The sequence below is a fragment of the Acinetobacter sp. 1124_18A genome (genome assembly GCF_052824995.1).
Window position 1 is genome coordinate 1 of sequence record NZ_VTDF01000004.1, and the last position, 57,671, is coordinate 57,671.

55 protein-coding genes, 4 tRNA genes and 1 pseudogene (1 of these 60 running past the window's edge) are annotated in these 57,671 nt (G+C 39.6%); 43 read left to right on the forward strand and 17 right to left on the reverse strand.

All coding sequences use genetic code 11. The features are described 5' to 3' along the window. Positions 1 to 60 precede the first annotated feature (60 nt). The 11 genes from FY048_RS09910 to FY048_RS09960 all read left to right on the forward strand — a co-directional run bounded on the left by FY048_RS09910 (position 61) and on the right by FY048_RS09960 (position 13,447). Positions 61 to 136 (forward strand) — tRNA-Trp (locus FY048_RS09910). Positions 137 to 211: 75 nt separating this feature from the next. Continuing rightward, positions 212 to 652: a preprotein translocase subunit SecE gene (gene secE / locus FY048_RS09915; protein ID WP_004640737.1), complete on the forward strand. Its 441-nt coding sequence runs from the start codon at positions 212 to 214 to the stop codon at positions 650 to 652. 7 nt (positions 653 to 659) lie between these two features. Beyond that, the gene (gene nusG / locus FY048_RS09920; protein ID WP_003654499.1) at positions 660 to 1,193 is read left to right on the forward strand and encodes a transcription termination/antitermination protein NusG; all 534 of its coding nucleotides are present in this window, start codon (positions 660 to 662) and stop codon (positions 1,191 to 1,193) included. 109 nt (positions 1,194 to 1,302) lie between these two features. Then, positions 1,303 to 1,731, forward strand: coding sequence for a 50S ribosomal protein L11 (gene rplK / locus FY048_RS09925; protein WP_016139481.1), 429 nt, complete (start codon positions 1,303 to 1,305; stop codon positions 1,729 to 1,731). Between the two features lie 3 nt (positions 1,732 to 1,734). Beyond that, complete coding sequence (gene rplA / locus FY048_RS09930; RefSeq protein WP_016139480.1) at positions 1,735 to 2,430, forward strand: 50S ribosomal protein L1; 696 nt, start codon at positions 1,735 to 1,737, stop codon at positions 2,428 to 2,430. Between the two features lie 315 nt (positions 2,431 to 2,745). Then, positions 2,746 to 3,252, forward strand: coding sequence for a 50S ribosomal protein L10 (rplJ, locus tag FY048_RS09935; protein WP_016139479.1), 507 nt, complete (start codon positions 2,746 to 2,748; stop codon positions 3,250 to 3,252). A 48-nt stretch (positions 3,253 to 3,300) separates the two neighbouring features. After that, positions 3,301 to 3,666 carry a 50S ribosomal protein L7/L12 gene (gene rplL, locus FY048_RS09940; RefSeq protein ID WP_003654503.1) on the forward strand — a complete coding sequence of 122 codons (366 nt, stop codon included), beginning with the start codon at positions 3,301 to 3,303 and terminating at the stop codon, positions 3,664 to 3,666. A gap of 305 nt (positions 3,667 to 3,971) precedes the next feature. Beyond that, a complete protein-coding gene (gene rpoB / locus FY048_RS09945) occupies positions 3,972 to 8,060 on the forward strand; it encodes a DNA-directed RNA polymerase subunit beta (RefSeq protein ID WP_016139478.1) in 4,089 nt (1,362 codons plus the stop codon). 86 nt (positions 8,061 to 8,146) lie between these two features. Beyond that, positions 8,147 to 12,340, forward strand: a complete 4,194-nt coding sequence (gene rpoC, locus FY048_RS09950) for a DNA-directed RNA polymerase subunit beta' (RefSeq protein ID WP_016139477.1) — start codon at positions 8,147 to 8,149, stop codon at positions 12,338 to 12,340. 180 nt (positions 12,341 to 12,520) lie between these two features. Then, a complete protein-coding gene (locus FY048_RS09955) occupies positions 12,521 to 12,886 on the forward strand; it encodes a DNA transfer protein p32 (RefSeq protein WP_446091016.1) in 366 nt (121 codons plus the stop codon). Between the two features lie 204 nt (positions 12,887 to 13,090). Then, positions 13,091 to 13,447, forward strand: coding sequence for a hypothetical protein (locus FY048_RS09960; protein WP_016139475.1), 357 nt, complete (start codon positions 13,091 to 13,093; stop codon positions 13,445 to 13,447). 44 nt (positions 13,448 to 13,491) lie between these two features. On the opposite strand, the gene FY048_RS09965 is transcribed toward FY048_RS09960, so the two are convergent. Beyond that, entirely contained in the window at positions 13,492 to 13,977 is a 486-nt protein-coding gene (locus FY048_RS09965) for a DUF4442 domain-containing protein (protein ID WP_446091017.1), read from the reverse strand. A gap of 117 nt (positions 13,978 to 14,094) precedes the next feature. Here FY048_RS09965 and FY048_RS09970 point away from each other — a divergent pair, with 117 nt between their 5' ends. The 5 genes from FY048_RS09970 to htpG all read left to right on the forward strand — a co-directional run bounded on the left by FY048_RS09970 (position 14,095) and on the right by htpG (position 19,975). Beyond that, positions 14,095 to 14,973: an alpha/beta fold hydrolase gene (locus FY048_RS09970; protein WP_446091018.1), complete on the forward strand. Its 879-nt coding sequence runs from the start codon at positions 14,095 to 14,097 to the stop codon at positions 14,971 to 14,973. A 101-nt stretch (positions 14,974 to 15,074) separates the two neighbouring features. Continuing rightward, on the forward strand, positions 15,075 to 16,499 hold the full coding sequence (locus tag FY048_RS09975; protein ID WP_016139472.1) for a Na+/H+ antiporter family protein: 1,425 nt from the start codon (positions 15,075 to 15,077) through the stop codon (positions 16,497 to 16,499). Between the two features lie 328 nt (positions 16,500 to 16,827). After that, on the forward strand, positions 16,828 to 17,412 hold the full coding sequence (locus FY048_RS09980) for an OmpW/AlkL family protein (protein ID WP_446091019.1): 585 nt from the start codon (positions 16,828 to 16,830) through the stop codon (positions 17,410 to 17,412). A gap of 187 nt (positions 17,413 to 17,599) precedes the next feature. After that, entirely contained in the window at positions 17,600 to 17,953 is a 354-nt protein-coding gene (locus tag FY048_RS09985) for a lysozyme inhibitor LprI family protein (protein WP_446091020.1), read from the forward strand. A 102-nt stretch (positions 17,954 to 18,055) separates the two neighbouring features. After that, entirely contained in the window at positions 18,056 to 19,975 is a 1,920-nt protein-coding gene (gene htpG, locus FY048_RS09990; protein WP_446091021.1) for a molecular chaperone HtpG, read from the forward strand. An 85-nt stretch (positions 19,976 to 20,060) separates the two neighbouring features. Here htpG and FY048_RS09995 read toward each other — a convergent pair whose 3' ends face one another. From FY048_RS09995 to FY048_RS10005, 3 genes are all read right to left on the reverse strand, one after another. Then, the gene (locus tag FY048_RS09995) at positions 20,061 to 20,963 is read right to left on the reverse strand and encodes a selenocysteine synthase (RefSeq protein ID WP_446091022.1); all 903 of its coding nucleotides are present in this window, start codon (positions 20,961 to 20,963) and stop codon (positions 20,061 to 20,063) included. A gap of 124 nt (positions 20,964 to 21,087) precedes the next feature. Further along, positions 21,088 to 22,230 carry a hypothetical protein gene (locus FY048_RS10000; protein WP_446091023.1) on the reverse strand — a complete coding sequence of 381 codons (1,143 nt, stop codon included), beginning with the start codon at positions 22,228 to 22,230 and terminating at the stop codon, positions 21,088 to 21,090. A gap of 360 nt (positions 22,231 to 22,590) precedes the next feature. After that, positions 22,591 to 23,292 (reverse strand): DsbA family oxidoreductase, encoded by a 702-nt coding sequence (locus FY048_RS10005; protein WP_336165802.1) that lies wholly within the window; start codon positions 23,290 to 23,292, stop codon positions 22,591 to 22,593. Positions 23,293 to 23,469: 177 nt separating this feature from the next. Between FY048_RS10005 and FY048_RS10010 the strand changes: the two genes are divergently transcribed. After that, the gene (locus tag FY048_RS10010) at positions 23,470 to 24,228 is read left to right on the forward strand and encodes a hypothetical protein (protein ID WP_446091024.1); all 759 of its coding nucleotides are present in this window, start codon (positions 23,470 to 23,472) and stop codon (positions 24,226 to 24,228) included. Between the two features lie 21 nt (positions 24,229 to 24,249). On the opposite strand, the gene FY048_RS10015 is transcribed toward FY048_RS10010, so the two are convergent. After that, the gene (locus FY048_RS10015) at positions 24,250 to 24,615 is read right to left on the reverse strand and encodes a MerR family transcriptional regulator (RefSeq protein WP_080026191.1); all 366 of its coding nucleotides are present in this window, start codon (positions 24,613 to 24,615) and stop codon (positions 24,250 to 24,252) included. A gap of 71 nt (positions 24,616 to 24,686) precedes the next feature. Between FY048_RS10015 and FY048_RS10020 the strand changes: the two genes are divergently transcribed. Further along, complete coding sequence (locus tag FY048_RS10020; RefSeq protein ID WP_446091025.1) at positions 24,687 to 25,334, forward strand: RBBP9/YdeN family alpha/beta hydrolase; 648 nt, start codon at positions 24,687 to 24,689, stop codon at positions 25,332 to 25,334. A 247-nt stretch (positions 25,335 to 25,581) separates the two neighbouring features. Then, entirely contained in the window at positions 25,582 to 26,073 is a 492-nt protein-coding gene (locus FY048_RS10025) for a hypothetical protein (protein WP_446091026.1), read from the forward strand. Positions 26,074 to 26,117: 44 nt separating this feature from the next. Here the strand turns inward: FY048_RS10025 and fadA are convergent, their stop codons facing one another. Next, a complete protein-coding gene (gene fadA / locus FY048_RS10030; protein ID WP_004640802.1) occupies positions 26,118 to 27,290 on the reverse strand; it encodes an acetyl-CoA C-acyltransferase FadA in 1,173 nt (390 codons plus the stop codon). A gap of 12 nt (positions 27,291 to 27,302) precedes the next feature. Further along, complete coding sequence (fadB, locus tag FY048_RS10035) at positions 27,303 to 29,456, reverse strand: fatty acid oxidation complex subunit alpha FadB (RefSeq protein WP_446091027.1); 2,154 nt, start codon at positions 29,454 to 29,456, stop codon at positions 27,303 to 27,305. A gap of 577 nt (positions 29,457 to 30,033) precedes the next feature. Here fadB and lpxO point away from each other — a divergent pair. The 3 genes from lpxO to FY048_RS10050 all read left to right on the forward strand — a co-directional run bounded on the left by lpxO (position 30,034) and on the right by FY048_RS10050 (position 32,201). Continuing rightward, entirely contained in the window at positions 30,034 to 30,948 is a 915-nt protein-coding gene (gene lpxO, locus FY048_RS10040) for a lipid A hydroxylase LpxO (protein WP_446091028.1), read from the forward strand. A 90-nt stretch (positions 30,949 to 31,038) separates the two neighbouring features. Beyond that, positions 31,039 to 31,161 carry a hypothetical protein gene (locus FY048_RS10045; RefSeq protein WP_335972915.1) on the forward strand — a complete coding sequence of 41 codons (123 nt, stop codon included), beginning with the start codon at positions 31,039 to 31,041 and terminating at the stop codon, positions 31,159 to 31,161. Then, the gene (locus FY048_RS10050; RefSeq protein ID WP_446091029.1) at positions 31,158 to 32,201 is read left to right on the forward strand and encodes a DUF1311 domain-containing protein; all 1,044 of its coding nucleotides are present in this window, start codon (positions 31,158 to 31,160) and stop codon (positions 32,199 to 32,201) included. The genes FY048_RS10045 and FY048_RS10050 overlap by 4 nt, the downstream gene beginning before the upstream one ends. A gap of 185 nt (positions 32,202 to 32,386) precedes the next feature. Here FY048_RS10050 and FY048_RS10055 read toward each other — a convergent pair whose 3' ends face one another. Together FY048_RS10055 and FY048_RS10060 are read right to left on the reverse strand one after the other, a co-directional pair. Continuing rightward, on the reverse strand, positions 32,387 to 32,623 hold the full coding sequence (locus FY048_RS10055; RefSeq protein ID WP_446091030.1) for a hypothetical protein: 237 nt from the start codon (positions 32,621 to 32,623) through the stop codon (positions 32,387 to 32,389). Between the two features lie 23 nt (positions 32,624 to 32,646). After that, a complete protein-coding gene (locus FY048_RS10060) occupies positions 32,647 to 33,018 on the reverse strand; it encodes a transposase (RefSeq protein WP_446091031.1) in 372 nt (123 codons plus the stop codon). A 139-nt stretch (positions 33,019 to 33,157) separates the two neighbouring features. Here FY048_RS10060 and FY048_RS10065 point away from each other — a divergent pair, with 139 nt between their 5' ends. The 6 genes from FY048_RS10065 (at position 33,158) to FY048_RS10090 (ending at position 38,830) form a co-directional block, all read left to right on the forward strand. Then, the gene (locus FY048_RS10065) at positions 33,158 to 33,688 is read left to right on the forward strand and encodes a CHAP domain-containing protein (RefSeq protein ID WP_446091181.1); all 531 of its coding nucleotides are present in this window, start codon (positions 33,158 to 33,160) and stop codon (positions 33,686 to 33,688) included. 133 nt (positions 33,689 to 33,821) lie between these two features. Next, positions 33,822 to 35,621, forward strand: coding sequence for an excinuclease ABC subunit UvrC (uvrC, locus tag FY048_RS10070; protein WP_446091032.1), 1,800 nt, complete (start codon positions 33,822 to 33,824; stop codon positions 35,619 to 35,621). Positions 35,622 to 35,741: 120 nt separating this feature from the next. Next, positions 35,742 to 36,536, forward strand: coding sequence for a thioesterase family protein (locus FY048_RS10075; RefSeq protein WP_446091033.1), 795 nt, complete (start codon positions 35,742 to 35,744; stop codon positions 36,534 to 36,536). Between the two features lie 118 nt (positions 36,537 to 36,654). Beyond that, positions 36,655 to 37,242, forward strand: a complete 588-nt coding sequence (gene pgsA / locus FY048_RS10080) for a CDP-diacylglycerol--glycerol-3-phosphate 3-phosphatidyltransferase (protein WP_016139453.1) — start codon at positions 36,655 to 36,657, stop codon at positions 37,240 to 37,242. Between the two features lie 125 nt (positions 37,243 to 37,367). Next, the gene (locus FY048_RS10085) at positions 37,368 to 38,222 is read left to right on the forward strand and encodes a methylated-DNA--[protein]-cysteine S-methyltransferase (RefSeq protein ID WP_446091034.1); all 855 of its coding nucleotides are present in this window, start codon (positions 37,368 to 37,370) and stop codon (positions 38,220 to 38,222) included. Then, on the forward strand, positions 38,219 to 38,830 hold the full coding sequence (locus FY048_RS10090) for an alpha-ketoglutarate-dependent dioxygenase AlkB family protein (RefSeq protein WP_446091035.1): 612 nt from the start codon (positions 38,219 to 38,221) through the stop codon (positions 38,828 to 38,830). The genes FY048_RS10085 and FY048_RS10090 overlap by 4 nt, the downstream gene beginning before the upstream one ends. 184 nt (positions 38,831 to 39,014) lie before the next feature. On the opposite strand, the gene FY048_RS10095 is transcribed toward FY048_RS10090, so the two are convergent. Then, entirely contained in the window at positions 39,015 to 39,788 is a 774-nt protein-coding gene (locus tag FY048_RS10095) for an IclR family transcriptional regulator (protein ID WP_016139450.1), read from the reverse strand. A 367-nt stretch (positions 39,789 to 40,155) separates the two neighbouring features. On the opposite strand from FY048_RS10095, the pseudogene FY048_RS10100 reads away from it, so the two are divergent. The 4 genes and pseudogenes from FY048_RS10100 (at position 40,156) to FY048_RS10115 (ending at position 43,617) form a co-directional block, all read left to right on the forward strand. Beyond that, a pseudogene (locus tag FY048_RS10100) lies at positions 40,156 to 40,287 on the forward strand (hypothetical protein). After that, on the forward strand, positions 40,278 to 42,377 hold the full coding sequence (locus FY048_RS10105) for an FUSC family protein (RefSeq protein ID WP_446091036.1): 2,100 nt from the start codon (positions 40,278 to 40,280) through the stop codon (positions 42,375 to 42,377). Before FY048_RS10100 ends, FY048_RS10105 begins: the two are co-directional and overlap by 10 nt. Further along, positions 42,370 to 42,576 (forward strand): DUF1656 domain-containing protein, encoded by a 207-nt coding sequence (locus tag FY048_RS10110; protein WP_004795042.1) that lies wholly within the window; start codon positions 42,370 to 42,372, stop codon positions 42,574 to 42,576. The genes FY048_RS10105 and FY048_RS10110 overlap by 8 nt, the downstream gene beginning before the upstream one ends. A gap of 39 nt (positions 42,577 to 42,615) precedes the next feature. Then, on the forward strand, positions 42,616 to 43,617 hold the full coding sequence (locus FY048_RS10115) for an HlyD family secretion protein (protein ID WP_446091037.1): 1,002 nt from the start codon (positions 42,616 to 42,618) through the stop codon (positions 43,615 to 43,617). Positions 43,618 to 43,672: 55 nt separating this feature from the next. On the opposite strand, the gene ruvX is transcribed toward FY048_RS10115, so the two are convergent. The 3 genes from ruvX to recN form a co-directional block, all read right to left on the reverse strand. Then, positions 43,673 to 44,113, reverse strand: coding sequence for a Holliday junction resolvase RuvX (gene ruvX, locus FY048_RS10120; protein ID WP_284115117.1), 441 nt, complete (start codon positions 44,111 to 44,113; stop codon positions 43,673 to 43,675). Beyond that, positions 44,113 to 44,667: a YqgE/AlgH family protein gene (locus tag FY048_RS10125; RefSeq protein WP_016139447.1), complete on the reverse strand. Its 555-nt coding sequence runs from the start codon at positions 44,665 to 44,667 to the stop codon at positions 44,113 to 44,115. The genes ruvX and FY048_RS10125 overlap by 1 nt, the downstream gene beginning before the upstream one ends. A gap of 125 nt (positions 44,668 to 44,792) precedes the next feature. Continuing rightward, positions 44,793 to 46,460, reverse strand: a complete 1,668-nt coding sequence (gene recN, locus FY048_RS10130; RefSeq protein WP_446091038.1) for a DNA repair protein RecN — start codon at positions 46,458 to 46,460, stop codon at positions 44,793 to 44,795. A gap of 114 nt (positions 46,461 to 46,574) precedes the next feature. On the opposite strand from recN, the gene FY048_RS10135 reads away from it, so the two are divergent. The 4 genes from FY048_RS10135 to FY048_RS10150 all read left to right on the forward strand — a co-directional run bounded on the left by FY048_RS10135 (position 46,575) and on the right by FY048_RS10150 (position 50,090). Next, positions 46,575 to 47,885 carry a tetratricopeptide repeat protein gene (locus FY048_RS10135; RefSeq protein WP_446091039.1) on the forward strand — a complete coding sequence of 437 codons (1,311 nt, stop codon included), beginning with the start codon at positions 46,575 to 46,577 and terminating at the stop codon, positions 47,883 to 47,885. A gap of 76 nt (positions 47,886 to 47,961) precedes the next feature. Beyond that, positions 47,962 to 48,288, forward strand: coding sequence for a pyrimidine/purine nucleoside phosphorylase (gene ppnP, locus FY048_RS10140; protein ID WP_446091040.1), 327 nt, complete (start codon positions 47,962 to 47,964; stop codon positions 48,286 to 48,288). A 102-nt stretch (positions 48,289 to 48,390) separates the two neighbouring features. Continuing rightward, entirely contained in the window at positions 48,391 to 49,140 is a 750-nt protein-coding gene (gene rlmB / locus FY048_RS10145; RefSeq protein WP_005037200.1) for a 23S rRNA (guanosine(2251)-2'-O)-methyltransferase RlmB, read from the forward strand. 35 nt (positions 49,141 to 49,175) lie between these two features. Continuing rightward, the gene (locus tag FY048_RS10150; protein ID WP_336165840.1) at positions 49,176 to 50,090 is read left to right on the forward strand and encodes a DMT family transporter; all 915 of its coding nucleotides are present in this window, start codon (positions 49,176 to 49,178) and stop codon (positions 50,088 to 50,090) included. Here FY048_RS10150 and coaE read toward each other — a convergent pair. The 4 genes from coaE to pilB are packed head-to-tail and all read right to left on the reverse strand — an operon-like array spanning position 50,087 to position 54,511. Then, positions 50,087 to 50,683, reverse strand: coding sequence for a dephospho-CoA kinase (coaE, locus tag FY048_RS10155; RefSeq protein WP_446091041.1), 597 nt, complete (start codon positions 50,681 to 50,683; stop codon positions 50,087 to 50,089). The genes FY048_RS10150 and coaE overlap by 4 nt on opposite strands. A 1-nt stretch (position 50,684) precedes the next feature. Continuing rightward, a complete protein-coding gene (locus FY048_RS10160) occupies positions 50,685 to 51,545 on the reverse strand; it encodes a prepilin peptidase (protein ID WP_446091042.1) in 861 nt (286 codons plus the stop codon). Next, a complete protein-coding gene (locus FY048_RS10165) occupies positions 51,545 to 52,771 on the reverse strand; it encodes a type II secretion system F family protein (protein WP_446091043.1) in 1,227 nt (408 codons plus the stop codon). Before FY048_RS10165 ends, FY048_RS10160 begins: the two co-directional genes overlap by 1 nt. A 27-nt stretch (positions 52,772 to 52,798) precedes the next feature. Further along, complete coding sequence (gene pilB, locus FY048_RS10170; RefSeq protein ID WP_446091044.1) at positions 52,799 to 54,511, reverse strand: type IV-A pilus assembly ATPase PilB; 1,713 nt, start codon at positions 54,509 to 54,511, stop codon at positions 52,799 to 52,801. A gap of 291 nt (positions 54,512 to 54,802) precedes the next feature. Between pilB and tpiA the strand changes: the two genes are divergently transcribed. The 7 genes from tpiA to nusA all read left to right on the forward strand — a co-directional run. Beyond that, positions 54,803 to 55,597: a triose-phosphate isomerase gene (tpiA, locus tag FY048_RS10175; protein ID WP_016139438.1), complete on the forward strand. Its 795-nt coding sequence runs from the start codon at positions 54,803 to 54,805 to the stop codon at positions 55,595 to 55,597. A gap of 12 nt (positions 55,598 to 55,609) precedes the next feature. After that, entirely contained in the window at positions 55,610 to 55,939 is a 330-nt protein-coding gene (gene secG / locus FY048_RS10180) for a preprotein translocase subunit SecG (protein ID WP_252610622.1), read from the forward strand. A 56-nt stretch (positions 55,940 to 55,995) separates the two neighbouring features. Beyond that, a tRNA-Leu gene (locus FY048_RS10185) sits at positions 55,996 to 56,080 on the forward strand. Between the two features lie 40 nt (positions 56,081 to 56,120). Continuing rightward, a tRNA-Met gene (locus FY048_RS10190) sits at positions 56,121 to 56,197 on the forward strand. An 89-nt stretch (positions 56,198 to 56,286) separates the two neighbouring features. After that, positions 56,287 to 56,363 (forward strand) — tRNA-Met (locus FY048_RS10195). Positions 56,364 to 56,578: 215 nt separating this feature from the next. Then, positions 56,579 to 57,103 (forward strand): ribosome maturation factor RimP, encoded by a 525-nt coding sequence (gene rimP, locus FY048_RS10200; protein ID WP_446091045.1) that lies wholly within the window; start codon positions 56,579 to 56,581, stop codon positions 57,101 to 57,103. Positions 57,104 to 57,138: 35 nt separating this feature from the next. Continuing rightward, a protein-coding gene (gene nusA, locus FY048_RS10205; protein WP_016139435.1) for a transcription termination factor NusA crosses the window boundary here: on the forward strand, positions 57,139 to 57,671 show its start. 952 nt of this gene lie beyond the right edge of the window; 533 of the gene's 1,485 nt are visible here — the first part of the coding sequence; its start codon is at positions 57,139 to 57,141; its stop codon lies beyond the right edge, outside the window.

A 57,671-nucleotide genomic window follows, 5' to 3' on the forward strand; every position in this document is an offset into this window, starting at 1 on the left:
GCATAATATAGTTACGGATTACGTCTCAGGTTGAGGGCTTTGGCTCTCAACTTGCATTATAGGTCAGTAGTTCAATTGGTAGAGCGTCGGTCTCCAAAACCGAATGTTGGGGGTTCGAGTCCCTCCTGGCCTGCCATATTTTGAAATAAAAAGCTTGATGCTGGCTTAGTTGTTCATATAATAAGTCGCGAGTTCTACGACGAGTACAAAAATGTCGAATGATAAATCGCGCGACGCATTGAGCGACGCGCCAATTCCTCAAAGAAATAATTCTGCTGAAGTTGTTCGTTCTGGTTCACCTCTAGATATTGTTCTATGGGTGATTGCGATTGCATTATTGGTTTTAGCTGTTATGGCGAATCAGTATTTACCAGCGCATTGGGCGCCTGCCAATAATATCTGGGTGCGCGTTGGGGCAATTTTTGCTTGTATCGTTGTGGCTTTGGGTTTATTATACGCCACCCATCAAGGTAAAGGCTTCGTTCGTTTGCTAAAAGATGCACGAGTCGAATTGCGTCGAGTAACTTGGCCAACAAAACAAGAAACAGTCACCACATCGTGGCAGGTTCTATTGGTTGTAGTTGTTGCATCATTGGTTTTATGGTGTTTTGACTATGGTTTGGGTTGGTTAATTAAGTTGATTATCGGGTAAAAGAGCTATGAAACGTTGGTACATTATTCATGCCTATTCTGGTTATGAAAAACAAGTGTTACGTTCACTTACAGAACGAATCCAGCGTAGCGCTGTTGCTGATAGCTTTGGTGATGTCCTTGTTCCTACCGAAGAAGTGGTAGAAATGAAGGATGGTAAGAAACGTAAATCTGAGCGCAAATTCTTTCCAGGCTATGTGTTAGTCGAAATGGAAATGAATGATGATACTTGGCATATCGTTAAAGAATGTCCAAAGGTTCTAGGTTTTATCGGTGGTACACCTGAAAAACCAGCACCAATCACTCAGCGTGAAGCAGATGCGATTCTTGCGCGTGTACGTAACACAGGTGAAGCACCACGTCCTAAGACGATGTTTGAGCCGGGTGAAGAATTACTTGTTATTGACGGTCCATTCACAGACTTTAAAGGTGTGGTGGAAGAAGTTCAATACGAGAAGTCACGTTTAACGTTGACGATTAACGTATTTAATCGACCAACTCAGGTTGAACTCGAATTTCGCCAAGTCGAAAAAACGATTTAATCTTAATTGGTTGAAAAGCGCCCGATTTTATCGGGCATTGTTGTTGTAATAGAAGTGTATCGTAAAGATTGGGGAGCCTAGCGGCGTTTGTACCCAGAGGTATTTTAAAATGGCTAAGAAGATTGACGGCTATATCAAGCTGCAAGTTCCAGCTGGTAAAGCAAATCCATCTCCACCAATTGGTCCTGCATTAGGTCAACGTGGTGTAAACATCATGGCATTCTGTAAAGAATTCAATGCTGCTACACAAAAAGTTGAACAAGGTCTTCCAATTCCTGTAGTGATTACTGTGTACAACGACAAGTCGTTCACATTCATCATGAAAACTCCTCCAGCTTCTATCCTTCTTAAGAAAGCTGCTGGTATCCAGAAGGGTTCAGCTGTACCAAACAAAACTAAAGTTGGTAAGTTGACTCGTGCTCAGTTAGAAGAAATTGCGACTACTAAAGAACCAGATTTAACTGGTGCTGATTTAGACGCACGTGTACGTACCATCGCTGGTTCTGCACGTTCTATGGGCTTGGAAGTGGAGCTATAAGACATGGCAAAGTTAACTAAACGTCAAAAAGCCATTGCTGCTGCTGTTGAAGCAAACAAAGTTTATACTTTGGAAGAAGCGGTGCAAGTTCTTAACAGCCTACCTGCTGCGAAGTTCAAAGAATCTTTAGATGTAGCTGTAAATCTTGGTGTAGACCCGCGTAAATCTGACCAGGTTGTTCGTGGCGCGACTACATTACCTGCTGGTACTGGTAAAACTGTACGTGTAGCAGTATTTGCTCAAGGTGCGCAAGCAGAAGCTGCTAAAGAAGCTGGTGCAGACATCGTAGGTTTTGATGACCTTGCTGAAAGCATTCAAGGTGGAAACCTTAACTTTGATGTTGTAATCGCAGCTCCTGACGCTATGCGTGTTGTTGGTAAGCTCGGTACAATCCTTGGTCCACGTGGTTTAATGCCAAACCCTAAAGTTGGTACTGTAACTCCTGATGTAGCGAATGCTGTTAAAAACGCTAAATCTGGTCAGGCTCGTTACCGTGTAGACAAAGCGGGTATTATCCATGCTGCGATCGGTCAGTTAGGCTTTGATGCTGCTGCTATCCGTCAAAACGTTGAAACCTTAGTTGCTGACTTGAAAAAGTTAAAACCTGCAACTTCTAAAGGTATATACATCAAAAAGATCACTTTGAGCTCAACTATGGGTCCTGGTCTTACTGTTGATGTAAGCAACGTTTCTAACTAAGTTTTAAACTTAGTCAAGAATTTTAAAGTCCTGATTGAGGGCAGGGTGTAAAAAATCATAGATTTTTTACACCCATTCAAAGTAATGCTTTGTTTCCTCACTCATCAGGCGGACTTTGAATTGATAAATGTAAATTTATCAGCGTCAAAGACCACAGGCGAAGAGACTTCTTTTGAATATCTTCTTAATAGCCCAGCCTGCGTAGACGCGGTGGTGTGATTTATTCCTCCTCCGCGTGCAAGTCAAATCCTTGTTGACTTGCGAATTGGGAGTGTACTTTTTTGAGTACATAAATCACCGTTAGGAGGTTTTACAATGGCTCTTCTTATTGAAAGCAAAAAACAGATCGTTGCTGAAGTGGCTCAAACTGCTTCTACAGCGTTCGCTGCCGTTGTTGCTGACTATCAAGGTTTAACCGTTGAGCAATTAACTACTCTTCGTGTTGAAGCTCGTAAACTAGGTGTTGCTACACGCGTTGTACGTAACACTTTGGCGAAACGTGCTCTTCAAGATACGCAATTTGCAATCTTGAATGACAACCTTGTTGGCCCAACAATCTTAGCATTCTCAACTTCTGAAGACGATATGGGTGCAGCTGCACGCTTGTTTGAAGAATTTGCTAAAACTAACAAAGCATTTGAATTAAAAGCTGCTGCATTTGACGGCAAACTTTATCAAGGTGCTGAAGTTAGCGTTATCGCAAATCTTCCAAACCAAGAAAAAGCGCTTACTATGCTCGCATCTGTTCTTCAAGCTCCTATTTCGAAATTGGGTCGCTTACTTACAGCGCTTCAAGAGAAAAACGAGTCAGAAGCTGCTTAAGCTTAAATCTACTTCCACACCATTCAATACCCATTTGGAGTTAATCTCATGGCTTTAACAAACGAAGAAATCCTAAACGCAGTTGCTGAAAAAACTGTTCTTGAACTTGTTGAACTTATTTCTGCTTTTGAAGAAAAATTCAACGTATCTGCTGCTGCTGTAGCTGTAGCTGCTGCTCCTGCTGCTGCTGCTGCTGAAGAACAAACTGAATTCAACGTTGAGTTGACTTCTTTCGGTGCTAACAAAGTAGCTGTAATTAAAGCAGTTCGTGAAGCAACTGGCCTTGGTCTTAAAGAAGCTAAAGACCTAGTTGAAGGTGCTCCACAAGTTCTTAAAGAAGGCATTTCTAAAGAAGAAGGCGAAGAACTTAAGAAGAAACTTGAAGAAGCTGGTGCTACAGTTACACTTAAGTAATTGTAAAAGGAGTCGGTTTTTAAATCGGCTCCATAAAATGGCTGATGGCTCTTGGGTCATCAGCCTTTTTGCGTTACAATAATCGGCTCGATTTTTGTTTGTTCTGTACAATAACTGTCATATTTCAGAATAATCAAAGTAATTTCAAATGTTTACCAATATTTTTCTTTTTAAAAAATATTGTTAAGCGTTTTAATACCACTAAAAATTGCAGCATTTGTAAACAGTGGTGGCCATATCGGCCTGTGTAATTCCTTCTGAGCCCGTTCTGCAGGCGGGCTTGGTTTACTTTCCGAGGACTCCAGATGGCATACTCATATACCGAAAAGAAACGGATCCGTAAGAATTTTGGTAAATTGCCCCAAGTAATGGAAGCACCGTACTTACTTTCGATCCAGGTCGATTCGTATAGAACGTTCTTGCAAGGTGGCAAAACTCCAAAAAACCGCGAAGATATCGGTCTCCAAGCCGCATTTCGTTCAGTTTTCCCTATAGAAAGTTATTCTGGCAATGCTGCTTTAGAATTTGTTGAGTATAGCCTTGGTAAGCCTGAGTTTGATGTGCGTGAATGTATTTTACGTGGTTCGACTTATGCGGCACCAATGCGCGTAAAAATTCGTTTGATTATTAAAGATCGCGAAACTAAATCTATTAAAGACGTACGTGAACAAGAAGTCTACATGGGTGAAATGCCACTCATGACAGACAATGGTACCTTTGTAATCAATGGTACTGAGCGTGTAATCGTATCTCAATTACACCGTTCACCTGGTGTGTTCTTTGATCACGATAAAGGCAAAACTCATTCAAGTGGTAAAGTACTTTATTCTGCACGTATTATTCCTTACCGTGGTTCATGGTTAGATTTCGAATTTGATGCAAAAGATTTAGTTTATGTACGTATTGACCGTCGTCGTAAATTACTAGCAACGGTTGTGTTGCGTGCATTGGGTTATAACAATGAACAAATCTTGAATTTGTTCTATGAAAAAGTACCTGTATATCTTGATATGGGTAGCTATCAAATTGACCTCGTTCCAGATCGTCTGCGTGGCGAAATGGCGCAATTTGATATTGCAGATAATGATGGCAAAATCATTGTTGAGCAAGGTAAACGTATTAATGCACGTCACGTACGTCAAATGGAAGCTTCTGGTTTAGCTAAGCTATCAGTTCCTGATGAGTACCTGTATGAGCGTATCACTGCTGAAGATATTACTTTACGTAATGGTGATGTGATTGCTGCAAATACGTTGTTAAGCCATGAAATTATGGTGAAACTAGCAGAAGGCGGTGTTAAACAGTTCAATATCTTGTTTACGAACGATATTGACCGTGGTTCATTTGTTGCTGATTCATTACGTGCTGACACAACATCTGGTCGCGAAGAAGCATTAGTTGAAATCTATAAAGTAATGCGTCCAGGCGAGCCACCAACAAAAGAAGCTGCTGAAAACTTATTTAATAACTTATTCTTCTCTTCTGAACGTTATGACTTATCTCCAGTAGGTCGTATGAAGTTTAACCGTCGTTTGGGTCGTCCATACGAAGTTGGTACTGATCAGAAGTCACGTGAAGTAGAAGGTATTTTATCGCACGAAGATATCATCGATGTATTACGTACATTAGTTGAAATCCGTAACGGTAAAGGTGAAGTCGATGATATCGATCACTTGGGTAACCGTCGTGTACGTTCTGTTGGTGAAATGACTGAAAACCAATTCCGTGTTGGTTTGGTTCGTGTTGAACGTGCTGTTAAAGAACGTTTAAGCCAAGCAGAAACAGATAATTTATCTCCGCAAGATTTAATTAACGCAAAACCAGTTGCAGCTGCAATCAAAGAATTCTTTGGTTCAAGCCAATTGTCTCAGTTTATGGACCAAAACAATCCATTATCTGAGATTACACATAAACGTCGTGTTTCAGCGCTTGGACCTGGTGGTTTAACGCGTGAACGTGCGGGCTTTGAAGTACGTGACGTACATCAAACTCACTATGGTCGTGTATGTCCAATTGAAACGCCGGAAGGTCCAAACATTGGTTTGATCAACTCGCTTTCTGTTTATGCAAAGGCTAATGATTTTGGTTTCTTGGAAACACCTTACCGTAAAGTGGTAGATGGCCGAGTAACTGATGCTGTTGAATACCTTTCTGCTATTGAAGAAGTGGGTACTGTTATTGCACAGGCCGATTCTGCGCTAGATAAAGATGGTAACTTAACAGAAGATATGGTTTCTGTTCGTCATCAAGGTGAATTTGTACGTATCTCACCTGAAAAAGTGACGCATATGGATGTATCTGCACAGCAGGTTGTATCTGTAGCTGCATCACTTATTCCATTCCTTGAACACGATGACGCGAACCGTGCATTGATGGGTTCAAACATGCAACGTCAGGCGGTTCCTACTCTACGTGCGGATAAACCGCTTGTAGGTACAGGTATGGAAGCGAACGTTGCACGTGACTCGGGTGTATGTGTGATCGCTGACCGTGGTGGTGCGATTGAATATGTAGATGCTTCTCGTATCGTTATTCGTGTAAACGAAGATGAAATGATTGCAGGTGAGGCTGGTGTAGATATTTACAACCTCATTAAATATACACGTTCTAACCAAAACACTTGTATCAACCAAAATATTATCGTGAATTTGGGCGACAAAGTTGCTCGCGGTGACATCTTGGCAGACGGTCCGTCAACAGATATGGGTGAGCTTGCGCTTGGTCAAAACATGCGTGTAGCGTTCATGACGTGGAATGGTTACAACTATGAAGACTCGATCTTGTTATCTGAGCGCGTACTTCAAGAAGACCGTTTAACTTCTATTCATATTCAAGAATTATCATGTGTAGCGCGTGATACTAAGTTAGGTGCAGAAGAAATTACTGCCGATATTCCTAACGTAGGTGAAGCTGCACTTTCTAAACTTGATGAATCGGGTATTGTTTATATCGGTGCGGAAGTTACTGCTGGTGACATTCTTGTTGGTAAAGTAACGCCTAAAGGTGAAACTCAGTTAACTCCTGAAGAAAAATTGCTTCGTGCAATCTTTGGTGAGAAAGCAGCTGATGTTAAAGACTCATCTTTACGTGTTCCATCTGGTACTAAAGGTACAGTTATCGATGTTCAAGTCTTCACTCGTGATGGCTTAGAGAAAGATGACCGTGCGATGGCAATTGAAAAAGCACAGCTTGATGCTTACCGTAAAGACTTGAAAGAAGAATACAAGATCTTTGAAGAAGCAGCTCGTGAGCGTGTAATTCGTTTGCTTAATGGTCAAGAGTCTAACGGCGGTGGTTCGACTAAACGTGGCGATAAGCTCGTTGAAGGTATGTTGTCTGGTTTAGAGCTTGTTGACTTACTTGAAATTCAACCTACAGACGAAGCAATTGCTGAACGTTTATCTCAAATTCAAGTGTTCTTGAAAGAGAAGAGCGCAGAAATTGATGAGAAGTTTGCAGAGAAGAAACGTAAGCTTTCGACTGGTGATGAGTTAACAACAGGTGTTCTTAAAGTTGTTAAAGTTTACCTAGCAGTTAAACGTCGCATTCAGCCTGGTGATAAAATGGCTGGTCGTCACGGTAACAAAGGTGTTGTATCTAACATCTTACCTGTTGAAGACATGCCACACGATGCTAACGGTGTACCGGTAGATATCGTATTGAACCCATTGGGTGTACCATCTCGTATGAACGTGGGTCAGATTCTTGAGACTCACTTGGGTATGGCGGCTAAAGGGCTTGGCGATAAAATCGAAAAAATGTTGAAAGAACAGCGTACAGTTTTAGAACTTCGCGAATTCTTAGACAAGATTTATAACAAAGTCGGTGGCGAGCAAGAAGATCTTGATAGCTTAACTGATGCTGAAGTTTTAGCTCTTTCTGGCAACTTACGTGCTGGTGTGCCTTTGGCTACTCCTGTATTTGATGGTGCTGAAGAAAGCCAAATTAAAGACTTACTTGAATTAGCTGACATTTCACGTACTGGTCAAACAGTATTGTTTGATGGTCGTACGGGTGAACAGTTTGATCGTCCTGTAACTGTAGGTTACATGTACATGCTCAAATTGAACCACTTGGTTGATGACAAAATGCATGCGCGTTCAACAGGTTCTTACTCACTTGTTACACAACAACCGCTTGGTGGTAAAGCACAGTTCGGTGGTCAGCGTTTCGGTGAGATGGAGGTTTGGGCACTTGAAGCTTACGGTGCAGCATATACTCTTCAAGAGATGTTAACTGTTAAGTCGGATGACGTTGAAGGTCGTACACGTATCTATAAGAATATTGTAGATGGTAACCATTATATGGATCCAGGTATGCCTGAATCGTTCAACGTATTGACCAAAGAGATCCGTTCTTTAGGTATCAACATTGAACTGAAAAATGGTGACTAAGTCGTAAGACTCACGATTTTTTAGGAAAAAACAATATTTGTGACCCAGTCGGGTAAGCGTTGCTTCCCGACACACGGAGAAAAAAATTGAAAGACTTGCTCGATATCATGCGTAAGAAAACGGACTCAGATGGTCATGCACCAATTGAGTTTGACCGTATCCGTATTGGTCTTGCGTCACCAGAAATGATTAAGTCATGGTCTCATGGTGAAGTTAAAAAACCTGAGACAATTAACTACCGTACTTTTAAACCAGAACGTGACGGTTTGTTCTGTGCCAAAATTTTTGGTCCAGTAAAAGATTACGAATGCTTGTGTGGTAAATACAAGCGTATGAAATACAAAGGCGTCATTTGTGAAAAATGTGGCGTTGAAGTAACTACAGCGAAAGTTCGTCGTGAACGTATGGGTCACATTGAACTCGCTTCTCCAGTTGCACATATCTGGTTCTTAAAATCGTTACCATCTCGTATCGGTTTATTACTTGATATGACGCTTCGTGATATCGAACGTGTATTGTATTTCGAATCATACGTTGTAACTGATCCAGGTATGACTCCGTTTGAAAAGTATCAACTTTTAACAGACGAAGAATACTTCAATGCACTTGAAGAACACGGTGATGAATTCACTGCGAAAATGGGTGCAGAAGCGATTCAGGACTTATTAAAAGATATTGATCTTGAAGCTGAAATCGCACGTTTACGTGAAGAAATTCCTCAAACAACTTCTGAAACGAAGTTGAAAAAAGCGTCTAAACGCTTGAAATTGATGGAAGCATTCAACGATTCAAACAACAAGCCAGAATGGATGGTGATGAATGTACTTCCTGTACTTCCACCTGATTTACGTCCATTAGTTCCACTTGAAGGTGGTCGTTTCGCGACTTCTGACTTGAACGATTTATATCGTCGTGTCATTAACCGTAACAACCGTTTGAAACGTCTTCTTGATCTTGCAGCACCAGACATTATCGTACGTAACGAAAAACGTATGTTACAAGAGTCTGTAGATGCATTGCTTGATAACGGTCGTCGTGGTCGTGCAATTACTGGTTCTAACAAACGTCCGTTAAAATCTTTGGCAGATATGATCAAAGGTAAACAAGGTCGTTTCCGTCAGAACTTACTTGGTAAGCGTGTTGACTATTCTGGTCGTTCGGTAATTACTGTAGGTCCTACTTTACGTCTTCACCAATGTGGTCTTCCGAAGAAAATGGCACTTGAATTATTCAAGCCATTCATTTTCGCCAAACTACAAGCTTCAGGTCAGGCAACAACCATTAAAGCTGCGAAGAAAATGGTTGAGCGTGAGACTCCAGAAGTTTGGGACGTTCTTGCTTCTGTAATTCGTCAACATCCAGTCATGTTGAACCGTGCGCCAACACTTCACCGTTTAGGTCTTCAAGCATTTGAACCTATCCTTATTGAAGGTAAGGCAATCCGTCTTCACCCACTCGTTTGTGCTGCGTTTAACGCCGACTTCGACGGTGACCAAATGGCGGTACACGTTCCATTGACACTTGAAGCACAGTTAGAAGCTCGTGCATTGATGATGTCAACAAACAACATCTTGTCACCAGCAAATGGTGAGCCGATCATCGTTCCTTCTCAGGACGTTGTCTTAGGCCTTTATTACATCACACGTGATGCGATTAATGCTAAAGGCGAAGGCATGGTGTTTGCTGATACTCACGAAGTAAACCGTGCACTTGCAACTGGTCAGGTTGCGATTCATGCTCGTGTTAAAGTACGTGTGCATCAAACTGTTATCAATGAAGATGGTGAACGTGAACACGGAACTATTATTGTTGAAACAACACCAGGTCGTTGTTTGCTTTGGGAAGTTGTTCCACAAGGCTTAAGCTTTGACATGATCAACCTTGAGATGACTAAAAAGAACATCTCGAAGTTAATCAACTCTTGTTACCGTAAACTTGGTTTGAAAGATACAGTTATCTTTGCTGACCAATTGATGTACTTGGGCTTCCGTCAAGCGACTCGTTCAGGTGTATCGGTAGGTATGGAAGACATGCTCATTCCACCTACTAAGCACACGATTATTGACAAAGCAGAAACAGAAGTTCGTGAAATCGAACAACAGTTCGAACAAGGTTTCGTAACTGCTGGTGAGCGTTATAACAAAGTTGTCGATATCTGGGCGCGTACAAACGACCAAGTTGCTAAAGCAATGATGGATAACTTGTCTTATACCGTTGTGAAAAACAAACAAGGTGAAGACGAGAAGCAAAAATCATTCAACAGCATCTATATGATGTCTGACTCTGGTGCCCGTGGTAGTGCGGCACAGATTCGTCAGCTTGCTGGTATGCGTGGCTTGATGGCAAAACCGGATGGTTCGATTATCGAAACGCCAATTAAAGCGAACTTCCGTGAAGGTTTAACAGTACTTCAGTACTTTATTTCAACACACGGTGCGCGTAAAGGTTTGGCCGATACAGCATTAAAAACTGCGAACTCTGGTTACTTGACTCGTCGTCTTGTAGACGTAGCGCAAGATTTGGTAATTACCGAGCCTGACTGTGGTACAGCTGGTGGTTTGGTGATGACTCCGTTCATTCAAGGTGGCGATGTAATCGAACCTTTACGTGACCGCGTATTGGGTCGTGTAACGGCTGAAGATGTACGTCGTGCGTCTGATGATGAAGTTGTATTACCTCGTGGTACGTTAATTGACGAAAAAATCGCAGCTCATCTTGAAGAAGCGGGTGTGGATGAAGTCAAAGTACGTTCAGTAATTGCTTGTGAATCTGCTTTTGGTGTATGTGCTAGATGTTATGGCCGTGACCTTGCACGTGGTCACTTGGTTAACCCAGGTGAATCAGTAGGTGTAATGGCAGCACAGTCTATTGGTGAACCAGGTACACAGTTAACAATGCGTACGTTCCACGTTGGTGGTGCTGCAAGCCGAACTTCTGCTGCAAACAGTGTTCAAGTACGTAACAAAGGTACTGTACGTTTCCATAACGTGAAAACTGTACAACATGCGAAAGGTCACTTGGTTTCAGTTTCTCGTTCAGGTGAAATTGGTATTGCCGATGACTTAGGTCGTGAACGCGAGCGCTATAAACTTCCTTACGGTGCAAGCATCTTGTTGAAAGATGGTGAATCTGTAGAAGCTGGCGGTATCGTAGCGACTTGGGATCCGCATACACATCCATTAGTAACAGAAGTTGCTGGTAAAGCACGTTTCAGCCAAATCGCTGATGGTGTAACTGCAACATCAAAAACTGATGATGCAACTGGTATGACTACTGTTGAAATCTTACCTGTAACAGCTCGTCCTGCTTCTGGTAAAGATTTACGTCCTGCGATCGTGTTGGATACAACAGATGGCGGCGAACAGTTCTACTTCTTGCCACAAAACACAATCGTAACTGTTCGCGATGGCGAAACGATTGGTGTGGGTGACGTTATTGGTCGTGTACCACAAGAAACATCACGTACTCGTGATATTACCGGTGGTCTTCCGCGTGTAGCTGACTTGTTCGAAGCACGTAAGCCGAAAGAACATGCAATTCTTGCTGAAGTTTCAGGTGTTGTGAGCTTTGGTAAAGAAACTAAGGGTAAAAACCGTTTGGTAATTAGTCCTGATGATGGTTCTGAGATCTACGAAGAGTTGATTCCAAAATGGCGTCAAATCAACGTGTTCGAAGGCGAGCATGTGAACCGTGGTGAAACTGTTTCTGATGGTCCACAAAACCCGCATGACATCTTACGTTTGAAAGGCGAAGTTGCATTAACTAACTACATCGTGAACGAAGTTCAAGACGTATATCGTCTCCAAGGTGTAAAAATCAACGACAAACATATTGAAGTTATCGTACGTCAAATGTTGCGTAAAGTTGATATCACCGATGGTGGCGATACAAGCTTCATCAAAGGCGAGCAAGTGGATTACATCCGCATGGTACAAGAGAACCAAGCTGTCTTGGCTCAGAACAAGTTCCCTGCGAAGTTCGAACGTCTATTGATGGGTATCACTAAAGCGTCGCTTTCTACTGACTCGTTTATCTCTGCTGCATCGTTCCAGGAAACAACTCGTGTGTTAACTGAAGCAGCTGTAACAGGTAAAGAAGATGAATTACGTGGCTTGAAAGAAAACGTTGTAGTAGGTCGCTTGATTCCAGCTGGTACTGGTCTTGCATACCACCTAGAACGTCGTCGTCAAGAATCAGAAGCTGCTGAACATGAGCTTCACAATGACTTTAGCGAAGTAGACCAAGCATTCAGCCAAGCATTAAACTCAGAACAATTCTAAGTTTAGACTGGCACTAAAAAAGGCACCTCAGGGTGCCTTTTTTATTTAGATTTATTTATAACAATTAAAAGTGGTAATTACATAAACATATTAAAGAGCCATTATTTTATTACTTAAGCGGGATAAACACTCCACAAAACCATATTAGGCTACATGCTTATGAAGACTGGAGTAAATCTAATGAAAAAAATGATGATGATTGTTAGTGTTGGCCTGATGTCAACAACTTTGTTTGTTGGCTGTCAGAATTCAAGCCCAGAAAGTAAACGTATTGGTTCGGCTGCGATTGGTGGTGGTGCCGGTGGTGCTGTAGGTAAACATGTAGGCGGCAATATTGGTGCAGGTTTAGGAGCAGCACTTGGTGCAGGTGTTGCAGCTAATGCAAAAGGGTCTAGTAGTAAAACTGTGCGTAATAGTGCAATTGGTGCCGGTGTTGGTGCTGTGTTAGGTGGTGCAATCATTGGTGGTGACGCTGGTGCTGCTACAGGTGGAGCACTTGGTGGTAGTGCAGGCGCAGCTTATGAAGAGAAAAAAGGGAAGTACTAAAAGTACTCCTAATAATATTTAAACCTAGAAGTCTTTATTTTATTAAGGACTTCTTTTTTATAATTAAATTTTTGCTTAATGATTATAAATAGAAGAGCTTTACAAAATATCAATCGATTAGGACAGATGAATAACACAATCTGATCAAATTCCTCATAAAAGAGGATTATTCTTTTTATTAGAACAGGTAGTAGGAGTATGGACATGAAAAAAACAATTGGATTAGTTTCTGCTTTAATGTTGTCTACGCTTATGTTTACGGGTTGTCAAAATATGAGTCCATCTGATCAGCGTATTGGCGCAGCAGCAGCAGGTGGTGCGCTCGGTGGTGGCTTAGGTAATCATGTAGGCGGTGGTGTTGGTGCGGGCTTAGGCGCAGCAGTAGGTGCTGGTGTCGGTTCAAATACCCAAGGTGGTAGTAAACAAACCACGACTAAGAGCGCGATCGGAGCTGGTATCGGTTCTGTGGTAGGTAAAGCAATATTGGGTGGTGACTCTGGTGCTGCAATTGGCGGTGCGATTGGTGGCGGTGCTGGTGCAGCGATTGAAGAAAAAAGATAACTTAGTATCGAATGAATAAAATAAGCGCTTTTTAGCGCTTATTTTTATTGGGGGAAAGGTTTTGCTTTTTTACGTCGGATATAAAGCGTTTTTTTTACTTCGGCAATTCTTACCCCAGTTTCATCAAAAATGTTTAGATGATAAGTTCTTAAAACAGGGTCGTAGTTGTCGGCAAGCTCTCGAATTTGCTCAATTTCAGCTAAATCTACTCGAATATCTGCATGTACCGTACTTCGACCAGGGGAAAGAAAATTAATTTCAGCAGCTTTATCCCACACAATATATTTTGAACCGAGGTGATGTAGCAGAATCATCATATAAAATGGATCAACCATTGAATAAATACTGCCCCCGAAATGTGTTCCGACCAAATTTTGGTTTTTCCATGTCAGAGGCATTTTTACGCGTACGTGACAAAGATCTAAATTCATGATTTCAATATAAATCCCTGCTCCACGATAAGGTGGGTAGTGATTAAATAGAAATTTTGAAATCGTAGGATTGTTCTGAAGTCTTCTTAAAATAGCCATAATAGTCAATTTTTTTTATTGAAACAGTATTCATACTAGATAAGTATCATCTTTTTTATATTGATGGCAATGCTCTATCCGACTAACGACATGATCGATTGAAAAACAAGATAGGAAATGATTATGCAGCCAAAAGTTCATACAGTAACAACAAGTGACCAACAAACGCTTTGTGCCAAAACATGGGGCGACGAAAAAAATACACCGTTGGTTTTAGTACATGGTTATCCTGACAATCAAGAAGTATGGGAATCAATCATTGAACATTTAATCAATGACTTCTACATTGTCACCTATGATGTACGTGGGGCAGGTTTGTCATCTATACCAAAACGTATACGTGATTACCGTTTAGAGCGTTTATCTCTAGATTTAAAAGAAGTGGTAGATGAATTACTACCAAATCGTCAATTTCATATGGCTGCACACGATTGGGGTTCGATTCAATCTTGGGAGTCGGCAACAGAGCCTAAATTTAAAGGGCGTTTATTATCATATACAACTATTTCTGGGCCATGTCTTGACCATGCTGCTTTATTTTTGCGTGATAAATTTAAAACTTCACCAGGTCAAATTTTAAAAATATTAACCAAATCTTGGTATATCGGTGCATTTCATCTTCCACTGCTAGCACCAACAGTATGGTCTCTTTTTAGCCCTGAAAAATGGGGTAAAGTTCTGACTCAGCTCGAGAGAAAAAGTAATTTACCTTTAAATAATAATATTAATGCAGATGGTAAATATGGAATTAATTTATATCGGGCAAATTTTATTCCTCGTTTAACTGGCCCTCGTCAGCGTTATGCTCAATGTCCAGTCAAAGCCGTTATTTTAAAATATGACACTTTTGTGAGCCCTGAATACATCACTGAGGCTATGCCAAAGTGGGTGGACAATTTTGAATATGTAGAGCTTGAAGCAAATCACTGGGCAATTCTAAGTGAGCCAGCAAAAATTGCAGATCATATTCGTCAGTTTATTAAGGCCCAAGCTTAATCATTGAGTGACTGCATAAAACTGTTAATTCGGCGATATTTTCGGCTTCATAGGTCTGAATCTGATAGAATGTCGCCTTTTGTTTTGCTCTGAATTTATTCATGAATGCTGTCGTTATTGCGATTGCAGTGATGTTTTTATTATCACTGGCGCGCGTTTCTGTCGTCCTGACTTTAGTGGTTTCTGCTATTGTAGGCGGCCTCGTAGCAGGTTTAAGCCTTTCTCAAACCGTTGATGCCTTTAACGCTGGTCTTGGCGATGGTGCTGAAGTTGCACTTGCCTATGCGGTGTTAGGGGCATTTGCTCTGGCACTTTCAAAATCTGGTTTACCTGATTTACTTGCCCATAAACTGATTGGTTTGTTGGGAATGGAAGCAGGAAAAAGCCGCGAAACTAAAGTGAAATATCTACTCTTAGGTATTTTACTGATTGCTGCTATTTTCTCTCAGAACCTTATTCCAGTTCATATTGCCTTTATTCCTGTACTCGTTCCGCCATTATTACGGGTAATGAACCATTTAAAGTTAGACCGTCGCGCCGCAGCCTGTGTGCTTACGCTAGGTTTAGTCGGAACTTATATTTTTCTTCCGGTTGGGTTTGGTGCAATTTTCCTTGAACAAATTTTGATGGGAAATATCAACAAAGTTGGTGCTGCCTATGGTTTGCATGTAGAGCGTGGCATGATGTCAATTGGCATGGCTATTCCAGTTTTAGGGATGGTTTTAGGTACTTTGGTTGCTGTATTTATTAGCTACCGTAAACCGCGAATTTATGCCGATCGTGCTATTACACCAACTACAACGATTGATTTAGATAAACCCCTTCGTGCAACAGCGCAAGATGAAACAGCTGACTTAAAAGCAGATGCTGAAGAATTAAAGCATGAGGCAGAGCAAGCGCCCGTGATTGCAAAGAAAACGATCTATATGGCATTGCTTGCAATTGGCCTGACACTCGCTGCACAGCTTTATTCAGGTTCAATGATTTTGGGTGGTTTAGTCGGTTTTGCTGTTCTATCCACTGCTGGAATTTTTAAGTGGCAAGAGGCAGATGATGTCTTTGTACAAGGCATGCGAATGATGGCCTTGGTGGGTTTCATTATGATTTCTGCTGCGGGCTTCGCATCGGTAATGACGCATACAGGTGATATCAATCAACTGGTAAAAGGTGTGGTTGAAATCATTGGAGATAATCGCGCACTTGCAGCTTTCTTAATGCTTTGTATTGGTTTATTTGTGACGATTGGTATTGGTTCATCTTTCTCAAGTGTACCTGTACTTGCTGTCATTTATGTACCGTTATGCGTACAGTTTGGATTTTCACCATTAGCGACGATTGCCCTTATTGGGACAGCAGCAGCATTAGGTGACGCAGGCTCACCAGCTTCTGATTCAACTTTAGGGCCAACAGCTGGTTTAGGTGTAGATGGGCAACATGACCATATTTGGGATACGGTTGTACCTACATTTATTCATTTTAATATTCCGCTATTAATTTTTGGCTGGATTGCTGCAATGGTTTTATAAGTTTTTTATAAAATATTAAATTATTAACCTTCTTAATAATGATCTTTAGATTTAAATTAAGAAGGTTTTTTATTGAATAAGTTAAAGATGTATTTAAAATAAATTATATTAAAATACTCAGAATTAAAAGTATATTAAAATGGTTGGTAATATAAAATAATCTTGATTAATAAGGTTGGAATAAAAACCTATTAAAATAGTTGGTTAATATATAATTTTATTTAAAACAGTTATTTAAAAATAAACGTTAAATTAATTTTATAATGCATATTGCATGATTTTAAAATACGTGTTTATTATAAATATAAATAAGTTTGGAGATATTAAAGTGTTCAAAAAAGTTTTGGTTGTTGCATTAATGGGGGTGTCTTCTTTTACTTTTGCTGGTAACTGGCAAGTGAAATTTGGTGGAAGTGTAATTGCTCCATCAGAAGATACGACACTTGCTGAAAACACTGTAGTTAAAGCAGATCATGAATATGCATTTACACCATCAGTAGAATACTTTTTCGGTCAATCTCCATTTTCGGCAGAGTTATTATTAGCAACACCGATTAACCATGATGTGTTGTTAAATGGAAATAAAGTAGCGAGTCTTAAACAGTTACCACCAACGATTACTGCTAAATATAATTTTAAAAATTCGACTCGTTTTACGCCATATATTGGTGTTGGTGCAACCGCATTTATTCCTTGGGATGAAGAAGGGGTTGCTGACAAAGTTAAAGAAGATTTTGGTGTAGCAGGGCAAGTTGGTTTTAATTTTCAGCCTGCTGATGCTAAAAACTGGGGAGTATTTGTAGATGTTCGTTATATGGATATTAGTCCGGAAGTTACTTTAACAAATGGTGCTAAGTTTGATTTAGATATTAATCCGTTTGTTTACACTTTAGGTTATAGCTATAAATTTTAAGCATAATAATAAATAGAACAATATAATAATAAACCTAGACTCAGGCACCTCACATATATTTTATGTGAGGTTTTTTTATGAGTTTTACTTGCACTAAAAAAAGCATAAAACAGACAGTTTTCTACACATATTATGCATATTTTTTTCTAAACTAATTTTTATTCATTACAAACATGGGAATAAAATCATGAACAAAAAATTAGCGATGTGTTTGGCTCTTTTTAGTGGTATTGCCTTTACACAGAGTTTGCAAGCCGCAAGTTTCTCGTGTGATGCTGCAAAAACGAAAACGGAAAAAAGTATTTGTAAGAACCGTTCTTTAAATGATGCTGATGTGAAAATGGCGACGACCTATCAAATTGTTCTGCATGCTTTACCAATGGGCGGGCGAGACAACCAAAAAGATGCTCAGCACCAATGGCTGAAAAAAAGAAATGCTTGTGTGGCTGGTATAAGTTGCATTAGCAAAGCTTATCAACAACGACAACAGCAGCTAGATGCAATATTGCAAGATAGAGTGTTAAGCCACGGTCCATTTTAATTAGAGTAAAAATTTTTAATATTCAGGATTGAAAAATTCTAGAAGTACTCCATTCATAAAGCATTCGAGAACAAACAGACTTCAAAATTTAAGGAGTGATTTATGAGTGAACAAGCATCACAAAATTATAGTTTCCAAGCGGAAGTTGCACAGCTTTTACATTTAGTGACGCATTCTCTCTATTCTAACCCTGAGATTTTCTTACGCGAGCTTATCTCTAATGCATCAGATGCATGTGATAAGTTGCGCTTTGAAGGAATTAATCATCCTGAATATTATGAAAATGATCCAGATTTACATGTACGGGTCATTTTAAATAAAGAAGATAAAACTTTAACGATTTCTGATAACGGTATTGGTCTAAATCAGCAAGAAGCGATTGATAACTTAGGTACGATTGCAAAATCAGGTACTAAAGATTTCATGTCAAAATTGACTGGCGATCAAAAAGCAGATGCTCAGTTGATTGGTCAATTTGGTGTTGGCTTTTACTCAGGTTTTATTGTTGCTGACAAAATTACGGTGGAATCACGCCGTGCAGGTCTAGATGCATCTGAAGGGGTGCGTTGGATTAGCGGTGGTACAGGCGAGTTTGAAGTTCAGCAAATTGATAAGGCTTCACGTGGTACTGACATTATTCTTCATTTGCGTGATGATGCGCTTGATTATTTAGAATCTCATAAAGTTAAGCAGATCATTAATAAATACTCTGACCACATTAGCTTGCCAATTGAAATGCAAAAAGAAGTTTGGCAAGAAGAAGAGGCTGCGGAAGGCGAAGAGTCTAAAGGTGGTCAAATGGTCAAAACTGGCGAGTGGGAAGCGATTAACTCTGCCAGTGCTTTATGGACACGTAACAAGAGCGAAGTGACTGAAGAGCAGTACGTTGAGTTCTATAAAAACTTAACGCATGACTTTGAAGCGCCACTGGCTTGGGCACATAACCGTGTTGAAGGTAGTACCGAATATACACAGCTACTTTATATTCCAAGTAAAGCACCACATGATATTTTTACTCGTGAAGCAAAAGCGGGCATTAAGCTCTATGTGAAACGTGTCTTTATTATGGATGATGCGGATAATTTAATTCCAAATTATCTACGTTTTGTTCAAGGTGTGGTGGATAGTGCTGATTTACCACTCAATGTAAGTCGTGAGTTGTTGCAAGAAAGCCGTGATGTTAAAACGATTCGTGAAGGTAATGCACGCCGCGTATTAACTGTACTTGATGGCTTGGCTAAATCGGAAGATGAACAAGACCAAGAAAAATTCAAGACGTTCTACAGTGAGTTTGGCTCAGTCATTAAAGAAGGTTTGGGCGAAGACTTTGGTAACCGTGAACGTATTTTAAAATTATTACGTTATGCGACTTCAACAAATGATGAAGTGACGACTTCTTTCGCTGACTATAAGGCACGTATGAAAGAGGGCCAAAAAGCCATCTATTATGTGACTGCTGACAGTTTAGCGGCAGCGAAAAACTCACCGCAGCTTGAGTTGTTCAAGAAAAAAGGCATTGAAGTATTATTAATGGCTGAACGTGTTGATGAATGGGCAATGAATTTTGTTCAAGAGTTTGAAGGTACGCCATTAAAGAATGTGTCTAAAGGCGCGGTTGATTTAGGTGACTTGCAAGATGCTGAAGAGAAAAAGGCACTTGAGCAAGCAGCTGAACAATTCAAACCTGTTGTTGATAAGCTAAGTGACTCATTGAAAGCTAAAACGCAAGAAGTACGTGTAACGACACGTCTAGTTGATTCTCCTGCATGTTTAGTGACTAGTGAAGGTGAATTATCACCTCAACTTATTCGTATGCTTAAACAAGCAGGACAGGCAGTGCCGGAAATCAAACCAATTTTAGAAATTAACCCTGAACACCCATTGGTGAAGAAACTTGAAAGTTCAGAGCACTTTGATGACTTGGCTAACGTCATTTTTGATCAGGCGGTTATTGCTGAAGGTGGTTTACCAGAAGATCCAGCAGCTTATGTAAAACGTATTAATAGCTTATTGCTGAAATAATTCAGTTTAAAAAAAAAGCCTCTGAACCTTCAGGGGCTTTTTTTGTGGATAAAGAAAGAGTTATCCACAATTTGATAATTTTTGATTAAAAATTAGCTTCGAGATTCATTTGAACGCTGAGTTGATGTTTCGAATCATCATCAATATGGTTAAAAAAGTTAAGGTCATTTTGCATAAAAAGCCAATTTCGCCACACAGGCTGGCGCCAAGAAATATAAGGCCCCCAACTATTTAGTCGAATGTCATTTTTGGTATATATTCCACCACTATAGACACCGTAAGTAAGATCATTATCCTTTAAAAATTGATATTGCTGGAAAGTCCAATTTCCCCAACTGTAATCTTCATTTTCACTCTTATTCACATTAAATTTATTAGCAAAAAGAGTGTTATCTTGCATTTTCTGCGTTAAGTTTAGCGTTGTTTCGGTGTAGTTTCGGCTAGTAGAGCCGTAGCGAAATACTTGTTCTGTATCCAAACTAAAGTTATGTCTTAAATTCCATTTTTTCTTTGCCAAAAATTGTACATAAACATCGTTTTCTGAGTTTGAACCTAGGTCAAGATTATTTTCAAAAGGCATCCATGTTGAAATGGTAGCCCAACTTGCACTCAGTGGATTAGTTGTCGAAACCTGAGCTGAAGAGTTCTTCTTCTTTTTCTTACCAAAGGTTTTATAAGTTTGGTCAGGCTGGGTTGCACGCTTCCATAAAGTATCATTTCCAAACACAGCCATAAGCTCTTGAACTAATGCTATATCGGGTAAAGCATTATTTGTCTCTATTTCGCAAGGAGAGAGTGCAAATGGCAGAGAAAGTCTATTTGCTTTGCTGAGTTGGTTCGATGAGTAGGAATGTCGCCTTGAACGTTGGTGCTTCAAAGAATTATAAAAAAATTGAGTATGCGGAATTAAAGCCAATACGCCTAAACTATAAAGGCAAACTAAGACAGCTGATCTGTATTGAAACGAAAAAGGAGAGAATTGATTCATCGTTCAAAATAATAAAGAATCAAAAAAATTAGAACGATATTTTAAGAAGCTAAGCTTAAATTTTTATTTAAAAGTATTTTATTATTCATCACCTTGGATGGGTTCCAAGGTGATGTTTGGCAACTTAAAACAGAGCTTCTAAGCGCAAGAATGTGCTGACGAAATGGTTGCGATCTTCACGGTGGTCATTAAAGTAATTTACATCTCCTTGAACAAAGAACCATTCACGTAAAACGGGTTGGCGCCATGAAACAAAAGGCCCCCAACTATTCAAACGCAAGTCATTGTCGTTGTAATAACCGCCTGTATAAATACCATAGTTAAAACGGTTGTTTGCAAAGAAACTATGTTCACGGAAAACCCTGTTTTCCCAACTTAGATCGTCATCTTGATCATCGGCATAAGTTAAGCTGAACTGATTCGATAAAATCGGTTGATTTGGGCGAGCATGAGTCAGTTCTAGATTAGTACGCAAGTAGTTTTCACTGTCTATGCCATAACGATAAATTTGCTCAGCATAAAATTTAAAATCATTACGGAGTTGCCAATTTCTCGATGCTTTTAAACGAACATAAATATCGTCGCCAGAACGAATACCTAAGTCCGCATCTGTTTCAAAAGGCAATTTTTTCGAGAAATCTGACCAGCGTAAAGCAATAGAACTGTTGTCATCTCGCGTTTGTTTACCATTTAACTTCTTATTTGGGTCTTGATTTGGGTTCTGGTTAATATTGGCTGGACTGTTATTAAATTCGTTATCGAGAGAGTCATCACCAAATACCACGCTTAGACGTTTTTCTAGCGTCGGTAATTTAATCCTGCCTCGTATTCTGGGTTTAATTTCAAAATTATCGTATTCATTCCAATAGTTATCGACCATCACACGGATGGTTGCTGTAGCAGGTTTCTGTGGATCGACTTCACCAAACCAGTTGTCAATTTTTTCAGAAGTACGATCGGCCCAATTACGAATGTTCTTTTGTTTACGGTCAACCCATGTTTGATCTTCTGTTTGTTCGGTAGGGGGAACAATAGGTTGATTCGACTGCTCTGGAAAAATGGTTGGGGTCGCGTCTACCCACCGTGGGATTTGATCTAACAGATTTTCATCTGTTGTAACTTCAGTTTGAACTCCAGATGACAAACCTTCTGCTTGCTGTTTTTGAGAGGAAGAGGTGGTTTCTGCATGAGCAATGCATACCGAACCGAATCCAAGAGTTATAAGTGCAAAAAGCTGCCGATAAGGCATTACGTGAAATGTTTTCATATCTATCTTTATGTTTTGTTGTTATTTCCACTTTTGTTGATTTTTCTAATAAAATCAAGAGGACGACACAAAAGTTAAGTAAATTTAACTTTTTTTACATATTTGAAATAAATGAAAAAGTTTAAGCTAGTAGCGATTATTTTTAGCCAAAAAAAATCCCCCAATTAAGGGGGATGATAGATCAAAGAAACTTCAAATTCCGATCATTAAACACATAAAAAACAGAACATTACAGCGCGAATATTCTAAGAAGCAATCATAAACTGATTTTAAACAATTAGATAGTTCTTTTTTTAGAACGCTCTATTGCTAAAATGGCGATAAAACATACGATTTCATCACACTTTCAATTGTGTTGATTTATTTCTGTGGAATATCACATGATTCATCATTACAAACTGCTGCATCATCCTGCTCAACTGCTTCAGCATTTGTTTTAAGCTGTGCTTGCTCTAAGACTTTTAAAAAGACGTCACGTGGTTGAGCACCAGCGAGTGCAATTCTTTGATCAAATACAAAAAATGGCACACCCGTAACATTTAACTGCTCTTGAGCAATCTTTTCGTCATGACGAACAAAGTCAGATAGCTCATTTGTATCTAATACAAATTCAACTTCGGCATTATCAAGGCCAATACGAGAAGCAATTTCTTCTACAACTTCACGTTCACCAATTGCCAGACCTTCGGTCATATAAGCATGGAAAAAAGCTTCTTTTGCTTGGTTGCCTAAGCCTTTACTTTGCGCAAGATGGATAATACGGTGAGCATTAAAGCTATTGCCTGAATTCGCCTTTTGCCATTGGAAATCAATACCTTCAGAGGCAGCCATGGCCGCAATATTGCGCTCCATTTCTTCCATCTCTTCATAGGTACGGCCATATTTTTTAGCCAAACGCTCAGTATTTGATGTGTCATGTTTTGCTGGTGCATCAGGATCTAATTCGAAACTATGCCAGTGAATTTCAAGCTCAATACCTGCTTCAGCAGCTACATGTTCAAGGCGTTTTTTGCCGATATAACAGAAAGGGCAAACTACATCAGACCAGACATCAACACGCATGGGAGAATCTCATAAATTTTAATTACCCATCATAATAGGGATGATGCACAAGGATTTAAAGCTTTGAGTAGCGAATACAGTGTTGCGTATTGTGAAATAAATGGCATATAAAGAAGAATAAGCTCTATTTTATAACTATAAAGAGCAAAACTATAAGAAGGGAAATAGGAGGTGTGTATGCGCCGAGTTTTGATTGCGATAGCAAGTCTGGTTGTTGTCATAAGCATTATTTTTTTCACCTATCAGCATATTAAACAGCAGCAAGCCAAAGACAGCAGTCAAATGTTTGATGTCGTCATGACTGAAAAAATGAACCAGCTTTATGAACAAGCGCAAGACTGGTCTAAACCTGTCGAGCTTAATATTCACGATAAACGGTTGGCAGGACACTATAAGCAAATTTCAGAATTTCTTTTAAGTTATTGGATTCAAAATATAAATGCACGCAATGAATACTTAAGAGAGTTAAAGGCGGCAAAATGGGATACTTTTTTAAATGTTGATCGTTTAGATCTTGATAAAAAGCAAAAGTTTGTAGAAACCGAGAAGATGTTATCTGATGTCCGTATGGCTTCAGATAAATATCAAACTGAATATGAAAAAATTCATAAAACTTTCTTAGCAAAGGTTCAAGAATTGTCGGTCGATGCAGAGATGAGACAACTGCTTGAAATGAAATTGGGTACTCAACAAAAAGCAGATAAAGATCATGCAATTTTTATGATTGAGTTACAAATTTTAGATAAAGCAGAAGAAATGTTTAAGCTTCTAAAAAACTACCCATGGCAGAAGAAAGACCAGATGATTCTTTTTCATGAAAATGCTCAAGTCAAAAAATTTAACCAGCTTTACCAAGATGTTTTAAAGCTGAATGCAAAAGTTGAAAAAATTAAGAAAAGGAACGTAGCTGCATTAGAGGGAGATTTAAAAGAATAAATTGAACGTGAGCATCAAAATTTATGGATTGGTGCTCTCAGCTTTCCCTTTACTTAAAAAAGATTGTAATAAACTTTGAGAAGATTGTAGTTTGATTAACTGCTGGGACACATGCATGAGCTCAGTTTGCAGCTTTTCTTGAACTACTGAACATAGCGTAAATACGCGTTCATCTAAATCAAAACAAGGTAGCAAAGCCTGAATGTCTTTTAGATTCATTCCTGCATCATTTAATATTTTAATTTTCTTAATATTTTCAATATCTTTTTGCGTATAACTTCGATAGTTATTACTCGCCCGATGAGGCTGTATAAGCCCTAAACTCTCATAATAACGCAGCATACGAGGGCTTACTTTTGTGAGTTCGGCAACTTTGGCAAGGTTCATAAAATAGGGTTGACCTTAACAGTGGTGTCATAGTTTAGCATGTTTATATCTTTCAAAATGGTACTTGTTCCATGATTAGAAAACTCATTTTATTGGTGTTATTCGGATTAATGTCATTTGTTGCAAATGCCAAAACACTTGAACTGCAGGAGAAGAATATGCGTCAAATATTTGTGCTTCATGGTTACTCTGCTTCTATAGATGATCACTGGTTTTTAGATTTAAAACATCAGATAGAAGACGAACATACAATCGTTACCTTAATTCCATTTCCAGATTCGGAACATCCAGATGTAGATGCGTGGCAAAAGGTTTTAGATCAACATATCCCTACTGTGGATGAAAATACCTATTTTGTTGCACACAGTTTAGGGGTTATTACTTTACTGCATTTTTTGCAAAGACATGATTACCAAAATATTGGAGGAATGATTTTAGTATCCGGATTTTCTGGACCTATTTCAGATTTTTCTCCACTCGATGCTTATATAACAAAAAGCAAAGTCGATACGAGTTACTTTCATCGCATAAAGAAAAAACTCGTTTATTTGTCTGATAACGATGATTTGGTTCCGCCTAAACTTACGATTCAATTCGCTAAAGAAATTGATGCGCCGTACATTACAGTGCCTAATGGCGGTCATTTTTTAGGGCGGGAAGGTTATACAACATTTCCGCAAGTCGTGAATTCTTTAAAAGCGATGTTAGAGAGGGAATAAAATTTATAAGATAAATCGCACTCTATAATCTGAACACTTTTGTCTCAGTTATAGAGTGCATTTATATAATTGGACTCTTCTAATAAATAAAAGAACCTTACTATTACATTAAAATTTTTAATTATATTTACCGTTTATCTGAGCCTTACTGAATCAAATTCGACTTTGTTGTAGCCTATTTATAGATACTTTTAATTTAATCATCATCTTTTAATTTGAATAGGGTGACTGATTTTTGGAGCAAGTTATGAACTTTCTAAAACAATCAGCTTTGATCGCTGCATTTGCTTTTATAGGGTTGCCGACTGTTCAAGCTGAAGAGGTCGCTACGTTACCTACAATTCGCGTTATGGCTGAATCTGAGCTGCGTGAAGAGGTGGGGTTTGTACCATTTCAAGAAGATAAAAAAGTGCGTCAGGCTCTGCAACATCGTGAGTATAAAACTCATTACGATATACAGAATGCTTTAGTCCCTGAAGGCATGACTACGGTAGATTATCAGCCAGTTATGGCACAGCCTGATTTGTCTCAACTTTCTCCATTCTTACAACAATACATTTTAGCGGTAGCAGGTGGAATACAGTCTTCTGATCCAACCAACGGTATTTTTGAAATGTTAAGAGATTTGAATATTAATCGAAGTAATGTCGACGCTTATCGTGAGGGTACGATGAAAGTGAATATTCAAGATATTAGAGATTTACAGCAGAAAATTAAAGATGGTCTTCAAGGCCATTAAAAAAATCCCCGCATTGAGCGGGGATTTTTTCATCTTGGTGTTAATTAAACACGTTCGATAATCGTTGCAATACCTTGACCAAGGCCGATACACATGGTCGCAAGACCAATTTGAGTATCTTGTTGTTCCATTACGTTTAACAACGTAGTGGTGATACGTGCACCAGAACAGCCTAGTGGGTGACCCAAAGCAATCGCACCACCATTTAAGTTAATGATGTCTTGCTTGTCATAAACGCCTAAGCCTTTCATTACTGATAAGCCTTGAGCAGCAAATGCTTCGTTTAACTCGATAGTTTGAATATCAGCCATCGTTAAACCAGCACGTTTAAGTGCTTTTTGAGTTGCTGGAACTGGACCGTAACCCATGATTGCAGCGTCACAACCTGCAACTGCCATAGAACGAATCACAGCGCGTGGTTTTAAACCTAACGCTTGTGCACGTTCAGCAGACATAAGTAACATTGCAGAAGCACCATCAGACAAAGCTGAAGATGTAGCCGCAGTTACAGTACCGCCTTTTGGATCGAATACAGGGCGTAATGCTTTGAATGATTCAAGATTTGCATCTGGACGAATCACTTCATCGATATCACAAAGGATTTTAAAACCATTTGCATCGTGACCTTCAACACCAACGATTTCGTTTTTGAAACGACCTTCTTGAGTTGCAGCCCAAGCACGGCGATGAGATTCAACACCAAATGCGTCTTGCTCTTCACGGCTAATGCCATTCATACGACCTAACATTTCAGCAGTTAAGCCCATCATGTTAGATGCTTTTGCGTAGTGTTTAGATGCTTCTGGGTTTAGGTCGATGCCGTGCATCATACCTACGTGGCCCATGTGCTCTACACCACCAATAATGAAGATATCACCTTGGTTGGTTGCAATCTGTGCAGCAGCAGTATGAAGCGCTTGCATAGATGAACCACAAAGACGGTTTACCGTTTGACCTGCCACAGTTTTTGGTAGGTCAGCCAATAAGCCGATGTTACGGCCAATGTTCATACCTTGCTCTAGAGTCTGGTTTACACAGCCCCAGATCAGGTCTTCAACTTCATTGGTATCAAACTGGTTACGAGCAACGAGTGCACGAACTAATTCAGCAGATAAGCTGTCAGCACGTACATTGCGGAACATACCGTTTTTGGTTTTACCCATTGCAGAACGTACGCCATCAACGATGACAACGTCACGTGGATTCAAAGTAGCCATTCACGTTGCTCCTTAACCGTAGAATTTTTTGTTGTTAGCAGCCATGTCACGCAACATTTGTGGCGCTTCATAAGCCTTACCTAAGTGTGCATATTTGTTGCAAAGCGCAACGTATTCAGCAACACCTGTTTGGTCGATATAACGACATGGACCACCACGGAATGGAGGGAAACCTACACCCATAATCATTGCCATATCAGCTTCAGCTGCAGTTGCAACGATGTTGTCTTCTAAGCAACGAACTGTTTCGTTACAGAAAGCAAGCATCATGCGATCAATGATTTCTTGGTTATCAAACTCGCGTTTTTCACCAGTGACGAAAGGAGCAATGATTTCATACGCTGTTGGATCAACAGTTTTTGCTTTCTTGCCTTTCTTGTCGAGTTCGTATTTGTAGAAACCAACGTCATTCTTTTGACCAAGACGTTTAGCTTCGTACATTGCTTGGATTGAACCTTTGTAGTCTGGCTTCATACGGTCTGGGAAACCTTCAGCCATCACTTCTGCACCATGTACACCTGTGTCGATACCTACAACGTCGATGAGGTAAGCAGGACCCATTGGCCAACCAAACTTAGACATTACATTGTCAACTTGCTGGAAGTCTGCGCCATCTTTTACAAGAAGGTCAAACGCACCAAAGTAAGGGAACAATACACGGTTAACCAAGAACCCTGGGCAGTCGTTTACAACGATTGGTGTTTTACCCATTTTTTGAGCAAGAACAACAGTAGTTGCAATCGCTTCTTCAGAAGTCTTTTCACCACGAATGACTTCTACAAGCGGCATCATGTGAACTGGGTTGAAGAAGTGCATACCTACAAAGTTTTCGGGACGCTGTAATGCTTTTGCTAAACGCGTAATTGAAATTGTAGACGTGTTAGACGCAATAATCGTGTTTTCACGAACATGCTTTTCAGTGTCTGCAAGAACGATTTCTTTAACTTTTGGATTTTCTGTAACCGCTTCGATCACGATGTCGACTTCTTTAAACTCATCGTAGCTTAAAGTAGGGCGGATACGTGCAAGGGTTTCACCCATTTGCGCAGGTTTCATTTTCTTACGTTCAACTTGTTTAGTTAACAAGCCGTTCGCTTCTGTCATACCTAATGCAAGTTGTGGGTTACCAATATCTTTCATGATGATTGGTGTGCCTTTGCTTGCCGCTTGGTAAGCAATACCACCACCCATGATACCAGCGCCAAGTACAGCAGCTTGGTTTACAGGATGCGCGCCTTTTTCATGTTTCTTAGCAGTTTTCTTAACAACTTGGTCATTGAGGAATAAACCAATCAATGCACCTGCTTGTGGAGTAATCGCAGCTTTTGCAAAACCTTCAGCTTCCGCTTTTAATGCTTCGTCACGCGTAAGGCTTGCACCCGCTTGTAATGAATCAAGTAATAATTTTGGAGCAGGGTATTGAGCAGGATTTGCTTTAGCAAGTACAGCACCTTTTGCTGTGTTGAACGCCATCATTTGTTCAAGTGGGTTCAATTTTACAGCATCAAGTTTTTCTTGACGTTTTGCTTTCCAATTCAAACGACCAGAAATTGCTTGCTTCACTAAATCAGTTGCAGCTTCAAGTAATTTATCAGCAGCTACAACCGCATCTACAGCACCATCTTTTAGGGCAGCAGCCGGTTTTTTAGGAGCAGCCATTGCCATCCATTCAACCGCGTTGTCGATACCGATAACACGGCTTAAACGTACGCTACCGCCAAAACCTGGGTATATACCAAGTTTAATTTCTGGTAAGCCCACTTGTGCAGCTTCTGACATCACACGATAGTCACACACTAAACACATTTCAAAACCGCCGCCTAACGCCATACCGTTAATAGCAACAACTTTTGGAATATCTAAATCTTCAAAGCTATTGAAGATTTCGTGAACAGGCATAAGCCAGTCAACAATCGCTTTTTCGCCTTGAGCGAAGTTTTCACCAAACTCGGTAATGTCTGCCCCAACAATAAATGTTGATTTGCCAGAGGTAACAACTAAGCCTTTAATATCATTATTTGCTTTTACCGCAGCAATAGCAGCTTGGAAATCTTCAATTGTTGCACGGTTAAATTTATTGACCGACTCACCTTGTAAGTCAAAGCGGAATTCTGCAATTCCGTCCGAAAGCATTTGGACGGTAATGGCATTGCCAGCGTGGATCATGCCTGATCTCCTTGGTTTTGGAGGACTTCTAAATTGATGTTATGAAGCGTGTGCACAGCTTAGGTACACATTTATGCTTCGCTAATCTTACGATAACTATATCTAAAAAAAACCTGACAAGTTGTATCAAGCCGTGACGCAAGGGTCATCTTATTTATTATTCAATTCATCTGTATTAAATGCATAAAAGAAATCATAAAGATAGCTACTAATCAAAGGCTTTTGTTTTGCTTTAAATTTTTATTTATAAAGCTCTCGAATTATTAAGCTTTCATATAAAAATTATGAAAATTCAAAAGTTAATTTTTTGTCAAAAAAGTCAATTGTTCAGTTTTTACCTTAAAAGAATGAATAAAAATAACAACAAGTGTTAACTTCTTAACATGCTGGAAAAATATCGTATGTTGTTTTATTTTTCATAAAAAAATCTAAGGTCTATTATTTAACTTAATTTTTTGTATTGGCTTTTTATAAGTCAATTTTGTTAATATTTTTTGCTAACTAACATAAACTTCCGGTTTCTATTGCCTTAAATATAAGGTGAGGTTGCCCCCCATTTTTTTGAAAGAGTAGCAATATGATTAAGTGGATCATATTAGCGATTTTCGTGGTATCAGCATTGTATATCCAACATCGCGGTAAAGTGCGTCACTCGTTTTATCGTCAATTTTTTGACCATTCAACCTTGCTCGCACCGATTAACTTTTTAATGTACATCTTTTCAAAGGTGCCGAATCAGCCTTATATCGACACTCAGCATTTTAAAGATTTAAAAGTGTTGGATGAAAATTGGGAAATGATTCGTGATGAAGCGAAAGCTTTATATGATCAAGGTGGGATCAAAGCTTCAAGTACATATAATGACTTAGGTTTTAACTCGTTCTTTAAAACAGGTTGGAAGCGTTTTTACTTAAAATGGTACGAATCAAGTCATCCGTCTGCTGCGGAGCTTTGCCCGAAAACCACAGCACTGCTTAAAACATTGCCAACAATTAAAGCCGCAATGTTTACCGAACTTGCACCCGACAGCCGTTTGGTAAGACATCGTGATCCATATGCAGGTTCACTCCGTTATCACTTGGGTTTAATTACACCAAATGATGACCGTTGTTTTATTGATGTTGATGGTGAAAGATACTCTTGGCGAGATGGTCAAAGTGTCGTGTTTGATGAAACCTATATTCACTATGCTGAAAATAAGACAGATCAAAACCGTATTATTTTCTTTGCAGACGTTGAACGTCCAATGAAAGTGAAATGGATGGAACGTTTCAATCATTGGTTTGGTCGGAGTGTGATGACAGCGGCAAGTTCTCCGAATGAAACAGGTGACCAAACAGGTGCTTTAAATAAAGCTTTTGGTTATGTTTACCAAATTCGTATTAAAGCCAAAGCACTGAAAGCCAAAAACCGTAAGTTATATTACTTCTTAAAATGGTTTGTGATGTTGGGAATTTTCTTCCTGATTTTTGTTCGTCCATATATATTTTAATTAAAGCGCCCGAAAGGGCGTTTTTTGTTTTGATTATTTAAATAATTTGCATTTACTTTTCCGCACTTAAAAAGATGATTATTAGAGCGGATAGTTTTTTTATTTAAAATTTTAGGTGAATTTTATATTAATTATTGGGATGATAATGCGACTGGTAAATATATGCCTTTCTTGTACTTGATAAATTTAAAAATTTGTGTGGAATATAAATGAATACGGTGATGAAACAAGCTTTAGTAATAACTACATTCAGTGCAGCAGTAATATTGACTGGATGTGGAAAATCTAAGCCAGAACCAAAATCAAAAACAGATAAAGTTGAGACAATTTCGGATTGGAGCTGTACGCATCCTGAGAATTTGAATCAGATTCAAACCTCATTAAAAAAAGAGTATTTGAAACAAATCGAACGCAGTTTAAGACAAAGTCAATATCAGGTTGATGAGGATATCCTTAATAAAATTAATCAAGGTTTGAAGTTTGAAATTAAAAATATTCGCACTTTACCTTTAGAAGACGATAGTCAAAAAAATACGCAATTAAGTTGTGAAAGCCAATTGGTCATTTCATTTCCTAAAGGTTTACAAAAACGTGCGGAAAAAGCATATATTGAAGTACTGCGCCATTCTAATGAAGAATCGGAGACGCTCAATGATTATTTTTCGGATAATGATTCACCTTTGACCCTTGAAAATGATCAATTAAAAGGTGATTTTTTCTATAACATCACAAAAACAGATAAAGAGGGTTTGGTATTTAATTTGCCAAGTCAAAATACTGTGATTGAAGGAGTGGTTTTTGTTGCAACCAAAGCTGTGCAATATGCAGCTTATGTTAAAGAAAATGAGTTGATTGAAGAAAATATTGAAGAAAATCGACAAATGTCTGAGGAAAATAATGAAGAGCAGACTTCTTTAGCTCAGGAAGCCATGGATGTTCGTAAAAAAGAATTGGATAGCGACAAAGCTAAGCAAGTGGAACGCTTAAATCAGACTTGGGATAAATTGAGTGCTGAGAAAAAAACTCAATTTAAACAAGATCAATCGGACTGGTTTAAAAAACGTGATGTCGAGTGTAAGGTACTAGCACAAAAAAGTGTTGATGACATTCCTGAAAAAGATTTAGAAACTTATCAGAAACAATCGAATTACTGGACTGCTGAAATGAGTAAGCAAAACCAAGAGATGCAATATACACAGTGCTTTATCCAAAAAACTATAGAGCGAACGGTTTATTTAAATAATTTAAATTAAGCTGAAACTCTCTATAAATACTTGGTCAATCGTATTTAAAATGGATAGGATTGACCAATCGCAGGCAAGTATTCTGATTTTGTAAGTGAATCTTTGACCTAGTAATTATAGATAAATAAATAGTTTTATTACGCCCGAAAGGGCGTTTTTTTAAGCTAAAATAGCCTGTTATAAGGAATAAATTATTAGTCAATAAGTTTACCATTTTTGAAGACTTGAATAAGACTTCCTTGCCAACCATAGATGACAATACGATCTACCTCTGACTCAATCATTAAATACCCTTTTTCTATATCGCCTTCAACAATGATCTCTACTTCAGAATTTGATTCAATATTATATTCTTCTGCCCAAGGTTCGAGTATTAATTTGATTTTCTCATTTTTTGAGTTTTTATAAATAAACTTTTGTTTTAATCTCATAATTTTATTTCCCTCGTTATATATCATTGTGATCTGTCTTTTTCTTTTATTTTGGTAAGGAATTCATCCTGTAGATCTCCATTTAAAATTACTGTCTTCTCATTTTCTGTATATGTCAGCATAAAGTCACCAGAGATCTGATTTAAGCTCACAGGACCATCAATAATACCTAAAATTGTACTTGTAGTATCAATAGTAGTCTGTTTAATGATTTTAAATAAGGTTTCCTTATCTTTTTGAGATAAAGATTGATAAAAAGTGAGAGCATCAAACCAGTAGGGATCTTCTTTAATTTTACTATCGATTAAAGTAGATGAGTAAATCTGTTTATAAGTATCGATATATTCATCTGAAATAGTATTTCTAAGTTCTTTGACAAATTCTTTAGTATTCATGGAAACTAACCTTTATTAAATTTTGTGACTCACTTCACAGTGCTGGCAATTTGTTACAACTATTAAAAACCAAAGAGCAATTTTGATTCTACAATGGCGCGGTTTTTTCGAAGACTGGTTAGCGGAAGTAGGTTTTAAAATGGCTCATGCTCATCACGCAGTTCATGCACATGTTCATCATATCGAAGAGAGAAAAGAAGAAAGCTCTCAAGATGATTTAAAAATGAAAGTGATGTTAAGACAAACAGCTTCGACGACTGAAAAGCATAAAAAATCTGATACGAAAAGTCATCAATCTGAAGATCAAAATATTAATTTGCATAAGTTCTCAAGTAAGCTTGAAAGTATGTCTGCCGACCATAGTAAAGAGAAATGTGCCAAGAATATTCGTATTGCTTTACAAGCAGCAGGCGCCGATGTGTCTAAGCATCCAGTAGCAGCTTCAGACTGGGGGCATACGCTTGAGAAGAACGGTTATAAGAAAATTAAACCTGCTTTTAATCGCCCTCAAGAAGGCGATATTTATATTATTGAGCGGACGAGTGGCCACACATATGGTCATATTGCGGGGTATACAGGGAATGGCTGGTTCTCAGATTTTCGCCAAAAAACCTATGCGGTCTATAAAGAAAAAGACGTTAAATATAGCTACTATCGTCTCGATTCTTAAGCAAGTACGACATAGTTTGTCGGGACATATCTAAATCTGTTTCCAAATTTGGCTTCTGGCACAGTAAAGCACTTGAAAACTAAGGTTGAAAACATCACATTAGGTATTCAGTATTAAGCCATGTCTGCCGATAGTGAATCAAAACGCTCGTCCCCATATTGAAAAAATTCTAGCCCACATGACCCAACTTCCAGGCGTTTATAAAATGCTAGGGAAAGAGGGCGAATTATTATATGTCGGCAAAGCAAAAAACCTAAAAAATCGGGTATCGAGTTATTTTGTTAAAACCATTGAGCATCCTAAAACTCAGGCCTTAGTTGCCAGAATTTATGATATTGAAACTTTAGTCACTCGTTCAGAAACTGAAGCATTACTTCTCGAGCAAAATTTAATTAAACAACATCGTCCGCCTTATAACATCATGCTGCGGGACGATAAGTCATATGTCTATATTTTTGTGTCGGCAGATAAGCCCTATCCTCGGCTTGCTAGCGGTCGTGGCAAAGGTAAGCACCAAATTGGTAAGTTCTTTGGACCTTATCCAAGTGCCTATAGTGCTCGTGATACTTTAGTAGTTCTACAAAAGCTTTTTAATGTACGGCAGTGTGAAAATAGCTACTTTGCACAGCGCAAGCGCCCCTGTTTGCAATATCAGATCAAGCGTTGTTCTGCACCTTGTGTAGGGCTAATTTCACCCGAAGATTATAAAGAAGACATTAATAATAGTATTCGCTTTTTGCAAGGTGATACGAAAGAGCTTAATCAAGAGCTCATTGCCAAAATGGAACAAGCGGCGGCTGAACTTGAATTCGAAAAAGCTGTTTTTTATCGGGACCGATTATCTTTACTGCGTGAAGTTCAAGCGCAACAAGCTGTTTTTAAAGTCAAAGGTGAGGCAGATATTCTGGCCATTGCATATCAGGCAGGCGTGACGTGCGTTCAAATTATGTATGTCCGCAATGGGCGAATGCTAGGTGGAAAAAGTTATTTCCCCGACATGCTTGGTGATGATCTTGGACAAATGCTGAGTGACTTTATGGCAAACTTTTACTTTCAAGTTGCAGATGAAGTACCCAATGAATTGATTGTGAACATTGCATTGCCTGACCGTAAAGAATTAGAAGAAGCATTGGCACAGCAGTTTGGCAAAAAGGTTCAGATTAAGAGTAATGTTCGAGAAACTCGTGCCGAGTGGCTAGAGTTAGCTGAAATGAATGTTCAACATGCAATTAAGGGGCAGTTGAGTAACCATTTAGAACTCAATGAACGTTTCCATCAGTTAGAGCAAGTGGTGGGAAGGCCTGTCGATCGTATCGAATGTTTTGATATTAGTCATACCATGGGCGAAGCTCCAATTGCGTCGTGCGTGGTGTTTGACCAAGGTGGTGCTCGTAAGCGTGACTATCGACAATTTGCCATTCAAGATATTACTGGTGGCGATGATTATGCTGCCATGCGCCAAGCCTTAACACGACGTTATAAAAAAGCCATATTGCCTGACTTACTGTTGATTGATGGTGGTAAAGGCCAACTTCACATGGCGATGGATGTCATGCAAGAGCTTGGGCTTGATGCTTTTATGGTGGGTGTATCGAAAGGTGAAGGGCGTAAACCGGGTCTTGAAACCCTGCATTTTACAGATGGCACGAAAATCCAGTTACCCGAAGACCATAAAGCATTGCACTTGATTCAACAGGTGCGTGATGAAGCCCATCGCTTCGCAATTACTAAACACCGAGCTAAACGTGATAAACGCCGTAGTACATCGGTTTTAGAAGCAATTCCGGGTTTGGGTCCAAAGCGCCGTCGAGATTTATTAACTCATTTTGGTGGGATTCAAGGTGTTTTAAAAGCATCTGAAAAAGAGCTTACGCTTGTGCCCGGTTTTGGTGAAATGATGGCTAGAACGATTTATAAAATTTTGCATGAATAAGCGTTGCTTTAAAGGCAGAGTGACAAAATAAATCGCCAATTACTAGAGGATTGACCATTCACATTCCAATCAAAATGATGAAAGATCGTTTCTAATAACTCTTTCGTTTTAGGGAAAGGAATGTCTTTGCTGCAATTGTTTGAAGAAATAAAACAAAAGGAATGGATTGAAATACCTGAAGGGTGGTTGCAAGGACGAACAGTGTTTGGCGGTCTTGTTGCGGGATTGCTGATGCAAAAAGCCTGCTGCAATATTCAAGATCCCAACAAAAGATTATTAAGTTGTAGTATCACTTTTGTGGGGCCTGTACAGCAGGGAGCAGCTCGATTGACTATTGAAATTTTAAGGGAAGGGAAGTCGGTCACTACGCTTGAAACCCGTTTGTGGCAAGATGGCGCAGTACAAACTATTTTGGTTGCAAGCTTTGGTGTGCCTCGTACGTCGAATATTGAAGTACGGCAAGAACCGATGGTTCCAGTTTATAGGCAGCCTGAAGAGTTACAACCTCTTCCTTTTGCCAGACAAATGCCAGAATGCTATCAACATTTTGATGTATGCTGGGCAGAAGGTCATCATCCTGTTACAGGAAGTCAGTATCCTGACTTTGGAGGATGGTCAAGGTTTTCTCCAGAGAAGTATGAAAATCGTCAAATGACTTTGCCAGATTTAATTGTTTTGATGGATATTTGGCCACCTGGTGTATTGCCGATGTTTAAACAAGTTGCTCCTGCAAGTTCTTTAACTTGGCACATTACCTATGTCCATCAATTTCGACATCAATTGTGTGACTGGTTTAAATATAAAGTGGTGACTGAATATGCCGGTGAAGGTTATTCCACAGAATATGCCCATCTTTGGGACCAAAATGATCATTTAATTGCAATTTTACGGCAAACTGTTACGGTATTTACTTAAGCAGTCCACTTCCTCGATTCATATATTTCGTATAAAGTGGCTGTTACAGATAGATACAATATTGAAGAATGTATTTTTGTCTGTTACAAGATGCATGAAGACTAAATTGGCGGTGTTTATGACCACAGGGCGAATCCTGAATATCCCAAATATCCTAACGTTGGCGCGTATAGCGCTTATTCCTGTATTTTTGGTGATTGTGTATTGGCCGCCTGCAATGGGTATTGGTGAGCAAGCAGGAAATATGAGTCGTCATATTATCTTGACGGGTATTTTTGTGTTAGCTGCTATTACCGACTGGTTTGATGGCTATTTGGCACGAACTTTAAACCAGACTTCAGCATTTGGCCGTTTTTTAGATCCAGTTGCAGATAAGCTCATGGTGGCCGCGGCACTGATTGTTTTAGTGCAGTGGAATCCAACCATTTCAATGGCTTTTGCGGCAATTGTCATTATTTCACGTGAAATTACAGTTTCTGCTTTACGTGAGTGGATGGCAGAACTTGGCGCAAGAACGAGTGTGGCTGTATCGACAGTAGGCAAATATAAAACAGCTTTTCAAATGATTGCCATTAGTGTGTTTCTACTCAATTGGCAGCCTTTAGAAATGTTGGCTTACGCGTTGTTATATACCGCCGTCATTCTGACTTTATGGTCAATGTTTATTTACCTAAAAGCAGCTTGGCCTTATTTAAAGCAACCTTAAGCTCAGATTGAATGATTAAGCCTTTCTATAATGAAAGGCTTTTTTATTTTCGAAAGTGCAAGAATCGGGTCGTCATCGGGCTTTAGCTACTTTAATGTAAGATATGAATGCTAAGGAGGTGACACATGCAAATGCTTTCTTCTCGGCAATTTGCTGTAATTGCCAATGTAATTGAATATTTATATGAACATCTAGATCAGCAACCCAGTCTGGACGATGTTGCGAGCCATATGAATTTAAGTTCAGGTTATATCCAACGTCAGTTTCAGGAATGGGTGGGTATTAGCCCGAAAAAATTTGTTCAATATATGAGTTTGCAGCAGGCTAAATATTATCTGCTACAAAAGCGAAGTTTATTAGAAACTGCTTTAAACACAGGTTTGTCGGGTACTGGTCGTTTACATGATCTGTTTATTCAGCTTGAAGGAATGACGCCTGGTGAATATAAACAGCAAGGAGAAGGGGTCACACTTAATTACTCGGTTGAGACAAGCCCGTTTGGTGAGTTGTTAGTGGTAAGTAGTGAAAAAGGCATATGTTCGATTCGTTTCATAGAGTCGAGTAAAAATATTGAAGATTTAATTAAACAGCAGTTCCCTAAAGCTCAATTAAAAAATCAGTCACAGATTTGGCATCAACAAGTTGCAGAGTGGTTTGAACAGGACTTTTCAGAACACTTGCAGCAGAAACTTCCTCTTAATTTAGCTGGAACCCCATTCCAGCTGCAAGTTTGGGAAGCATTACTGACCATTCCAGAAGGTCAATTGCGGACTTATCAAGATATTGCAGAGCAAATTGGCAAACCTAAAGCAGTTCGAGCCGTTGCTACCGCAATTGGACAAAATCCGATTGCATATTTGATTCCGTGTCATCGAGTGATTCGTGCAACCGGAATGGTTGGAGAATATCATTGGCAAAAGGGGCGTAAATTGGCATTGTTAGCTTGGGAGATGTCAAAGCAACACGGAGAGACCGTATGACCTTGGATTTATTTTCTCCAGAGCCTTGTGAAAATTTATTACCCTATGATGGTGAAGTTCAGGACTATGGTTGTATTCTAAGCCCTGAAGAAGCTGAACAATATTTTCACTATCTTTACCAACATCTCGCGTGGAAACATGACGAGGCTAAGTTGTATGGCAAGCACTTTATAACAGCTCGAAAAGTTGCATGGTATGGAGATGATTACTATCAATATAAATATTCGGGTGTCATCCGTGATTCTTTGCCGTGGGACAAAGCACTTGCCAAATTAAAACAATTGGTAGAACAGCGTCTTTCAGAAAAATTTAATTCTTGCTTGGCAAATCTTTATGAAGATGGAACTCAAGGTATGGCTTGGCACAGTGATTCGGATGTGTCTTTGGCAAAAACCACAACAATTGCATCTTTAAGCTTTGGAGCAACCCGTAAATTTTCTTTTAGGCAAATTCAAAGTAAAGAGAAAGTTGAATTGTGGCTCCAACCAGGTCAACTCATTGTGATGCGTGGCGAGACGCAACAACATTGGCAACATCGTTTAAATCGCTCAACAAAGATTTTACAGCCGCGTATTAATCTTACTTTTAGGCAGTTTCAGTTTTTATAAAAATTGGACAAGAAAAAAGCCCATGATGGCAACATGAGCTTATTCCTCTGAGGGGGATGCTTCTATTGATGAGCTGCTGATGAAAAGAATCATCAATAGGAGCTAAAATCATAATATGAGAATATTACGGGATATTCAATGCATTAAAATGTAAGAAAAGGTTAAATTATCATAAAGTGGAGTTTTAGATTTCACCTTTTTCAGATAACTCCATAAAGCGTTGTTCAATAAGTGCTGCATTTTCTTGCAAAATTTCGATGAGCTTTTCAACGTTTAAAAAATCAAAACGATTTTTAGAGGCAACTAAAGTTAAAGCTAAAGGCACTTCTTTGTTCGAAAAACGAACTGGAACGGCAAGGCCAGAAACATTGGGGTCAATCTCACCTTGTGAGAAATAGAACCCTTGTTTTTTAATTTTACGCATACGCTGAATAAAGCTTGGTTCATCTTCAGCAAAACCAGATTGCTTTAATTCTTGCTGGTAACGATGATAGTAGTCCTGCATTCGTTGTTTACTTAAATGCGAAACCATCGTTTTTGGAGATGACCCAACGTAAATTGGTCTTGGGCAGCCTCGGCCATATGAAAGTAATTCGGTGTCTTTGAAAATTTCATGATGAATGTCGATGCAATAGTCATCGTTTAAATAGGTGAGCAAGCAGCACAATTCGGTACGCTCTACAATATTTCGCATAAATGGTGTGCTGATTTGAACTAAAGGGTCTGTTGTTCTTGATACATAGTCAAGAACTGCAATTTTTGAGCCTAAGGTATAATCGCCAGAGGTTCCATTAATGCGTTTTAATAGATCGGTAGACACTAGTTCTTTGAGATAACGGTAGCTGGTTGGTTTAGACAAGCCAAGTTCTTCGCAAATAATATCGACATTAATTATTGGACGCGAAACTGAAAATAGGTCCAATACGGTTAAAATTTTGCCAAAACTTGAAATTGCCATAGTGTCTTGTTCGTATCCTTTAACAATGAATCATCTTTGAGTTTTTATAACAGAAAAAAAGAAAATTTGTCTCAATTCTAAAATAAATGCCTAATTTGAGTATTTTACTCTGACAAAGAGAAAACTTCTCTTGGCTTATACATCATATACGATAATCAAAAAACATATCAAATTATCAAATAGAGATATTTTAGTTGACTAAATCGCTTTATTTTGAAAAAATTGCCAAACAAAATATCTAATTGAGAAATTGGTCGGTTCTAGGCGAATTTCTTGATACCTCTTCTTTCCAAAGTTTGGCCGTTTAAATAATGCTCAAATTGAAATCATCTGGGCCAATCAGGCAGGATGTGGAAAAATCATTGTATTGAAGGATGCTCCTCATCTCATTTGCTTTTAGGCAAATGTCACAGTTTTGTTGTCTCTAGAAAGGCAATTTAACATTGAAGAGCATGCTCATCAGTTCAAATCTGTATTTGAGATGAGTTCATGTTATTAAAGCAAATACTGGCGTTTCGCCCGAGTAGGCTTGATCTGATCTTTGCCTTAAAAACATTTATTGCCGGAATGCTGGCGTTATTTGTTTCATTTGAATTAGATCTGATTAACCCGATGTGGTCGATTGGTACAGTCCTGATTATTGCCAACCCTTATTCAGGAATGGTGTCTTCTAAGTGTGTCTACCGTGTTATAGGGACGATGGGTGGGGCAGTGGTTGCCTTAACGCTAACGCCACATCTCATTAATACACCTTGGTTGTTTACCGTGGTGTTGTCATTGTGGGTGGGTTTTGCGCTTTATGTGTCTTTACTTGACCGGACTCCACGCAGTTATGCTTTTATGCTGGCGGGTTATTCGACAGCCATGATTGTCTTCAATTCGATTACCTATATTGATCAATACAATATTTTTGATATTGCTTTAGCTCGAGTCATCGAGATTTCGATTGGGGTGATTTCAAGTGCTGTAGTTTCTGCCACTATTCTTCCAATGCACATTGGTTCTGCGATTAAGCAGCGAGTTATCAAAACGCTTAAAGATACAGAAAATCTATTTGCTAATTTATTAAAGGCTGACCCGCAGCAGAATAATACTCAGCTTTTAGCGACCATTACTCGTGACACCACAGATATTCATGCTTTGGCAGTACATTTGAGTTATGAAAAGGGTGAGTTGCATGGCATGACCAAACCCTTGCAGGAAATGCTGCATCAAATCTCAATGGTAGTTGCGAATCTGGTTGCTTTATCTGAGCGTATTAAGCAGCTTCAGGAACTTCGGTTTATCGAAACTCATTCAGAAAAACTGCAACAGCTCTCAGCGCATGTTGTACATTTTCTGGAGCAAAAAGATTTAATTATTGATGAAAATATTTTGCAGTTACCAGATGAGTTTGAAAGCGATTTCTTAAGTTTGATGGAATCGGCTTCGACACATCAGCAAGTTTTGGTCGCAGCTATGAAAATGGATGTACGTCATTTCATTAGTAATGTTTTAGCGGTTAAAGTCTTGTGGCAACGAATTCAGCAAGGCAATAAAGAAATTCCTGACAACATTACGCCAATGACCACCAAATATCCAAGTTTACATCGTGACCATGGTGTGGCTATCCGAGGTGGTATTAGTGCAGTGCTCATTACATTTATTGTGACTGGGGTATGGATTATTTCGGGTTGGAAAGCTGGATTTATGATGGCGCAAATGGGTGCAGTAACAGCCTGTATTTTAACGGCCTTAGATAACCCTGTTCCGGTTTTGCGTATTTTTATTTGGGGCAGTATTGCTTCAGCAGTTTTAGTCTTTGTTTATGCATTTGGTATTTTTCCTCATGTCACCACATTCTGGGAACTTGGACTGGTTTTATTACCGATGTTCCTGTTTGCTGTGTCTATGATGGCCAATCAAATGCTTATGCCAGTAGGCATGGTTTTGGGGATTAACACGATGATGGGGCTAAATCTACATAATGCTTATAGCATGGATGCAGTGTCTTATCTTGATGGTTCTTTTGCCATGATCTTAGGTGTTTTAGTGTCTTTGGTTGTGATTGATGTTGTTCGTGCAATGTCTCCAGACACCAGCGCTAGCCGTATTTTAGCGTTGCATTATCGTGCAATGAGACAGGCGATCTATTTGCCTTATGGCCTCGATTTTAAAGTTCACCTGCGCAGCATGCTGGATCGAATTGGAATTCTTAACAGTAAAGTAGTCCAATCTAATGAGATTAAAACCTCAATTCATCAAGCATTGATTGAGTCGAGCAGTATTGTTGATTTAAGTAGATTACAAGAACTGGCAAATCAGTCTCCTCAAAATTCAGAGCTGGCTCATCACATTGGAAATCTGCAACAAAATCTAGATGAACTGTTTAGAGCCAAAGAAAATGATGTAGATAATACGGCGGCTTTGGTTGAGCAAATCCATTGCGGTTTATTTGAATTAAAACAGCTTGCTTCAAATATTGAAGATATGACGATGCGACAAAGATTACTCATTTCACTTAACAATATTGCTTATAGCATGTGTCATGTTTCATCAGATCAAATGAATGAGAACAGTACTTTGAGAGGAGCCACAGCAAATGGGTGAGTTTAATGTTTATGGCATTTACGTGCCTTCTCTGCTCGTTCAAGCCCTCTTGGCATATATATGTTTTCGTGGGTTAAGTCCTTTGACCAACAAGTGGATTGCACAAGGCTGGATTGCATTACCGAGTATTTTCAATTTGTGCTTTTACCTTTTATTGCTTTTGGTCATACATCAAATTTTTGTTGGGGTGGGTGCATAGAGATGATTGCGAAATTAAAGATTGAGTTAGGTGAGTGAAATGAATCAGGTGGATTTGAAAAAGGTCATCCGTCCAGTAATTTTGATTGTCGCATTAATGGTGGCGGTCTATACCATTGTGCATTTGTGGAACTACTATAATGCAGCGCCGTGGACACGCGATGGTCGAGTGCGTGGTGACGTTATTCAAGTATCTTCGGATGTCGCTGGTCTTGTCACAGAAGTATTGGTTCAAGATAACCAGAGTGTGAAAAAAGGTCAGGTGCTCTTTAAAATTGACGTTTCTCGCCGTGCTTTAGATGTCGAACAGGCCAAATCGGATTTAGCAAAAGCAAATGCAGCCTTTGCTCAAGCGCAGGCGGGTTTGGCACAAGCAAAAGCGAACTTGATTAAATCAGCCAGTAATATCAAATTGGCCGAGAAAAATGCCGGTCGTTACTCAAACCTAATGGATGGCGCTATCTCTAAACAAGAACAAGACCAAGTGTTTGCCACACGTGATCAATCCCTTGCAGAGCATGAGCAACTTCAAGCAGCAATCCAGCAGGCTGAAGCAACTGTTAAGCAACAACAGGCTCTTATTGAGGTTGCAACAAGCAATGTACATTTGGCCGAGCTTAATATGCATCGTGCCGCGGTAATTGCCCCAGCTGATGGTACGTTATCTAACTTTGATATGCGTCCAGGTAACTATGTCCAAGTTGGGCAGGCTGTTGCAGCATTGCTTGATCGTAAACAGCTCTATGTGGTGGGTTATTTTGAAGAGACGAAGTTAAATCGTATTCATGTAGGTGATCAAGCTACTGTGCAATTAATGGGTGATAACCAGAAAATTAAAGGTCATGTACAAGGTATTGCATCGGGTATTGAAGATCGTGAGCGCTCAAGCAGCTCTAAACTTCTTGCCAATGTAAATCCAACTTTTAGTTGGGTTCGTTTAGCGCAGCGTGTGCCTGTGAAGATTGTGTTAGATGAAACACCGAAGAATGAACTTGCTTTTGTCTCTGGACGAACTGCGACTGTGCATATCGTTGAAAAATAAAATCGAAGTGATTTAATTAAAAAAGCATGTAGTTTTAATTACATGCTTTTTTGTTTTATGGCGTTAATCCAATGGGATTTCGATACCAACTCTGAATGAGTAGTGCAGCAGCAAAACTATCTGCCGAGAGCTTTTTTGCTCGACCTTGTTCTTGGTAAAAACCTAGTTCTTCTCGCGCTTCACGTGTAGTTAAACGCTCATCTACCATCAACGTTTCTATGTTGGTTTGATGACGTAAACGTCTTGCAAATTTGCGAGCACGTGTAGAGAGTTCGGACTCACTATCATCCATATTTAATGGCAGGCCAACCAAAAATAAATCGGGTTGCCATTCTTTCACAATTTTTAAGAGTTGATCCCAGTTTGGAATACCATCTTTCATGACAAAGAGAGGGAGAGGATTGGCACTTTCAATTGAGGACTGGCCAATCGCCATTCCCATTTTTTGAGTACCAAAGTCAAAAGCCATAATCGATTTTGATTGTGTTTCGGTCATTAAGCGTGTCCGATTTCAGATGCTAGCCACGCGCGGTCTACACCAATTTTTTTATAAGCTGCATCCCAACGATCGTCATAAGGCAGGTTAAAAATCAGATCCATATCGGCATCACAAATGAGCCAGTCACCACGTGTAATTTCGTCTTCTAACTGATTTTTGCTCCAGCTCGCATAGCCTAGAGCAATTTGATATCGACCTACACCTTCGTTATGGGCAATTGCATCAAGAATATCTTTACTGGTGGTAATACAAACATTTTCACCTACAGCAATAGATGAATGCCATGTTGGTTGTCCAGTATGAAGAACAAATCCAGCTTCAGGACGTAAAGGGCCACCTTGTAAAACCGCATGTGGATTTACATTGTCTGCTTCAATGTCGAGGTCATGGAGTAATTCTTTAATTTGAATACCAGAAGGACGATTAATAATAATGCCTTGAGCACCTTCTTCATCATGACGGGCAAGATAAATTACAGTGTTTGCGAAAAAGTCATCTGCCATTTCTGGCGGGGCAATCAGACAACGGTGAGTCAGATATTGTTTGGTCACCTAAGCGGTTCTCCCTCAAAAAATGTCACTAGAGGGCCTCTCGACCCTTTTATCTATATAGGTTCTTTTTATCAACATACAAGAGTTAATCGGATTTCGCCAATCTTTTTCTCTCATTTTCTTTATTAATTTGAAGAAGCCTGAAATTTAAGTTGGCGTAATTGTTTTGCGTGCTGCAAGGTTGTTTCATTAATTTCAACACCACCTGACATGCGAGCTAACTCATGAATGATTTGATTTTCATCAAGTTCTATAATTGTACTGCTAGCTGGGTCAGTTTGTTGTTTTTTCACTAATAAATGCTGATCAGACTGTGCAGCAACTTGTGCTTGGTGAGTAATACATAAGAGCTGGACATGTTGTGCCAAGTCAGCAAGTAAACGTCCTACAACTTCTGCGGTGCCACCACTAATCCCGACATCAATTTCATCAAACACCAGAACTTCAGATTCGGTTTTTTCAGCATTCATGACTTGCATGACGAGTGCAATACGAGAAAGCTCACCACCTGAGGCCACTCGTGCCAATGGTTGTGGAGGGATACCCTTGTTGGCAGTAAATAAAAGTTGAATAAAGCTTAAACCTTCTGCACCTGGTTGTTCTAATGGTTCGAACTTAAACTCGAAGTGTGCTTCTGGTAGCGCTAAAGGTTTCACTTGTTCAGTTAATTGTTTAGCAAGTGGCGCGGCAGCTTCACGACGTATATTGTCTAAATGCTGAGCTTTTTCTAAAAACTCCTCATGCGATTTTTCAACTTGCTCTGCCAGTGTTTCTGGGTCTTCAAGTTGATGCAATTGCTCAAGCTCACGTTGCCAACCTTCATATTCTTCTTTAAGTGTTTCTGGTTGAGTTCGATATTTACGTGCCAGACGATGAAAAACCTCAAGTTTAGTATTGAGTTCTTCCATTCGCTCGGGATCAAAACTTTGACGATCAATAAATTGACGCAAGTTTGCCGTTGCATCATCTATTTCACTTTGGGCATTCAATAAAGAATTATAAATCTCAGAAAGGTGTTCGCTACGGCCCGCGTGGGACTCTAATCTGCGAATAATCGAAGACATTTCTTGAGTAATATTTTGCTCAGCTTCATCTAAAACATTTAAGCTATAGCTACAGTCTTGCATGATATGTTCATGATGACTAAGACGATCAAACTCTTGCTCAATTTCTTTATAGTCGGTTTGAATGACCTCTTCGAGTTCCTCGATTTGATGCTCTAAAGTGCCAATGCGTTGCAAACGTGTTGCTTGTGCATCTAAGGCAGCCTGATGCAAACGAATCGTGCGTTGCCATGAGCTGTAGGCTTCACGGACATCATTCGCTTCAACGTAAAAATTGTTATAACGATCTAGCCAATGCTTTGGATAAGGCGGTTCAAGAAGTTGCTGCTGGCTGTGCTGACTATAGAGTTGAACGAGCAAGCGCCCCAACTCTTTGAGTTCAGATAAACTGCTTGGGCGGCCATTCACCCATGCTTTACTACGTCCAGTTGCAAAAATAACACGACGTAAATGAATTTCCCCAGAATCATCATCTAGCTCGTGTTCTTGGAGCCATTTTGCTTCAGGACTATTATTTTGATAGGTAAAAACAGCGGTGATATCCGCTTTGTCCGAACCATAACGGACATAATTTGTATCTGTACGATCCCCTAGACAGGCAGAAAGTGCATCCAGTAATAATGATTTTCCGGCACCTGTTTCACCTGTTAGAACATTAAATCCCTGTTCTATATCAATAGCTAAATGATCAGCTAATGCAAAATTAATTAAAGTTAAATGTGTGAGCATAAACGCATCCAACGCGCCAAATTATGGGTTAAAGATAGAGAAGTTTTGAATTTGCTACAAGTGATCTATTATTCTAACTGAAATTATAGAACAGCAAGATTGCGGATATTTACAATGAAAAAAACATTAAGCTTACCGAAACCGCCCCTAGGGATGATCAATCGCCATAAAAAAAACAATCCTGCGGAAATGAATAAAATTTTAAATCAACATTTTAATGCCTTTAAACAAGCAGCCGCACAAGGCAATTATGCCAAAGCTTATCAACATGTTAAACAAGCTATTAGTTTAGTTCCTAAGCATTCGGGAGCTTTATCGGACTTGGCTTATACCGAGCTACGCTTAGGTCGTTATACCGATGCCTATCAACACTATTTACAAGCGATTCAGGCAAGTGGATCTAACGTAAATACAAACTTATATGACGGACTCACAGAGGTTTGCCATCATTTAAATAAAAAAGAAGAAACAATCAAATTTGGACGCTTAGCAATTACAACAAAAAAAGAACTCGTTAATAGTGAACCTGTTTTACCGATTCCAAGTCATGCGCCACCTGAGTTTAGTTCAAATTCTGAAGAAAATATTATTGCTTTCTCTTTGTTTGGAGCCAACCCGCGTTATTGTGAAACCTCTATTTTAAATACTCAGCTAGCCAAACAGATTTATCCAGAATGGACGTGTCGATTTTATGTGGATGATACTGTACCAGTACTTGTACAACAGCGCTTAAAAGAGAAGGGGGCGCAAGTGGTACAAGTGACGGACTCTCAAAAGCAATTATCAGGGCTGTTCTGGCGTTTTTTTGTGATGGATGATCCAACAGTTAAGCATTTTCTGATTCGTGATGCCGACTCTATTGTGTCGCACCGTGAAAAGGCGGCTGTAGATGCATGGCTCAAGAGTGATAAATGGTTTCATTTAATGCGAGATAGTTATTCTCATACCGAACTAATTTTGGCTGGAATGTGGGGCGGATGTACAGGGATTTTTCATAATATTGAAGCACATATCAGAGATTATGTTGCCACCGGACGTTATCTGGATAATCGGGTGATGGATCAGCATTATTTGCGCTACTGTATTTGGCCGACTTTAAAACAGAGTGTGCTTATACACGATAGCCAGCAATTTGATTCAGATGCTAGCGATTTTCCAGCTTACGATCTGGCGTTAATGCAAAACGGCAGTGAAAATTTTCATGTAGGAATGAATGAAGGTTTACCTATAGTGACCACCGCAGTCACCCATCCAACAGCGCAAAGAGTGAGTTGGGTACTTCTAGATGAAAATCAGGTCGAAGTTTGCAGATACGATGCAATTGTGTCGAGTAATCGAAATATTGAGATTAACTTACCTCATGCTTTTGCCAAAAAAATTCAGGTAGAGCAGTGGAAATTACAAGTCTATCCGTATGAAAACTGATTGATTAGTTATTTAGGCACAATTAAACTACATTCATCATAATTTATATAAATATGGCATTATCTGGAGAATGTGCATGAGTACAAACCAATTTGATCATGTAACGGTCATCAAAAAATCAAACGTTTATTTTGGTGGAGTATGTATCAGCCATACCGTGCAATTTGAAGATGGAACGAAAAAAACACTAGGTGTTATTTTGCCGACTGAGCAAGCTTTAACTTTTGAAACGCATGTTCCTGAGCGTATGGAAATTATTTCAGGTGAATGTCGCGTAACAATTGCAGACAGCACTGAAAGTGAATTGTTCCGTGCGGGTCAATCATTTTATGTGCCAGGCAATAGTCTTTTTAAAATCGAAACTGATGAAGTGCTCGATTACGTGTGCCATTTAGAAGGCTAAGAAATTCCTATTCAAATCGGGTACACTATGCCCAAAGAAATCCTGCGAAGTTGGCTTTGCAGGATTTTTATTTTTTTGCTCAAACGTTGTTAGAGGTCATGCATGGCAAAACAGGAATATTATTATGGCGTTCATTCAGTGGAGTCATTGCTAGAGCTTGAGCCAGAGCGTGTGCTAACCCTGTTTACTTTAAAAGGACGGGATGATCAGCGTTTGCAAAAGATTTTGCAATTGGCAGAGCCTTTTGGAATCAGTGTACAAAAAGCAAGCCGCGATAGTCTTGAAAAACTTGCAGGCCTACCATTTCATCAAGGTGTGGTGGCCGCAGTGCGTCCGCATCCTGTCTTAAATGAGCAAGATCTTGATCAAATCTTAAGTGAAACTCCAGATGCCTTGTTGTTGGCATTGGATCAGGTGACAGACCCACATAACCTAGGGGCTTGTATCCGTACTGCCGCTGCGATGGGTGTGCAAGCAGTTATTGTGCCTCGTGATCGTGCGGCAAGTTTAACGCCAACTGCTCGTAAAGTTGCAGCGGGTGGAGCCGAGAAAGTTAAATTCATTCAAGTCACAAATTTAGCTCGTACATTGGCTCATCTTAAAGAAACAACGCATGTGCGTGTGATTGGCACCATGCTTGATGAAAGCGCCTTACCACTTCAAAAATGCGATTTTTCTGGTCCAGTTGTGATTGTGATGGGAGCCGAAGATACAGGTTTGCGTCCTATTACACAGGCACAGTGTGATCATAAAGTTTATATTCCGATGTCAGGAAATCTACAAAGTCTAAATGTCAGTGTAGCGACGGGTATGGCACTTTATGAGGCTTGCCGCCAGCGTTCTGAGGTATAATTTAACTGCCTTTCTAGTTTTTAAGTCATCTTGATATGTCTCCCCGTAAGCAAGGTTATTTCTTTGTATTGGTGACCATGTGCATTTGGGGCGGGTTTACGCTTTTTGCCCGTTTAAATGCACAGTGGCACATCAGTGCTTGGGATATTGCCGCACTGCGCTTCGCTATAGCTTTTCTAATTTTAATGCCTATTTTAATCTATAAAAAAGATCTCGCTTTTTTATGGAGTAAGCATGCGGTTATTTTGGCCTTGATTGGCGGAGTCATTTATTGTCTTACCGTCTATACCGCTTTTCTCTATGCTCCCGCGGCGCACGCTGCAATTTTCTTAAATGGCTGTATTCCAATTTGTACTGCGTTTGCAGCATACATTTTATTTAGACAGCCATTTGATAAACATACCTGGGCTAGTCTTGCAATCATGATCGCGGCTTTGGCCCTTATGAGCGCTTTGATGCTGCAAGGTAATGCCTCTGCTTTTGGAATAGGTGATTTACTCCTTTTTATTAGTGCGATTTGGTGGGGTATTTTTACTGTATTACTTAAGCAGTGGAAACTATCTGCATGGCACTCAATGGCAAGTGTTGCGATTTGGTCTGCAATTATTTATTTGCCGATCTATGTTTTATTTTTGCCTAAGCATTTCATGGAAGTCAGTCCTGTTCATCTAGCAATACAAGGCATTTTCCACGGTGTATTTGTCGTTATTATTGCCACTTTGACTTATGTAGCTGCGATTCAGAGACTTGGTGCTTTTAAAACAGGAAGTATTGTGACTTTGGCGCCGTTTATTGCAGCAATATTGGCTGTGCCATTGTTAGGTGAGGCTCTCAGTCCATCTATTGTGGTGGGTTTGGTTGGTATGGGAGTGGGGGCCTTACAACCTTGGCGATGGTTTCGACCAGATAGCTTGGCACAAAAAATTAAACAGCAAAATAAACCAAATTAGTTTGTGCGTTTCAAATAACTTTGATGTAACGGCTCTAATTGTTGATGTAAATGTTCGAGTAATCCATCATTAAACACAATGTCATTGGCTAGTTCGCGTTTAAGCTCGCGTGGCATTTGTGCTGCAATAATTTTTTGGATTTGTTCTTGGTTTTGCCCATCCCGTTGGCTAGCACGCTGAATTTGAGTTTGTTCACTCGCATCAACTAATAAGGTGTGATTAACAAGTTGATGCTGGTTGGTTTCAAAGAGTAATGGAGAAACCAAAATCACGTAGGCGCTACGCGGATTTTGTAATTGCTGAATAATAGATTGGCGGATGGCTGGATGCGTAATTTGCTCAAGCGTTTGTCTGGCTTCGGGGTTTTGAAAAATATACTCGCGTAGGGCACGACGGTCTAAACTTCCGTCTGCTTGAAGCACCCAGTCTCCAAAAGTTTTTTGAATTTGTTGAAGAGCAGGTTGGCCTTTTTCAACCACTTCGCGAGCAACGATATCAGCATCGACGACTTGTATTCCTTGGGACTCAAACCATTGTGTTGCAGCAGATTTTCCACTGCCAATACCACCTGTGACTCCCAGAATAAAAGCCATCTTAACCTCCCAAATAGATTTTCATAATCTGGTCACCCCATAAAAAGGCAACCCAGCCTGCAATGGCAATATACGGCCCAAAGGCAAAGGGCTGATTGTCATTGCGTAATTTTAGTAAAATGATGCCAATAATTGCACCTAATAAAGATGACAATAGCACAATTAATGGCAGCATCAATGGCCCCATCCATGCGCCTAAGGCGGCAAGCAACTTAAAGTCACCATAACCCATGCCTTCTTTGCCTGTAATCACTTTAAATAAGTAATACACAATCCATAGACATAAAAAACCAATTAAATAACCCCAAATGGCTGAAGTGGGTGTGGTGTAGATGCTAAAGGTGTTAATGCCTAAGCCAAGTGCTGCTAAAGGCAGGGTAAAACGGTCGGGTAGTAGCTGAGTATCAAAGTCTATAAAGGTTAAAGCAATTAAGACCCAAGTAAGGACTAGTCCCAAAAGCATTTGTATGGTTGGGCCAAACACCATGACCACAACCAGTGAACATACCATTGTTAGTAGTTCTATGGCTGGGTAGCGCATGCTAATCGCATGCCCACAGTGTCCACATTTACCTTTTAAAACCAACCAACTGATGACAGGAATATTCTGATACCAACGAATGGGTCGATGGCACTCTGGGCATGATGAAGCAGGCTTACTTAATGTCAGTTTTTCATGATCAATGATTGGTTGTTCAGGATCAACTAGCATTTGACATTCTTGCTGCCAATCTTGTTCCATCATTTTTGGGGTGCGATAAATCACCACATTAAGAAAGCTACCAATACACAGGCTCAATAATGCAACCGCAATATAAAGTGCAGTTAAGTTTTGAATAAAATAAGCAATTATTTCTTGCATTATACAACTGAGCCCATTTGGAAAATTGGAAGATACATAGCAATCACCAGACCGCCTACAAGTACTCCTAAAATTGCCATAATTAAAGGTTCCATCATTGAAGTTAAGCCATCAACGGCATTATCAACTTCATTTTCATAATACGTTGCAACTTTATCGAGCATGCTGTCTAGTGCACCAGATTCTTCACCAATTGCGACCATTTGTATAGCCATAGATGGAAAACGATTTGAAACGCGCATCGCAAATTGGAGTTGTTGACCTGTAGCAACATCTTCACGAATTTTCATTACAGCTTGTTCATAAATAATATTATTGGTTGCACCAGCCGTTGATTCAAGAGCATCAATGAGCGGAACACCTGCTGCAAAAGTCGTTGCTAAAGTACGGCTGTAACGGGCAATAATCGCCTTATAAACCAGATCACCAAAGATAGGTAGTTTCAGGGTAAGTTTGTCTAAACCATCACGGAATTTTTTACTACGCTTTTTAGCTTCCAGAAATGCGGCAATGATTGCACCAATCACAATAATCAGAATGAACCAGTATTCCTGCATCCATTTCGACATATTTACGACCATTTGTGTAAAGGCAGGCAAATCTGCGCCAAACGAAGAAAATAGGTCTTGGAAGACGGGAACTACTTTAACCATCAAAATAATAGTAACAACCACAGCAACCACAATAACCGTTGCTGGATATTTCATTGCTTTCTTAATTTTCTGCTTGAGCAATTCACTTTTTTCTTTGTAAATTGCCACGCGGTCCAGCATGGTTTCAAGTGCACCAGATTGTTCGCCGGACTCTACAAGAGAGCAAAATAATTTGTCGAAGTGCTGAGGATACTTTCTTAAAGCTGAGGCAAAAGTACTACCACCTTCAACTTCACCTTTAATGCCGAGTACCACTTCGCGCATAGCTGGGTTTTCTAAACCTTCCGCCACAATTTCAAAGCCTTGTACCAGTGGGACACCAGCTTTCATCATGGTTGCAAGTTGTCGGGTGAAAATCGTGATATCGAGCGTCGATACTTTTTTCTTGAATATACCTTCAAGAATATTTTTACGCTTTTCCCGAATATTACGAACAGTTACACCTTGTTTGCGTAGGGTGACTTTGGCTAAAGCCATATTTTTAGCCGGAAGTTCTCCCTTGATTTTTACGCCCTTACGGTCAACCCCTTCATAAGCAAAAGTCGGCATCAATTGTGCCTTTTTGACAGTCATGACATTATCCTTATTTTAAATTGTCTTTTATTCACTGGTCACGCGGTTGACTTCTTGTAAAGAAGTAACACCTTGCATGACTTTCTTTAAACCTGAGCGACGCAGATTATTAAACCCCAGTTTTTCAGAAGCAGCAGCGATTTCTAAAGCGTTGCCATCTTCCATAATAATCTTGGAAATCTCAGGTGTGACTTTCATTACTTCATAAATACCAACTCGACCTTTGTAACCCTCACGACATTCTGGACAACCGACTGGTTGAAAAACTTGAAAATCGGGATTGGTTAGATCTTGTTCGGTAAAACCCATTTCCAATAGGCTTTGTTTAGGAACGTCAGTAGGTACTTTACATTGTGGACATAAGCGACGTGCCAAACGCTGAGCAATCACCAGATTGACTGATGTCGCAATATTGAAAGATGGAACTCCCATATTGCGTAGACGAGTCAGTGTTTCAGGGGCACTGTTGGTATGTAGTGTGGACATTACCATATGACCTGTCTGAGCCGCCTTAATCGCGATTTCAGCTGTTTCTAAATCACGAATCTCACCGACCATAATAATGTCAGGGTCCTGACGTAAAAATGATTTAAGCGCAGCCGAAAAAGTAAGACCCACTTTAGGGTTCACGTTAACCTGATTAATACCTTCAAGATTAATTTCGACTGGATCTTCGGCAGTAGAAATATTAGAGCTTTCAGTATTTAAAATGTTGAGGCCTGTATATAAAGATACTGTTTTACCAGAACCTGTCGGACCAGTAATTAAAAGCATACCTTGTGGCTTATCTAAGGCTTCCATGAAAAGCGCTTTTTGTTCTTCTTCATATCCTAGAGCATCAATTCCCAGCATGGCACTCGATGGATCGAGAATACGTAGAACTAGCTTTTCACCAAATAAGGTCGGAAGAGAGTTCACACGAAAATCAATTGCTTTAGATTTCGATAGCTTGAGCTTGATACGACCATCTTGGGGAACACGTTTTTCAGAAATGTCCATCTGAGACATTACTTTCAAGCGTGAAGCCAAACGATTCGCTAGTTGCAGCGGTGGATTAGCAATCTGACGCAAAACGCCATCAACCCGATAACGGACCCGATACGATTTCTCATAAGGTTCGAAATGTAAATCAGAAGCCCCCATACGAATCGCATCAATTAATAACTTGTTAACATATTTAACAATAGGTGCTTCATCGCCTTGCGGAGTATCCTCATCCTCTTCAGGAGCAGCTGAGGTATCAAGATCTATATCTAGATCAAATTCTTCATCACTAAACTCGAAATTACTTTCTTCCGTAAATTGCAGCGCCAGAATTTTCTCAAGTTTATGGTGCTCGACAATAACGGGCTCAACCATAAGCTTACTGTTAAAGCGAATAGCATCAATAGCTTCAATATTGCTGGGGTTACTGGTTGCAACATATAAAATCTGTCCTCTTTGTACGAGAGGCAAGACCCGATGTTTTAAAATCAGTTTCTGGTCGACCAAATCTTTAGGAATCTGGCTGGTATCGAAAACATCCAGATCAAAATATGGTTCACCAAATTCAATAGAGATTGTTTCAGCTAATAAAGAAGGGGAGAGATGAACCTCTTCAATCAGGTACGCAACAGTATCCTGTTTAGCTCTTTTTGCTGCATCTAATGCTGCCTGCATGGTCGCTGCCGACACATGTTTTTCTTCGACTAATCGTCGAAAAAACCCCGAAAATTTTGGAGATGTATGTATGACTGACATCTGCCTACCTGTGCTCATATGTTTATAATTGGTATATAAAAAATTATACTTTTGTTATCTAAAATTACTACCTGAGAAAATGATGCTCTCGTCTTGGTCCGATTGTTAAAGCTTGAACCAGTCGAAGTTTTTATTCATTAATTTTTAAAAGGCGGAGCTTTTGACTCAATAAAGTTTTATTACTGTTTTCAAATAGTAGAAAAGATATGAGCTATCCTGTTAAAGAAAAGTATCTGAAATTTGTAGAAATGCGTGTAGAATGTGCTGCATTTTTGATGAAAGGTGAGCCGTATGTCGGGTTCGACGATTACGCCTTGGGTGGTTGGCAACTGGAAAATGAACCCAATGCGTGCCAATGCCAAACAACTTATAGAAGAATTTAAACAACTATTGCAACAAAACGAAATTGCAGATGAAAGCTGCCATGTCGGAGTTGCTCCAGTTTCTATTGCACTTGCGATGGTACAAACACAATTGCAAGATGCTGCAAAAACAGTATATACAGTTGCACAAGATGTATCGCGTGTAGCAGGTACAGGCGCCTATACGGGTGAAGTCAGTGCAGAATTATTAAAAGATAGCCAAATTAATTTTGTATTGGTGGGTCACTCTGAACGCCGTGATTTATTAGGTGATAACGTTGAAATTTTGAAGGCTAAACTCCAAAACTCTTTAAATGCAGGCTTAACTGTCATTTATTGTGTGGGGGAAAGTCTTGAACAGCGTGAACAAGATTTAGCAGAGCAGGTTGTATTGCAACAAATTTGTGATATAGCTCCTATCGTGACCGCAGAGCAATGGCAAAAGCAAATTGTAATTGCTTATGAGCCAATTTGGGCGATTGGTACAGGTAAAACTGCTTCACCACAAGATGCACAGGCAATGCATGCTAAAATCCGTGAAGGTTTAAGTCAGATTACCTCAGCGGGTTCAGACATTGCGATTTTATATGGCGGTAGTGTAAAAGCTGAAAATGCAGTCGAGTTGGCAGCATGTCCAGATATTAATGGCGCGTTGGTTGGAGGTGCTTCGTTAAATGCGGCATCTTTCTATCAAATTGTACAAGCCTTTGCACAAAGTAAATAACGAGGATAGGGTATGCACTCTTTTGTACTGATCGTACATATTATTTTAGCGGTACTGATGATTGGCTTGATTCTAGTGCAACACGGTAAAGGTGCTGATGCTGGTGCCTCTTTCGGTGGCGGCGGAGCAGCAACTGTATTTGGCGCATCGGGTTCAGCTAATTTCCTTACTCGCCTCACTGCTGTGTTAACAGCCTTGTTTTTTGTGACTAGTTTAACCTTAGCTGTTTTTGCGAAAAAGCAAACTACTGAGGCTTATAGTTTGAAAACTGTACAAACTACTGCGCCAACACCAGCTACATTGCCTGAAACTTCACCAACTGCACCAAAAACGAGTCAATAATTCGAAATAGGGCTTCCCTTTTGTGGTGGGAAGCACTAGAATGCGTCCCACAAGCTGCGGTGGTGGTGGAATTGGTAGACACGCTACCTTGAGGTGGTAGTGCCTTCGGGCGTGGGGGTTCAAGTCCCCCCTTCCGCACCAGCTTTTAACCAGAAAGTTGATGCGTGTAGTTTGTTTTTGTTGCGGGATGGAGCAGTCTGGTAGCTCGTCGGGCTCATAACCCGAAGGTCGTTGGTTCAAATCCAGCTCCCGCTACCAATTTGATTAAGGTGCAACTTAATCAGGCAAATATCTAGTAAGTTTACATTGACTTTATTTGATATTTGTATATAATTTTTGCACGTTGATGCGGGATGGAGCAGTCTGGTAGCTCGTCGGGCTCATAACCCGAAGGTCGTTGGTTCAAATCCAGCTCCCGCTACCAAGTTTCTTAAAAGAGGCTCACAGACAAGTGGGCCTTTTTGCACAGTGGATTATTGTTTTCTGTGCAAGATAGGGGCGATTAACGCCCTTTTTTATTGGTTATCGTATCGCTATCGTGTAGTTTCGACATCAATTGGTCAAATAGTCATGCTTCACTATAGTAGGTCTGTGTCGGTTAAAACAACCGATTGAATCGCACGAGAATGACGAGAGTAAATGAAATTATCAAATAAATCCCAAGCATTGCATGACTTAATTGTTCCTGCAGTACAAGCATGTGGTGTCGACCTTTGGGGAATCGAGTTTCTCCCACAAGGCAAACGTTCTTTATTGCGTATTTATATCGATAAAGCGGTAGGTGAAGATGCTGAGCCTGTACTTGATGAAGATGGCGAAGTAGAACAAGGCCGTGGTATAGGTGTACAAGATTGTGTGCGTGTAACACAACAAGTCGGCGCAATGCTGGATGTTCATGATCCAATTTCAGGTGAGTATTCATTAGAAGTTTCTTCACCGGGTTGGGATCGTCCATTTTTTCAATTAGAACAGTTACAAGGCTACATTGGACAACAAATTGCTTTGCGTTTGATTGCAGCAGTAGACAACCGTCGTAAATTTCAAGCAAAACTTATCTCAGTAGACCTTGAAAATGAAGAAATTCAGGTTGAAGTTGATGGGAAGCACGTGCTTGAGATCGACAGCAACAATATCGATAAAGCAAACTTGATCTATCAAGATTAAATTTATTAAATTTTATAAGAATCGGTAGGTGACTTATGGGCCGCGAAATTCTTACCGTTGTTGAAACGGTTAGTAATGAAAAAGGTGTTAGTCGTGAAGCGATCTTCGAGGCTTTAGAACAAGCTCTAGTTGCTGCAACGAAGAAAAGATTTTACGAAGGTACACATGCTGAAGAAGCTCAGCTTCGTGTAGAAATTGATCGTAAAACTGGTGATTACAGTACGTTCCGTCAATGGACTGTTGTGGCAGATGAAGATCATGAAATGCCAGCTTGCCAAGATGCGATTTCTGACCTTGACCCATCTAAATGGTCAATTGGTGATGTACGTGAACTCGAAGTAGAATCTATTGAGTTTGGTCGTATCGCTGCACAAATTGCAAAACAAGTTATCGTACAAAAAATTCGTGAAGCTGAGCGTGCTTTAGTTGCTGATGCATACGAGTCTAAAGTTGGTGAGTTGATTTACGGTGAAGTGAAAAAACAAACCAAAGATGGCTTTATTATCGATTTAGGCGACAACGCTGAAGCTTATCTTGCGCGCGAAGAAATGATTCCTAAAGAAATTCT

What these genes read in the sequence shown, in the direction of transcription:
- fadA (WP_004640802.1), bottom strand. Translation starts at nt 27,290, where the DNA reads ATGGCTACTTTGAATCCACGTGACGTTGTCATCGTTGATGGCGTACGT.
- FY048_RS09970 (WP_446091018.1), top strand. Translation starts at nt 14,095, where the DNA reads ATGATTATGCAGCCAAAAGTTCATACAGTAACAACAAGTGACCAACAA.
- FY048_RS10150 (WP_336165840.1), top strand. Translation starts at nt 49,176, where the DNA reads ATGTCTCCCCGTAAGCAAGGTTATTTCTTTGTATTGGTGACCATGTGC.
- lpxO (WP_446091028.1), top strand. Translation starts at nt 30,034, where the DNA reads ATGATTAAGTGGATCATATTAGCGATTTTCGTGGTATCAGCATTGTAT.
- FY048_RS10105 (WP_446091036.1), top strand. Translation starts at nt 40,278, where the DNA reads ATGTTATTAAAGCAAATACTGGCGTTTCGCCCGAGTAGGCTTGATCTG.
- FY048_RS09965 (WP_446091017.1), bottom strand. Translation starts at nt 13,977, where the DNA reads ATGGCTATTTTAAGAAGACTTCAGAACAATCCTACGATTTCAAAATTT.
- FY048_RS10085 (WP_446091034.1), top strand. Translation starts at nt 37,368, where the DNA reads ATGCAAATGCTTTCTTCTCGGCAATTTGCTGTAATTGCCAATGTAATT.
- FY048_RS10025 (WP_446091026.1), top strand. Translation starts at nt 25,582, where the DNA reads ATGAACTTTCTAAAACAATCAGCTTTGATCGCTGCATTTGCTTTTATA.
- rpoB (WP_016139478.1), top strand. Translation starts at nt 3,972, where the DNA reads ATGGCATACTCATATACCGAAAAGAAACGGATCCGTAAGAATTTTGGT.
- rplL (WP_003654503.1), top strand. Translation starts at nt 3,301, where the DNA reads ATGGCTTTAACAAACGAAGAAATCCTAAACGCAGTTGCTGAAAAAACT.
- FY048_RS10075 (WP_446091033.1), top strand. Translation starts at nt 35,742, where the DNA reads ATGTCTTTGCTGCAATTGTTTGAAGAAATAAAACAAAAGGAATGGATT.
- FY048_RS10095 (WP_016139450.1), bottom strand. Translation starts at nt 39,788, where the DNA reads ATGGCAATTTCAAGTTTTGGCAAAATTTTAACCGTATTGGACCTATTT.
- FY048_RS09955 (WP_446091016.1), top strand. Translation starts at nt 12,521, where the DNA reads ATGAAAAAAATGATGATGATTGTTAGTGTTGGCCTGATGTCAACAACT.
- fadB (WP_446091027.1), bottom strand. Translation starts at nt 29,456, where the DNA reads ATGATCCACGCTGGCAATGCCATTACCGTCCAAATGCTTTCGGACGGA.
- tpiA (WP_016139438.1), top strand. Translation starts at nt 54,803, where the DNA reads ATGTCGGGTTCGACGATTACGCCTTGGGTGGTTGGCAACTGGAAAATG.
- FY048_RS10055 (WP_446091030.1), bottom strand. Translation starts at nt 32,623, where the DNA reads ATGAGATTAAAACAAAAGTTTATTTATAAAAACTCAAAAAATGAGAAA.
- FY048_RS09960 (WP_016139475.1), top strand. Translation starts at nt 13,091, where the DNA reads ATGAAAAAAACAATTGGATTAGTTTCTGCTTTAATGTTGTCTACGCTT.
- FY048_RS10065 (WP_446091181.1), top strand. Translation starts at nt 33,158, where the DNA reads ATGGCTCATGCTCATCACGCAGTTCATGCACATGTTCATCATATCGAA.
- pilB (WP_446091044.1), bottom strand. Translation starts at nt 54,511, where the DNA reads ATGTCAGTCATACATACATCTCCAAAATTTTCGGGGTTTTTTCGACGA.
- FY048_RS10115 (WP_446091037.1), top strand. Translation starts at nt 42,616, where the DNA reads ATGAATCAGGTGGATTTGAAAAAGGTCATCCGTCCAGTAATTTTGATT.
- FY048_RS10005 (WP_336165802.1), bottom strand. Translation starts at nt 23,292, where the DNA reads ATGCGTGTTGATGTCTGGTCTGATGTAGTTTGCCCTTTCTGTTATATC.
- FY048_RS10050 (WP_446091029.1), top strand. Translation starts at nt 31,158, where the DNA reads ATGAATACGGTGATGAAACAAGCTTTAGTAATAACTACATTCAGTGCA.
- ruvX (WP_284115117.1), bottom strand. Translation starts at nt 44,113, where the DNA reads ATGACCGAAACACAATCAAAATCGATTATGGCTTTTGACTTTGGTACT.
- recN (WP_446091038.1), bottom strand. Translation starts at nt 46,460, where the DNA reads ATGCTCACACATTTAACTTTAATTAATTTTGCATTAGCTGATCATTTA.
- FY048_RS10000 (WP_446091023.1), bottom strand. Translation starts at nt 22,230, where the DNA reads ATGAAAACATTTCACGTAATGCCTTATCGGCAGCTTTTTGCACTTATA.
- FY048_RS10020 (WP_446091025.1), top strand. Translation starts at nt 24,687, where the DNA reads ATGATTAGAAAACTCATTTTATTGGTGTTATTCGGATTAATGTCATTT.
- FY048_RS10060 (WP_446091031.1), bottom strand. Translation starts at nt 33,018, where the DNA reads ATGAATACTAAAGAATTTGTCAAAGAACTTAGAAATACTATTTCAGAT.
- FY048_RS09975 (WP_016139472.1), top strand. Translation starts at nt 15,075, where the DNA reads ATGAATGCTGTCGTTATTGCGATTGCAGTGATGTTTTTATTATCACTG.
- FY048_RS10090 (WP_446091035.1), top strand. Translation starts at nt 38,219, where the DNA reads ATGACCTTGGATTTATTTTCTCCAGAGCCTTGTGAAAATTTATTACCC.
- coaE (WP_446091041.1), bottom strand. Translation starts at nt 50,683, where the DNA reads ATGGCTTTTATTCTGGGAGTCACAGGTGGTATTGGCAGTGGAAAATCT.
- rimP (WP_446091045.1), top strand. Translation starts at nt 56,579, where the DNA reads ATGAAATTATCAAATAAATCCCAAGCATTGCATGACTTAATTGTTCCT.
- ppnP (WP_446091040.1), top strand. Translation starts at nt 47,962, where the DNA reads ATGAGTACAAACCAATTTGATCATGTAACGGTCATCAAAAAATCAAAC.
- rplA (WP_016139480.1), top strand. Translation starts at nt 1,735, where the DNA reads ATGGCAAAGTTAACTAAACGTCAAAAAGCCATTGCTGCTGCTGTTGAA.
- FY048_RS10015 (WP_080026191.1), bottom strand. Translation starts at nt 24,615, where the DNA reads ATGAACCTTGCCAAAGTTGCCGAACTCACAAAAGTAAGCCCTCGTATG.
- FY048_RS09995 (WP_446091022.1), bottom strand. Translation starts at nt 20,963, where the DNA reads ATGAATCAATTCTCTCCTTTTTCGTTTCAATACAGATCAGCTGTCTTA.
- secG (WP_252610622.1), top strand. Translation starts at nt 55,610, where the DNA reads ATGCACTCTTTTGTACTGATCGTACATATTATTTTAGCGGTACTGATG.
- pgsA (WP_016139453.1), top strand. Translation starts at nt 36,655, where the DNA reads ATGACCACAGGGCGAATCCTGAATATCCCAAATATCCTAACGTTGGCG.
- FY048_RS10110 (WP_004795042.1), top strand. Translation starts at nt 42,370, where the DNA reads ATGGGTGAGTTTAATGTTTATGGCATTTACGTGCCTTCTCTGCTCGTT.
- htpG (WP_446091021.1), top strand. Translation starts at nt 18,056, where the DNA reads ATGAGTGAACAAGCATCACAAAATTATAGTTTCCAAGCGGAAGTTGCA.
- rplJ (WP_016139479.1), top strand. Translation starts at nt 2,746, where the DNA reads ATGGCTCTTCTTATTGAAAGCAAAAAACAGATCGTTGCTGAAGTGGCT.
- secE (WP_004640737.1), top strand. Translation starts at nt 212, where the DNA reads ATGTCGAATGATAAATCGCGCGACGCATTGAGCGACGCGCCAATTCCT.
- rplK (WP_016139481.1), top strand. Translation starts at nt 1,303, where the DNA reads ATGGCTAAGAAGATTGACGGCTATATCAAGCTGCAAGTTCCAGCTGGT.
- FY048_RS10135 (WP_446091039.1), top strand. Translation starts at nt 46,575, where the DNA reads ATGAAAAAAACATTAAGCTTACCGAAACCGCCCCTAGGGATGATCAAT.
- FY048_RS09985 (WP_446091020.1), top strand. Translation starts at nt 17,600, where the DNA reads ATGAACAAAAAATTAGCGATGTGTTTGGCTCTTTTTAGTGGTATTGCC.
- nusG (WP_003654499.1), top strand. Translation starts at nt 660, where the DNA reads ATGAAACGTTGGTACATTATTCATGCCTATTCTGGTTATGAAAAACAA.
- FY048_RS10010 (WP_446091024.1), top strand. Translation starts at nt 23,470, where the DNA reads ATGCGCCGAGTTTTGATTGCGATAGCAAGTCTGGTTGTTGTCATAAGC.
- FY048_RS10160 (WP_446091042.1), bottom strand. Translation starts at nt 51,545, where the DNA reads ATGCAAGAAATAATTGCTTATTTTATTCAAAACTTAACTGCACTTTAT.
- rlmB (WP_005037200.1), top strand. Translation starts at nt 48,391, where the DNA reads ATGGCAAAACAGGAATATTATTATGGCGTTCATTCAGTGGAGTCATTG.
- FY048_RS10165 (WP_446091043.1), bottom strand. Translation starts at nt 52,771, where the DNA reads ATGACTGTCAAAAAGGCACAATTGATGCCGACTTTTGCTTATGAAGGG.